The sequence below is a fragment of the Sphingomonas sp. 320_CC genome, assembly GCF_059691795.1.
Genome location: NZ_JCAWAE010000001.1, coordinates 971,414 through 1,027,863, shown reverse-complemented (window position 1 = coordinate 1,027,863; position 56,450 = coordinate 971,414). Strand labels below are relative to the sequence as shown.

The following is a 56,450-nucleotide window of genomic DNA, read 5'->3' as shown; positions in this document are numbered from 1 at the left end:
CAGTTCAAGGACAAGGCGGGCAAGAACCGCGAGGGCGCGAGCGTCGGGCTGTACGATTACCCGGTGCTGATGGCCGCCGACGTGCTGCTCTACAATGCGACGCACGTACCGGTCGGCGAGGACCAGAAGCAGCACCTCGAACTCGCGCGCGACATCGCCACCAAGTTCAACGGCGACTACGGTGTCGACCTGTTCACGCTCCCCGCGCCGCTGATCAGCAAGGCCGCGCCGCGGATCATGTCTCTGCGCGATGCTAGCGCGAAGATGTCGAAGTCGAACCCGTCCGAGCAGTCGGTGGTCAAGCTGATCGACAGCGACGACACAATCGCGGACAAGTTCCGTAAGGCGAAGACCGACCCGGACGTGTTGCCCGCGACGGTCGAGGAGCTCGGCGACCGGGCCGAAGCGCGCAACCTGCTGACGATCTACGCGGCGCTGGCGGATAGCGACGTGGCGACCGTGCTCGGCGAGTTCGGCGGCAAGGGCTTCGGCGCGTTCAAGCCTGCGCTTGCGGATCTGGCGGTGGCTAAGCTCGGGCCAATCCGCGACGAGATGGTGCGGTTGCTCGACGATCGCAGCGCGGTGACGGCGGTGTTGCAGGCGGGCGCGGAGAAGGCACGTGTGCTGGCGGCTCCGGTGTTGAAGGCGACTCAGGACGCGATGGGGTTGCAGGTTTAATCCCTATTCCGTCATCCTGACGAAAGTCAGGACCCAGAGTTACGGACGCCGCATTTTGTGGCTCTGGATCCTGACTATCGTCAGGATGACGGGGAAATCCGGGCATACGGCTACGTGTCGGAATACCGCATGCAGCTTGTTCCCTCGCGAAGGCGGGGGTCCAGACTGGTCTCCCGCCTTCGCGGGAGACCATGAAAGCGTAGGCTGGCTTAGCCTTCGAGCTCGCGCATAAGCACGCGCACCGCGGCGTCTATATCGCGATCCGAATCCCGCAGTTCCTCGATCTTCCGCACCGCATGGATCACCGTCGAGTGATCGCGTCCGCCGAACTTCCGCCCGATCTCCGGCAGCGACCGCGTCGTCAGCCGCTTCGCCAGGTACATCGCGATCTGCCGCGGCCGCGCCACCGCCCGCGCGCGCCGCGCCGAAATCAGGTCGAGCGGCTTCAGTTCGAAATGCGCCGACACGAGCTTCTGGATTTCATCGATCGTCACGCGCTTCTGCGCGCCGCGGAGAACCTCGCCGAGCGTCGCGACCGCAAAGTCGAGGTCGATCGTGTCGCCGGTCAGCTGCGCATACGCCACGACTCGGTTCAGCGCGCCTTCCAGCTCGCGGATGTTCGCATGAATGCGGGCCGCCAGCAGGTCGAGCACGTCGGTCGGCACGCGCATGTCGGGCAGGTCGACCAGCTTGCGGTCCAGGATCGTCCGGCGCAGCGTCAGGTCGGGCGCCTTGATGTCTGCGACGAGGCCGACCGACATGCGGCTGACGATCCGCGCCTCGACGCCTTCCAGCGCCTGCGGGCAGCGATCGGCGGAAATCACCAACCGCTTGCCCGCCGCCATGATCTCGTTGACCGTATGGAAGAATTCTTCCTGCGTCGCGTCCTTGCCGGCAATGAACTGGAGGTCGTCGATCAGCAGCAGGTCGGCACCGCGCAGCCGCTGCTTGAACGCATGCGTATCGCGCGCGCGCATCGACGCGACGAAGTCGTACATGAACCGCTCGGCGGACATGCACAGCACGATCGCGTGCGGATTATGCTCGAGGAACGCGTGACCGATCGCGTGCATGAGGTGGGTCTTGCCCTGCCCCGTACCGCTGTGGAGGAACAACGGGCTGAATCGAACCGGGCCAGGCTCGGCGAGCACCTTGGCCGCGTTGAACGCGACCTTGTTGGACGGATCGACGACGAATCGCGCGAAGGTGTAGCGCGGGTCGAGCGGCGGACGTTCAGCGGGCACGCCGACCGGGGCCAACGTCACGACGGGCGCCGGCGCCGGCTGCAGCGACGGATCGACGCCGAACTTCATCGTTGCCTGCACAGGGTCGGCGACCGGCTTGGGAGCCGGCTTGGCTTCGACCGGTAGCGGATCGGCAACGGGCTTCGCGGGAATGGCGTCAGCGACCGGTTCGATCGCCAGCACGACGGCTGCGCGACCCGGTGCCCGGGTCTCGATCTGGACGGTACGGATGTTGGGCAGGATCTGCTTGAATTCGAGCACCAGCCGGTCGGCATAGTGATTGCGGACCCAGTTGGTCATGAACGCAGACGGCAGCGCGAGCCGGATCGTGTCGCGATCCTCGCCGGGGATCAGCTCGATCGGCTTCAGCCACTGCTCGAACAGCCGCACGCCGGCCGACTCACGCAAGGACGTACGAACGCGGGCCCAGGCCTTTTCAGCCTCGCTCGCATGCGTCACAGATCCTTGCCACTTCGTCACGCGCGCACTTCTCCGACCCCGCGAGATTGCTCGCGCGGGTGATATAGTCCCGACAGAAAATGGTCCCCCTGACGACCCCAAGGGTCATCCGGCATCTTCGCCCTGTTTGTTGATGCAGCGGTGGAAACCACCGTCGCTGTGAGCCCCGTTATGAAGCGATCGACGATCCTAGCAAGGCCCCGACGCGTCACATTTTCGAAATAAAGCGGGTTGACTTGACCAAGCCGCGGAAATGCGTCGATATTTTTATAAGTCGCTGTCTTTACGCATTTTTTGCAATTTCCGCGATTGCGTGACGTGATTCTCGATCACACGAATCGTGGCGAATCCTAGGGTTATGCGGACTCCCCGCCGGTTCCCTTCGCAGACGCAAAAAACCCGCCGGGAAGGTCCCGACGGGTGATCAGCTTCGCCAATGATCTGGCAATGATCGGTCGCTCAGGCGAGCCCGGTCACGGCCTTGGTCAGACGCGCGAACTTGCGGCTCGCGGTGTTCTTGTGCAGCACGCCCTTGGCGACGCCACGCTGGAGCTCAGGCTGTGCGGCCGCGAGTGCGGTGGTCGCTGCGCCCTTGTCGCCCGATGCCAGTGCGGCCTCGACCTTCTTGATGAAGGTACGGATACGGCCAACGCGGTTGCCGTTCACTTCCGCGCGACGGTCGTTGCGACGGATACGCTTTTTCGCCTGCGGCGTGTTCGCCATGAAGCCCTCTAGATGTTCGAATGAATAAAAAGGGGCGCCGGATTGCTCCTACGCCCTCTCGAAGCCGCGGCCCTACCCACTTTGTTCTAGATCGTCAACCGCGTTGGCACTTCGGACACCAGAACGTCGAGCGCCCGCCTTCGGTGCGGCGCTTGACGGTAGCGCCGCATTCGCACGGCTCGCCCTCGCGCCCATAGACGCGCCATTGCTTGGAGAAATAGCCGAGTTCGCCGTCCGGCCGGACGTAATCACGCAGCGATGAGCCGCCCGCGAGGATCGCGGCCGTCAGCACCGTCCGAATCGCCTCGACGAGTCGCTCGAGTCGAAACAGTGAGATACGCCCCGCCGCGCGTGACGGCGCGATCTTCGCCATGTGCAGCGCCTCGCACACATAGATGTTGCCGAGACCCGCGACGATTCGCTGGTCGAGCAGCATCGCCTTGATCGACGCCCCCCGCCCTTCGAGCGCCTCCAGTAGGTAGGCCGCGGTCAGGTCGGGGCCGAGCGGCTCCGGCCCCATGCTGAGGAACGGCGGATAATTGGCGATGTCATCGGTGGCCCACAGATCGAGAAAGCCGAATCGCCGCGGATCGTTTAGCGCGACCGTCCGCCCCGCCTCGGTGCCGATCAGCAGGTGATCGTGCGCAAGCAGTTCGCTCGGATCAACTCGCCAGCGCCCCGACATGCCGAGATGGAAGACGAGTGTGTCGCCGCGATCGGTATCGATCAGCCCGTATTTGGCGCGGCGGCCCAAGTGCGTCACGGTCGCGCCCGTCATCCGCTGGCGCAGGTCGATCGGGATCGCTTTGCGCAGGTCGGCGCGGCGCGGCTCGACCGAGGTCAGGCGCTGGCCCTTCAGCACGGGCTCCAGCCCGCGCACGGTGGTTTCGACTTCTGGTAATTCTGGCACGGTTTGCAGCTAGGTTGCGTTTGCTCGCGCCACAAGGCGCGGCTAGAGCGCAGGATATGAACGACTTGATCGCGCCCGCGCCCGCACTCACGCCCGATACCGTCTCCTTCGGCTACGAAGACATCCCCGCCACCGAGAAGACCGCCCGCGTCGGCGGCGTCTTCTCGAACGTCGCAGGGAAATACGATTTGATGAACGATGCGATGTCGGGCGGCATGCACCGGCTGTGGAAAGACCGCTTCGTCCGCCGCGTTAAACCGCGCGAAGGCGAGCAGATCCTCGACATGGCCGGCGGCACGGGCGACATCGCGTTCCGCATGGAGCCGTCGGGCGCGTCGATCACGGTCGCCGACATCAACCCGCAGATGCTCGAAGTCGGCATGCAGCGCGCGCACAAGCGCGGCATCGACGGCCTCGTCTGGACCGAAGCCAACGCGGAGACGCTGACCTTCCCGGACAAGTTCTTTGACGCCTACACGATCGCGTTCGGCATCCGGAACGTGACCGACATCCCCAAGGCCCTGCGCGAAGCCCACCGCGTCCTGCGCCGTGGCGGACGCTTCTACTGCCTCGAATTCTCGACCACCGTGTGGCCCGGGTTCGCCGAGGTATATGACGCGTACTCGCACAAGATGGTCCCGAAGCTCGGCCAGCTTCTGGCGCAGGACGCCGACAGCTACCGCTACCTGATCGAATCGATCCGCCGCTTCCCGGACATGCCCAAGTTCAAGGGCATGATCGCGGATGCCGGCTTCGTGCAGACGAAGGTCGAGCCTCTTCTGGGTGGGCTCGTTGCGATCCACAGCGGCTGGAAGATTTGATCCAACTGTGACGGCTTCAACCACGCACGTCTGGCGCCTCCTGAAATGGGGTCGCATTCTCGCACGCCACGGCGCGCTGCGCGGGATCGAGCGCGACCCGAACACGCCCGCGCCTGTCCGCCGCCTCGCACGGATCGCGCGGTTCGGCGCGCGCGTCCCCGCCGTGCCGCGCTATGCGGATGCATTCCAGGCAATCGGGCCTGCGGCGATCAAGCTGGGGCAGACGCTCGCCACGCGGCCGGATCTCGTCGGCGAGGACGCCGCACATGACCTGCTCAGGCTCCAGGACCAGCTCTCCCCCGTCCCCTACGAGACGATCGAGGCGGCGATGCTGGCGAGCTTCGGCAAACCGCTGGAGACGCTGTTCTCGCGGATCGAGCCGATCCCGGTCGGCGCCGCTTCGATCGCCCAGGTCCACCGCGCGGTCACCACCGACGGCCGCCAGGTCGCGGTGAAAGTCCTCCGCCCCGGCGTCGAGGACGATTTCGCGCGTGCGATCGACACCTACAGCTGGGCCGCCGCACAACTCGAGGCGCTCAGCCCCGAGGCGATGCGCCTCCGCCCCCGCCTCACGATCGAGACGTTCAAGCGCTGGACGCTCAGGGAACTGAATTTCCGCCGCGAGGCAGCGTCGGCGTCGGAACTCGCGGAGGGCATGACCGCCGAGCCCGATTTCGTCATCCCCGCGATCGACTGGGCGCGCTCGACCGCGAAGGTCATGACGATCGAGTGGATCGACGGCATCAAGCTGTCGGACCGCCCCGCGCTGGTCGCCGCCGGCTACGACCTCCCCACGCTCGCCCAGACCCTAGTCCGCGCGTTTCTGCGCCAGGCGATCGCCGACGGGTTCTTTCACGCCGACATGCACCAGGGCAACCTGTTCGCGCTGCCCGGCAACCGCATCGCCGCGATCGACTTCGGCATCATGGGCCGGATAGACCGCCGCGCGCGCGTCTGGCTCGCCGAGATCCTCTACGGCCTGATCACCGGCAATTATAAGCGCGTCGCCGAGATCCACTTCGAGGCGGGCTACGTCCCCGCGCACCACGACGTCGCCGAGTTCGCTACCGCCTTGCGGGCGGTCGGCGAGCCGATGCGGGGGCTGCCGGTCAAGGACATGTCGATCGGCATGATGCTCGACAGCCTGTTCTCAATCACGCGCGATTTCGACATGGTGACGCAGCCTCATCTGCTGCTGCTCCAGAAGACGATGGTGATGGTCGAGGGCGTCGCGACCAGCCTCAACCCCGACATCAACTTGTGGGAAGCCGCCGAGCCGTTCGTCCGCGACTGGATCCGCGGCGAGCTAGGGCCCGAGGCGATGATCGCCGACCGCCTGATCGAGGATTTCCGCACCCTCACGCGACTCCCAGAACTGGTCCGCAGGATCGAGGCGCATTACCCCGCCCCCGGTGGGGCTCCGCCGACGATGCCGTTGCGCGAGATCGAAGTGATTCGGATCGGTGGGGGGTGGCGTTACGGCCTGGTCGCGGTGCTCGCGGCCGCCGCCGGGGTCGTGACGACGCTGCTGTTTGGTTGAGGGCATGAAAACGCGTCGCGGCGCTCCGTTATGGACGACCCGCGCGACCCGGTTCGCGGGCATGCCGTCGGCGCAGGCTCGGATCGGCCTCGTGCTGTTCCTGGTATTCCTGGCGGCCTGCCTCAGCGCGATCGTCTCGCCCGGCCCGCGACCGAGCGTCGACGCGGACGCCTCGGCCTCCATTGCATACGATGCCCCGCCACCCGGACGGACCGACCTGCTGCTCTACGATACGATCGTCGCCGGGGTGCGTGGCGGCTCGCCCTATTACGCCGTCGCCGCCGAAACGCAGCGCATGGGACATTATCCGCTGAAGCCGTTCTTCGCGGTTCGGCTGCCAACCTTGGCGGTCGTTCAAGCAGCGTTGCCCTCGATACTGGTGAACCTGTTGCTGTTGGCGTTGTGCGTCGGAACGATCCTCGCCTGGGTCGCGCGACTTCGTCCGGAAATGACTGGCCTAGTGCCGCTCGGTGTGGCTGGCTTGCTGGTCGTTGCCGGACTTTCGGTGAACCTCGATCCCAGCTTCGTGGTGTTCCACGAGGTTTGGGCGGGGCCGCTTATCGCGCTGTCGCTGGCGCTTCGCCGCCCCGGCCAGTGGCTGCCCGCAGTTGCGTTCGGGCTATCGGCGATGCTGATCCGCGAGACGGCATTGCTGTACGTCGCGATCATGGCGGTGTTCGCGTGGGTCGAGGGCGAGCGGCGCGAGACGCTGGGGTGGCTCGGGGCGATCGGGGTCTTCGCCGTGGTGCTTGCCGCCCATGCGCACGCGGTGTCGCTGGTCAGCAGTCCGCTCGACCGCGTGTCGCAGGGGTGGAGCGGGCTCGAGGGGTTCGGGTTCTACGTCAGGCTTGCGACGATCTCGTCGGGCCTCGACATCCTGCCGCAGTGGCTCGCCTCGCTCGTTCTTGGCACCGCGCTGTTCGGCTGGCTCGCGTGGCGCGATGCGGTCGCGACGCGCGCGCTGGTCGTGTTCGCCGCCTATGCCGCGCTGATCTCGCTGTTCGCACGGAGCGACAATTTCTACTGGGCGCTGATGACCACGCCGGTGCTGCTGGTCGGCCTGGTGTTCGCGGTCGACGGCCTGCGCGACATGATCGCTGCCGCCAGCGATACGCGGCGCATTACGGTTACGCGCGTTATCCGCTAGAGCTGCGAGCATGAAACGCATCCTCCTGATCGTCGGTGGCGGGATCGCCGCCTACAAGGCCGCCGAACTGATCCGCCTACTGAAGACGCGCGGGTACGCGGTGCGGTGCGTGATGACCGAGGCCGCGCATCATTTCGTGACGCCGATGACGCTCGCAGCGCTCAGCGAGGACAAGGTCTATACGACGCTCTGGGACCTCAAGGACGAGGCCGAGATGGGCCATATCCAGCTTAGTCGCGAAGCCGACCTGATCGTCGTCGCGCCCGCCACCGCGGACCTGATGGCGCGGATGACGGCAGGTCTCGCGAACGATCTCGCGACGACGCTGCTGCTGGCGACCGATAAGCCGGTCCTGGTAGCACCCGCGATGAACGTTCGCATGTGGGGCCATGCGGCAACCATCCGCAACGTCGCGCAGCTCCGTACCGATGGCGTGACGGTGATGACGCCGGACGAGGGGATCATGGCGTGCGGTGAATATGGTCCCGGCCGCCTGCCTGAACCGCCGGCGATCGTCGCCGCGATCGAAGCAATGCTCGTCCCTGCCCCGCCGAAGCGGCTGGCAGGACGTCACATCCTCGTCACCGCCGGCCCGACGCACGAGCCGATCGATCCGGTGCGTTACATCGCCAACCGCTCGTCGGGCAAACAGGGCTTCGCGATCGCCGCGGCACTGGCACGGCTCGGCGCGCGCGTGACGCTGGTCGCTGGCCCCGTGACGCTGCCGACCCCGCACGGCGTCGACCGGATCGACGTCGAGACGGCGCGGGAGATGGCCGACGCAGTCGACCGCGCGCTGCCGGCCGACGCCGCCGTCATGGTCGCCGCGGTGGCGGACTGGCACGTCGAGTCCGTCCCGCAAAAGATCAAGAAAGGCGATGCAACGCCGACGCTGACGCTAGCGGAGAACCCCGATATTCTGGCGACCCTGGCGCGCAGCCCGCACCGGCCTCACCTGCTGGTCGGCTTCGCGGCCGAGACCGAGCGGGTCATCGAGCATGCCACCGCCAAGCGTATTCGCAAGACCACGGACTGGATCGTCGCCAACGACGTCTCGGGCGACGTGATGGGCGGCGCGGACAACAGCGTCCACCTTGTCACCGAAGCCGGCGTCGAGCGCTGGGAGCGCCTGCCCAAGGACGCGGTCGCCGCACGACTGGCGGACCGCATCGCCGATGCGCTACAAGCCGTGTCATGATCCGTATCGAACTGAAGCGCCTGCCGCACGGCGAGGGCCTGCCGTTGCCTGCCTACGCGACCGAGGGTGCCGCCGGGATGGACGTCGTCTCCGCCGAAGCACTCACGCTCGCCCCCGGCGCGCGCGCCGCCGTCGCGACCGGCTTTGCGATCGCCATTCCCGCTGGCCATGAGGTCCAGGTCCGACCGCGCTCCGGCCTCGCGCTCAAGCACGGCGTCACCTGCCTCAACACGCCGGGCACGATCGACAGCGACTATCGCGGCGAAGTGAAGGTGATCCTCGCCAACCTCGGCCAGGAACCGTTCGCGATCGCGCGTGGCGACCGGATCGCGCAACTCGTCCCCGCAGTCGTGCTCCGCGCGACGCTCGACGAAGTCGCGACGCTCGACGACACCTCGCGCGGCGCAGGCGGCTTCGGATCGACCGGCCGATGATCGCCGCTCTTCTCCTCCTGCTCCAGACCGCTGCGCCGCCACCCCCGGTTCCCACCGCGCCGACGCCGCCGGTGGCCAGCACGCTGCCGCCACAGGACTGGAGCACGCTTCCGGTACTCCGCATCCGGGGGCAGGCTACCACGCTCGCCAACACCTCAGCCTATGTCCACGGCGAGGTCGTCGCCGGTCGCTGCGCCCACGTCGTACGCACAACGCAGGGTTGGGCGCTGACCGTCGATCTCGCCGTGCTGATCACCCCCGACGGTCGGGTCCGCCGGGTGACGCCCCGCGCGATCGACTGCCCGACGGTCGAGCAATACGCAGCCGGGGTAATTCTGGGCGCGCGCGATTCGATCGATGTCGCCGATGCGGACGCCGACACTTGGTACCGTACCAGCCTGACGTTCGCCTGGGGCGCATGATCCTCTCCGACGACGAACTCACCCGGTATGCGCGGCATATCGTCCTCAAGGAATTCGGCGGCACGGGACAGGCGCGGTTGAAGGCGGCTACCGTCGCGATCGTCGGCGCCGGTGGAATCGGCTCGCCCGCGATCCAGTATCTCGGTGCAGCCGGCGTCGGTCGGATGATCCTGATCGACGACGACAGCGTCGAACCGTCCAATCTTCAGCGCCAGACAATCTTCACGACCGCGGATACCGGTATCGCCAAGGTCGACGCAGCGGCAGCCGCCGTAAACCGGATCAATCCGCACGTTTTGGTCGATACGTACCGCCAACGCATCGATGCCGACAACGTCGCCGCGCTGCTAGCCGGAGCGGACGTGGTGCTCGATGGCTGCGACAATTTCACGACGCGCTTTCGGGTCGCGGATGCCGCGCATGCCATGAAAGTTCCGCTCGTGTCGGCTGCGGTCGGGCAGTTCGAGGGACAGCTCGCAACCTATCGCGGCTGGGAAGCGGACAAGCCGTGCTACCGCTGCTTCGTCGGCGAAGACCCCGAGCGCGCAGAGACCAGTTGCGCGGAGGACGGCGTCCTCGGCCCTGTCACCGGCGTGATCGGCAGCTTGGCTGCACTCGAGGTACTCCGGGCGATCGCGCCGTTCGGCGACGACCCTGCCGGCAAATTGCTGCTGATCGACCTGCTCGAGCTACGTTTTCGTACGATTCGCCTGCCCAAGGATCCGGGGTGTACGGCGTGCGGCAAAAGCGGGGCTTCGCGGTGAGTTAGTAGCAGTTCTGCTTTTCGACGCTGACCAAATTGGAAAAATAACAACTAAAGGTTTGTGCCCGGCGAACAGTAGTTCTTTTGCATTGCGGCATTTCGCGGTATCGCTTTGCGCAGGGGGGACTGCGCGTGCGTCCGACAAGTTCATGAATGTAGAGGGCGGCGTTCTGAGCCGTGCTGTGGCGCCGTCGCGCGGCAAGAAGCCTGCCCGGACTTGGCGCCCGAGCGCGTCCTCGCTACGCGTTCGCCTGATCCTCGGCATGCTGACGGTAGATACCGGCTGCATTATTGCGAGTTATCTGGCGGCGGCTGGTCTGCGCGGGGTATTCGCGAACGACACGGCCTGGATCGTAATCCTGGCGATGTTGATCCCGGTCTTCGTTATTACGACGCTAAATAACGACAGCTATGCAGCCGCAAATCTTCGCGACCCCTTCCGCTCGATAGCTCGAGGATTGCAGGCCTATGCGCTCGCGATCTCCGCAGTCATCTTCATCGCGTTCTGTCTGAAGGCCAGCGATACCTTCCCGCGTCTTGTCGTCGCGATGGGTTCGGCATTTGCCATTGTTTCCTTGGCATTAGGACGGTTCCTGTTCGTCCGGCACATGCCTGCGATCATCGGCGGGAATCCGTTCAGCATCGTCCTGCTGTACGATTCCGGTCAGCCGATTCCGCGCGGGGACTTCTCGGTCGTTATCGCCGCGGACTCCTATTTCGATCCCGATCATCATGATCCCGTGATGTATGACCGCCTCGCGCAATCGCTGTCGGGCGCCGACCGAGTGATCGTCGCGTGCAGCCCGGAGCGTCGGATCGCCTGGGCGCAGGCTTTGAAGGGCGCGAACATCCAGAGCGAGATCTTCATGCCGGAACTGAACGTGCTGGCGCCGCTCGGCATCAGCGCGCACGGCGACACGCCGACCGTAATCATCGCCAATGGTCCGTTAGTCCTGTTCGACCGCTTCGTAAAACGCAGCTTCGACGTGATACTCGCTAGCTGCGCGCTGGTGACGCTGATGCCGATCTGGATCCTGATCGCGCTGTCGGTGAAGGTCGATTCGCGCGGGCCGATCTTCTTCAGCCAGATCCGGATCGGTCGCAGCAACCAGATGTTCCGCCTGATGAAGTTCCGCAGCATGCGCGTCGACCACAGCGACGGCGCAGGTGCGCGCTCGACGTCGCGCGACGACGATCGGATCACGCGCGTCGGCAAGATCATCCGCAGTACCAGCATCGACGAACTACCGCAGTTGCTGAACGTCCTGAAGGGCGACATGAGCATCGTCGGCCCGCGCCCGCACGCACTCGGCTCGCGCGCGGCGGACAAATTATTCTGGGAAGTCGACCAGCGATACTGGCATCGCCATGCCGCCAAGCCCGGCCTGACCGGCCTTGCACAGGTTCGCGGCTATCGCGGTGCGACGTTGTACGAGGACGATCTGCGCAACCGGCTCCAGGCGGATCTCGAGTATCTCGAGCATTGGTCGATCTGGCGCGACATCAAGATCATCCTCCTGACCTTCCGCGTCCTGCTACACCGGAACGCCTTCTGACGTTCCGGTGAGCGGGCTGATCGTTCAGCCTGCCAGCAGACCCTTGGCGAACTCACGAACCACCGGTCCGATGTCGTCGCGGGCCAGTGCGATCGCCAGGTTGGCCTGGATGTAGCCAGCCTTGTCGCCGCAGTCATATCGCTGGCCATCGAAGGTGAAGCCGTGGAACGGCTGGTTTCCAATCAACTGCGCCATCGCGTCGGTCAGCTGGATCTCGTCGCCCGCGCCCTTTTCCTGCGTCTCCAGGATCCGCATCACCTCGGGCTGCAGGATGTAACGCCCCGGGATCATCAGGTTCGACGGTGCGGTGCCCCGCTTGGGTTTTTCGACGAGCGCGGTCACTTCGGTCAGCCGACCATCGATCGCCCCCGGCGAAATGATGCCGTATTTGTCGGTTTCCGAATCGGGCACTTCGAGCGCGCCGATCACATTGCCGCCGACCTGGTTATACGCCTCGACCATTTGTTTCATGAAGCCGGGCTTGCCGACCATCAACTCGTCGGGGAGCAGGACCGCGAACGGCTCGTCGCCGACGATCTCGCGCGCACACCAGACCGCATGGCCCAAGCCGAGCGGCTCCTGTTGGCGGACATAGACCGGCGAACCGGGCTTCATCCGGATATTGCTGATCGCGTCCAGCGACTTGCCGCGCGACCGCATCGTATCCTCGAGCTCGTACGAGATGTCGAAATGATCCTCGAGCGCGCCCTTGCCGCGCCCGGTCACGAAGATGATCTGCTCGATCCCGGCCTCGAGTGCTTCCTCGACCGCATATTGAATCAGCGGCTTGTCGACGACGGTGAGCATTTCCTTCGGCATGGCCTTGGTGGCCGGAAGGAAGCGCGTACCCAGTCCTGCGACCGGAAACACGGCCTTGCGCAGCGGCTTTATGGTCATTCGATGCTCCCTTTGATCTCGCGGGACCGTCTACCGATCGTTACGCCTGCGCGCAAATTGTCGCATTGAATTAGCGCGTCGTTAAAGACGTTGATCTAGGGACTGCATCATGCCCAAAGTTCTCGTCATCTTCGGCACGCGTCCCGAAGCGATCAAACTCTTCCCGGTGATCCGGGCGCTGGCTGCGATCCCCGGCCTGACCGTCCGCACCTGCGTCACCGCGCAGCACCGCGGACTGCTCGATCAGGTCCTCGCGATCGCCGATCTCGCGCCGGATATCGATCTCGACCTGATGGAGCCGGGGCAGACGCTCGATCGCCTCACCGCGCGGCTGCTGGTCGGGCTCGGCGACGTGATGGATGCGGAGCAGCCCGACCTCGTCATCGTGCAGGGCGATACCGCCACCGCGATGACGGGGGCGCTTGCCGCCTATTACCGCAAGGTCCCGGTCGCGCATGTCGAGGCGGGGCTGCGGTCGGGCGACATCTACCATCCTTGGCCCGAAGAGGTGAACCGCCGCATCGTCGCGCCGATCGCCATGCTGCATTTCGCGCCGACCGACACCGCCGCGGAGGCACTGCGGCGCGAGACGATCGCCGAGGACACGATCCACGTCACCGGCAACACCGTGATCGACGCTCTGCACTGGACCGCGGACCGCGTCGCGTCGGACCCGTCGCTGGCGGCCGGGCTCAACGCTATCGCCGCGCGCTTTGCCGGCAAGCGGATCATCCTCGTCACGACGCATCGGCGCGAGAATTTCGGCGACGGCATGACCGCGATCGCGCGGGCGATCGGCCGGATCGCGGAGCGCGACGACGTCGCGGTGCTGTTCCCGGTCCACCCCAACCCGAACGTCGTATCGGTGATGGACGACATCCTCGGTACCCGCGCCAACGTCGCGCGGATCGAGCCGCTCGATTACCCGCACTTCGTCCGCGCGCTCGGCATGGCGGACATCGTCCTGACCGACTCAGGCGGCGTGCAGGAGGAGGCACCCGCGCTCGGCAAGCCGGTCCTGGTGATGCGGGAGACCACCGAGCGTCCGGAAGGCGTCGCGGCCGGCACCGCCAAGCTGATCGGCACTGACGAGGACCGCATCGTTTCCGAAATCTTCACCCTGCTCGACGACACGTCGCGCTACTCCGCGATGGCCCGCGCCCATAACCCGTTCGGGGATGGCCATGCCGCCGCCAAAATCGCAAAGGTCGTTGCGCATGCTGTCGGACTCTAACCTCAATGTCGTCGTCCTCGGGCTCGGCTATATCGGCCTTCCCACCGCGGCGATCATCGCCCGGACGGGGGCGCAGGTGCTTGGCGTCGACGTGACCGAATCGGTCGTGGAGACGGTCAATTCTGGCCGCGTGCACATCGAGGAGGTCGATTTGGACGGCCTCGTCTCGGGAGTGGTCGCGCGCGGCACGTTGCGCGCCTCGACCGCGATCGAGCCCGCTGACGTTTTCGTGATCGCGGTACCAACCCCGTTCGACGCCGATCACGCACCCAATATCCGCTATGTCCTCGACGCCGCGACGACGATCGCGAGCGTGCTGAAGGCGGGCGATACGATCATCCTCGAATCGACCTCGCCGGTGGGCACCACCGAGAAGGTTCGCGACCTGCTGGCAAGCCTGCGCCCCGACCTGCGCGTACCGGGGAAGACCGGCGACCAGGCGGATATCGCGATCGCCTATTGCCCGGAGCGCGTGCTGCCGGGCCGCATCTTGGTCGAGTTGATCGACAACGACCGAGTCATTGGCGGGATCACGCCGCGGTGTGCGCGTAAGGCCCTCACTTTCTACCGTCGCTTCGTCCGCGGCGCCTGCGTGACCACGACCGCGCGCGCGGCGGAGATGACGAAGCTCACCGAGAACGCGTTTCGCGACGTGAACATCGCGTTCGCCAACGAACTGTCGCTGATCGCCGACACGATGGGCGTTGACGTATGGGAAGTGATCCGCCTCGCCAACCGTCACCCGCGCGTCAACATCCTGCAGCCCGGCCCCGGCGTCGGCGGGCATTGCATCGCGGTCGATCCGTGGTTCCTGGTCCACGCCGCCCCGGATCAGACTCCGCTGATCCGGACCGCGCGCGAGGTCAACGACGGCAAGACCGACCACGTCATCGCGCAGGTCGCCGCTCTCGTCGAGGCGTCACCCGACGCTACGGTCGCGTGCCTGGGTCTGGCGTTCAAGGCGAACATCGACGACTTCCGCGAGAGCCCTGCCCTCAAGGTCGCCGAAGCCGTGGCGCGCCAGTTCGGCGACCGGGTGCGGATCGTCGAGCCTTATGCGCAGACGCTGCCGGCCGTGCTGGCGGACACCGGCGCGACGCTGATCGACGTCGATACCGCGATCGAGACGTGTTCGATCATGATCGTGCTGGTCGACCACGACGTGTTCAAATCGATCCCGCTCGAGGAGCGCGCCGACAAAGCGGTGCTCGACACGCGCGGTATCTGGCCGGACCAGCCACGCGCGTCGCTGCCCGCGGTCAGCGCAACGGCACGTTTCGAGTCGCAACGACTGGCGGGATGATCGGTCGCGTCGAGGTCGCCGCGATGTCGCGCGCGGCGGCTTCCAGCGCTTCGGCGCGCGCCTTGGAAGAGGCGTGCGTGCGGCTGCGGAACAGCCCGCCGTCGATTGCGCCGCCCTTGCTTCGCCAGAATTTAGGGGCCGACATCGGATCGTAACCGGCGTTCGCGAGCAGATAAATGCCGAGCAGATCCGCCTGATCCTCGGTCTCGCGGATCAGGCGGCCGTTGCGACCGAGTTCCGCCAGCAGGCCGCGATTGATCTTCGCCGCATCGAGCCGCGCACGATGACGCAGGATGTTGTGCGAGAGCTCGTGCGCGACGACGACGGCGATCTCCTCGTCGGTATAGCCTTCGAAGAACCGCTCACCGAGTTGCACGATCGCCCCGTCCGCGCTGGCATCGAGGCCACTGCCCAGCAGGATCTCGAATCGCGACCGGCATCCGGTCACCGGCGTGATCGTGATCGGCACGCGCTTGCCGTCGCGCAGCACCGTCAGTCGCAACGGCTTTCCGACCGGCGCCTCGGTGATGACCGCTTCCGCAGCATCGCGCACTGCCGCGCTTTCCGGCGTATCGGCGGACGGCAGGCCGGGTTGCGGGCGATCGTCGATCGCGACGATCGAATCGTTGGGACGAACTCCCGCGCGGTCAGCTGGACCGCCAGCGACGACCGCCTCGACACCGATCGTTGATTCGAACCCGAAGGTGGCCGCTGCAGCCTTGCGCGCGCCGGGGCCATATTGCGTCAGCGCATGGATCGGCATGCCGATCTGCGGCTGGAGGCGGTCGCACAATGCGGCGTTCGCGGTGGTCAGCCGATACGCGATCGTCGCCAGCCGGAGATCGGCGGCGCGCAACGTGTCGAAGAACGCAGCCGTTGGTGCCGCATCCGCCACGGGCATCGGTGCGGCAGGCAAAGCCGTGGGCGTGGCGGCCGTGAGCATCAGGAACGGCGCGAGGCGGGAAATCATCGACATGGCGTTCCCATAGCCGTCGTGCGCCCCTGCGTCATGCTGCACGACCGCAAGCCCCGCGCGCCCTGTCGCCGCAATGCGTCACACCCCGTCGCGGCGATGCGTTGCGACGCCCGCCGGAACATCCTATGCGATCGCACGCGCCCGCGCGTTCGAGTGACGCGTTCGATCAGGTGCCGTACATCTTCCTCCCCACATCGATTGCAGCATGATTTCAAAGCTTTTCAAGTCCCGTAGCGTTGCCAAGCCGACTCAACCGCAGGTTCCTTCCGGTCGCCGCGTTTATGCCGTCGGCGACATTCACGGCCGCGCCGACCTGCTCGACGAACTGATCGGGTTGATCGAGGCGGATGAACGCGAACGCGGTGCAGCGGAAACGACCTTGATATTCCTCGGCGACATCGTCGACCGGGGCCCCGCCTCGGCGGCAGTGATCGATCGGTTGCGCGGGCTGGCCCATGCTCGCCCCGACCGCCCCGACGTCCGCTTCCTGCTCGGCAATCACGAGGAAATCTTCCTCGGTGCACTCGACGGCGAACCCAAGGCGCTCCGGTTGTTCTGCCGCATCGGCGGGCGCGAGACCGTGCTGAGCTACGGCATGGAGGCCGCGGAATATGAGCGGCTCGACTATGAAGAGCTGGTGCAACGCCTCGAAACGCTCGTTCCAGACGAACACCGCGAGTTCTTGCGCAAGTTCGAGGACATGATCGTGATCGGCGACTACGCGTTCGTCCATGCTGGCGTACGCCCTGACACGCCGCTCGATCTGCAGCGCACGTCGGACCTGCGGTGGATTCGCGATCCCTTCCTCGATCATCGCTCGACGTTGGAAAAGACGATCGTCCACGGCCACACCATGACCGACGAGATCGAACGACGCGGACACCGAATCGGCATCGACACCGGCGCCTATGCATCGGGCCGGCTGACCGCGCTGGGCATGGAAGGCGCGGAAACTTGGGCGCTCCAGACCGGCACCGCGATCGGACCGAAGACGAACTGACGCGTCTCACCGCGAATATCATGTGGTTTGCACGCGAACGCTTTCTTCGTGGCGCGCCTCCGCTATAGAGAAACAGCGGAAGTGTGTGTTGCACTGCCGCAACAGTGCGATCCTCTTCGCGTTGTTACAAAGGGCCTTAGTTGCGTTGGGTAAGGTTATATGCCATTGCCTGCCGCGACGAGCACAAAGGGAGTTCATCATGCGTCTTGGGAAGTATCTCCTGACCGCAGCAGCAGCCACGATGGCAGTTGCTCCGGCCATGGCAGCACCGGCAAATCTGTCGGTTGCACATTCGGTCCGTTCGGGTTCGGTTTCGGCTGACAAGAACGAGCTCGCTGGCGGCGGCATCATCGTTGCGGTTCTCGCAGCAGCTGCAGTTATCGCCGGTATCGTTATCGTTGCAGACAACGACGACGATTCGGACAGCAACTAAGTCTTACGACTTTAGTTCGAGAAATAGCGGTCTTCGGGCCGCTATTTTTTTGCCTGCCGTTCTGAGGACAGGCGGGCCAACGCGTGCCGAAGCACAATGCGTTGCCGTCTCATGCTTAGAACTCAGCCCCCGATCTGCTCCAGACCGTCGATGGCCAAAGGCGTGCGGTAGGCTCCAGCTACGCTATTCCGTGCAAGGCGGACTAGAACCGCACTTTCTCCGGGCGGCTGAGCATGAGGCCCTAGCGTCGGGCGCCTAAACAATACCTGCAATAGCGTATCGCCGCGCAAGTTATCCGAAGGACGGCTGAACTCACCGACCTTGTAACACGCGACTGCCGGGCTCATCAGCCCGAGGCCCTCTGCGCCCCCTCCCCTGCGGAAGCCTCGCACCCCTAGAGAAGCCGATCCTCTACGGAATCAGGCCAGCCATCTTGTCGGCAGACGGATTGTCCCGCTGGCCGACCGAGTAAGCTAACGCATAATCGGCGCGACGCATCGCCTCAACGCAAAACGCGCCCCACAATTAAGCGAGACGCGTTGCAAATCCGATATTCTATCGCGGTACGGGTTCGCCCATACCCCGCATCGCTTACTGAGACGGCGGCGTCTGCGCGCCACCGGGCATGCCGCCCGGCGCACCGCCTGGCATACCACCAGGAGCGCCGCGACCCATCTGCGCCTGCGCCTGCATCTGCTGGACCACGCTCTGTGGCAAAAAGTCGAGCAACTCGACGTCGAACACCAGCGTCGAATTCGCCGGGATCGGACCGTTCGCCTTGTCGCCATAGCCAAGCGCTGGCTTCATCCAGAAGCGGTACTTTGACCCCTTCGGCATCAGCTTCAGCGCCTCGGAGAAACCGGGGACCACGCCGGTGACGGGCATCGGCGTCGGCTGCTGCGACTTGTCGAAGGTGGTGCCGTTGAGCAGCTTACCCTCGTAATTCACCAGCGCGACGTCGGCGTCGGTAGGCTTGGCCGCACCGGGCTTGCCGGGGGCGACCACCTTGTATTGCAGGCCCGATGCGGTAACGACCACGCCCCGCGCGCGCGCATTGCGCGCCAGGGGATCATCACCCTGACGCGCCAGCGCGACTGCGGCGATCAGCGCGAGCGCGATACCGACCCATAGATAGACGAGGTAGCTGCGCTTGGTTGGCTGCAGCGGCACTGCGGTGACGGTCGACATCGGATCAGGCCCCGGTCATCTGGTCACGCCGGAGCGCCGCGCGTGCCGTTGGAAAGCAATTGGGGTGCCGATCACGACACCCCGAACTATCGACCCACCCGCTCGCCGGGTACGGCCGACAAAATCTTAGCGTGCGCCGTCGCGCTCTGCGCGCTTGCGGTCGAGCTTTCGCGAGCGACGGATCGCTGCTGCACGCTCACGTGCGCGCTTCTCGGACGGCTTTTCGTAATGCCGGCGCAGCTTCATCTCGCGATACACGCCCTCGCGCTGCAGCTTCTTCTTAAGCGCGCGAAGGGCCTGGTCGACGTTGTTGTCGCGTACGATGATCTGCATAAACCCGATAAGCTCCGGACGAATAGATTTTTGCCGTCGCGAACAGGTCCGCGCCGCATGAACTGGGCCCCCTATCAGCGGAGCGCCGTCGTTTCAAGCCAAACCACGTATTCCGGCGGGTCTGCCCGACATGTGAGCGCCTTTGCGGGAGGGCGCATGCAGCGCTAAGAGCAGGCCATGACCCGTATCCCCCTGACACTGTATAACAGCCTCTCGCGCCAGCTCGAGACGTTCCAGCCGATCGATCCGACCGATGTCGGGCTCTACACCTGCGGGCCGACCGTCTATAATTACCAGCATATCGGCAACATGCGCGCGTTCCTGTTCGCGGATACGCTGGGTCGCGTGCTCCGGTGGAAGGGGTGGCCGACGACCCACATCATCAACATCACCGATGTCGGCCACCTGACCTCCGACGCCGATGTCGGTGACGACAAGATGGAGAAGGCCGCCGCCGCGCAAGGGCGCTCGATCTGGGAGATCGCTGCCTATTACACCGACGTGTTCAAGCGCGACGTCGCGCGTCTCAACATCGCACCGCCGGCACGTTGGGCGGTTGCGACGGATCATATCGCCGAGATGATCGCGTTCGCCGAGCAGATCGCACCGAAGCATTGCTACACGCTCGACAGCGGGCTGTATTTCGACGTAGCGACGGTGCCGGACTATGGCCGCCTCGCGCGGGCCGGCAACGATGATATCGAGAGCCGGATCGAGCCGGTCGAGGGCAAGCGCAACCCGCAGGACTTCGCGATCTGGCGTACCTCCGCGCCCGGCGAGAACCGCCAGATGGAATGGGATTCGCCCTGGGGTCGCGGGGCGCCCGGCTGGCATCTCGAATGCTCGGTGATGAGCAAACATTACCTAGGCGCGCATTTCGACATCCACACCGGCGGGATCGACCACCGCGAGATCCACCACCCCAACGAGATCGCGCAGAACCAGGCGCATTGCGATTGCGCGGATACCGGCGCGAGCGTCTGGATGCACAACAACTTCCTGGTCGAGCGCGCGGGCAAGATGTCGAAGTCGACCGGCCAGTTCACGACGATGCAGACGATCGTCGACCGCGGCTTCCACCCCCTCGCCTACCGGCTGATGTGTCTCCAGGCGCATTATCGGAGCGAGCTGGAATTTTCGTGGGAGAACCTCGCCGCGGCGGCGATCCGCCTGAAGCGCATGGTGCAAGCGGTCGAGACGTTGCGCGCTCGCGAGCCCGGCGGCCCGTCGGGTAGCGCGCATGCCTATGCCGACCGACTGGAGGAGGCGGTCTCGGACGATCTCGCCACGCCGCGCGCGCTGCCGATTCTCGACGAACTGCTTGCGGACAAGCGGGTCGCGCCTGCGGACCGTGTCGCTGCGCTGGACGATTTCGACGCGGTACTGGGGCTGGACCTGGCGACGATCAGCCGCGAGGACCTGCGGATCCGGCCGATCACGGCGACGATCGACGAGGATGCGATCGCCGCACGGCTGGAGGATCGCCGCGATGCGCGCGCTGCGAAGGACTTCGGGCGATCGGATGCGATCCGCGACGAACTCGCCGCCGCAGGTGTCGAGGTGATGGATGGCGATTCGCTAGGTTGGGACTGGAAGATCGCGGTGGTGTGAACACTCCGTACAGGTCCAAGAACTAAGGCCGCAGGGAAAATCTGATCGTCATTCCCGCGGAGGCGGGAACCCATACTGGCAAGCCTCACGGTTAAGTCGCGAGCCTTTGAGCATATGGAACCCCGCCTGCGCGGGGATGACGAGACCATTGTGGCACCGTGTTACTGCAGGGAACGCGGAACCGATCCGTCGCTGACCCCGGCACAACTTGACATGCCTCGCGGTACGCCGATGTTCTCCGGATGAAAGCCGTTCTCCCAGCCGCCGCTCGCCCGATCCTCGAACCGCATTTGCCTGGGGACCTAGACGTCGCCTGGTTCGCCAAGCCGAACGAAGCCAACGCGATGATCGCAGACGCGGATATCGCCTGGGTAGACATGCAGCCGACCGAACTCGTCGCCGACGCGATCCGCCACGCCGGGCCGAACCTCAAATGGGTCTCGACGATCTATGCCGGGCTCGACGCGTTCCCGCTCGACACTCTGCGGGAGAACGCCGTTACTTTGACCAATGGTGCCGGCATCAACGCCGTTGCGGTCGCGGAATATGCGGTGATGGCGGTGCTCGTCGCCGCCAAGCGCTTCGATACCGTCGTCCGCGCGCAGGACCGTCATGAGTGGCTGAAGGACGCGCCCGGCAAGATCGAACTCGCCGGAACCAAGGCACTTGTCATTGGCTATGGCACGATCGGCAAGATGATCGGCGATCGCTTGACCGCGTTCGGGGTCGAGGTCACCGGCGTAACGCGCACCGGCCGCGATGGCACGGTCACGCCCGACGCTTGGCGGGATCGGCTCGACGCGTTCGACTGGGTAGTTCTCGCCGCGCCCTCGACCGACGCGACGCACGCGATGATCGGCCGCGAAGAGTTGCACCGGATGAAGCCGTCCGCCTGGCTGATCAACATCGCGCGCGGCGACATGATCGACGACGATGCGCTGATCGCGGCATTGACCGACGGGACGATTGCCGGCGCCGTACTCGATCCGACCAGCCCGGAGCCCCTGCCCGCGGATCATCCGCTTTGGTCGACGCCTAACGCGATCGTCACGATGCACCTGTCGGGCCGTAGCCAGACGACGATGTTCGCTCGCGGGGCGACGCTGTTCCTCGACAACCTCGCGGCATTCATCGCCGGTCGCCCGATGAAGAACGTTGCCGATCTCGACGTGGGTTACTGACCGGTCTGGGTCGTGGCCGGGCGGGGGCTGCGATTGTAGCTCTTGATTCCGCGGCGACGAAGTTTGTCGGCGCGACGACGACGCGAGTACATGATCAGGATCGGTACGCCGACCAAGATGCCCCCGCCGATAATCGAAAGTGCGATGATGATACGCATTGGCATGTCCATGTGGGGACCATGCCGATTGGACAGCGAAGACGCCATATATTTTTTAATCCAGGATGAATGGATTTAGCGCCCACATCCGGTTGAACTGGCCTGCGCAGCATTTCGCCGCTGCCGGCCAAGCTTTACTTCGTTGCGCAAAAAGGCGTTTTCGCGCATTGCCATCGTCACAATTCACCAATCGGACGACATGATATGGCCGCGAACTGGGCCCCCGACAGCTGGACGCGTCACGAGGCACGACAGCTCCCCACCTATCCCGACGCCGCAGCGCTGACCGCCGCGACCGATCAGCTGGCGACCTTCCCGCCGCTGGTCTTCGCCGGTGAAGCCCGCAACCTGACCGCGTCGCTCGCCGAAGTCGCGGCCGGCAGGGCGTTCCTGCTGCAGGGCGGCGACTGCGCCGAGTCCTTTGCCGAGCATAGCGCAAACAACATTCGCGACACCTTCCGCGTCATCCTGCAGATGGCGGTCGTCCTGACCTTCGCGTCGAAGCTCCCGGTCGTGAAGCTCGGTCGCATGGCGGGGCAGTTCGCTAAGCCGCGCTCGACCGATACCGAGACGATCGGCGGCGTAGAGCTGCCCTCGTACCGCGGCGACAACGTCAACGACATCGCCTTCACCGCGGAATCGCGCGCGCCCGATCCGCAGCGGATGATCCGCGCCTATTCGCAGTCGGCCGCCACGCTCAACCTGCTCCGTGCGTTCGCGCAAGGTGGCTATGCGAACCTGCACCAGGTCCATCGCTGGACGCACGACTTCATGGGCCGCAGCCCGTGGTCGAAGAAATACGCCGAGACGGCGGACCGGATCGGCGAGGCGCTCGAGTTCATGGCAGCCTGCGGGATCGACCCCGAGACCGTGCCGCAACTCGCGCAGACGCATTTCTACACCAGCCACGAGGCGCTGCTGCTTCAGTACGAGCAGGCACTGACGCGGCAGGATTCGCTGACCGGCGACTGGTACGACACCAGCGCGCATTTCCTGTGGATCGGCGATCGCACGCGCTTCGAGGGCTCCAGCCATGTCGAATACCTCCGCGGCATCGGTAACCCGATCGGCATCAAGTGCGGCCCGAGCCTCGAACCCGATGCGCTCTTGCGAATGCTGGATACGCTCAACCCCGGCCGTATCCCCGGCCGGATGACGCTGATCACGCGCTATGGCTATGACAAGATCGAGGCGAACCTGCCCCGCCTGGTCCGTGCCGTCACGCGCGAGGGCCACCCGGTGGTCTGGAGCTGCGACCCGATGCACGGCAACGTCGTCAAGGCCGCCAACGGCTACAAGACGCGGCCGTTCGATCGCATCCTCGCCGAAGTCCGCGGCTTCTTCGCGGTCCACCGCGCGGAAGGCACGCACGCCGGCGGTATCCACGCCGAGATGACCGGTCAGAACGTAACGGAGTGCACCGGCGGCGCGGTCGACGTGACCGAGCAATCGCTGGCGGATCGCTACCACACGCACTGCGATCCCCGCCTCAACGCCAGCCAGAGCCTGGAGCTCGCCTTTCTGCTGGCGGAGATGCTCAACGAGGAAATGGCCGAGCGCAAGAAGGTCGCCGCCTGATAAAATGCGTGGGCGTCGCAGGAAAAGTCGGCAGGTGTCTTGACGCCTGCCACCCCATTCCGTAGACGCCCGCTTCTGCTAACGGCCCCTTCGTCTAGCGGTTAGGACGACGCCCTCTCACGGCGTAAGCACGAGTTCGATTCTCGTAGGGGTCACCATTTCCGACTAAAGCTCGGAAATAGCCGGATTTACGTCATCTTTACCCGCCATGTGTACAGAACATGGGTACAGAACGACGTGAAAAAGAGCTCGATGGCATCCCCCTTCGCAGACCCCCGCACCGGCCAACTCTACTTTAGACGCGCGGTCCCCGAAGCGCTCCGCGCCGCCTTCGACGGCAAAGCCGTCGTCAAGGTGTCGCTGCGCACCAAGGATCCCGCGGCCGCCAAGATCGGCTTCGCCCGCGAGAACGCGGCCTTCGAGACCACGCTCGCCGACGCGCGCCGCCGGATGGCCGAGGGCACGCTCGTCCCCACCCCCGCGGCCCTCGTGCGCCGCTGGTGCGAGGCGCCTGCCGTTGGTGGTGGCCTGACCGGTCCGCAGCGACTCGCGATGACCTTCATGGAGCTCGACGCCGCCGCCGGGGCGCGACAGTCGAGCGACGTCGAGGACATCTATCCGCCCGCCATCATGGGCCCCGCCTCCAACACGGACTGGGACCTCGTGCTGGGCGACAGGACGAGGTTCGAGAGGATCGTCGCCGAGGCCTATGGCGGCGACGTCGAGCAGACGGGCACGAACTGGATCCGCCTGCGCTGGCACCACGCCGAACGCGTGTGGCGCCGCTGCCTCGACGGCCCGGTCGCCCGGCTGCGCGCGTTCGATCCGAGCGGAGAGCGCTTCTCGGACGACGAGATCGCCAAGGCGCTCCTCGACGTCGTCGACGAGCAGCGCAGCGGCGACGAGGAGGCCAACCGGGCGCGCCTCAGTCGTCACCGGCCCCGCGCGACGACTACGCGGCGACGTCCCAACCTCCGGCTCAAGGCACTCTACCACGAGTGGAAGGCGGGCAACGAGCCGCGCCCCCAGACGGCGGGCGAATACGAGGCGGCGGTCGACGACTTCATCGACTTCGCTGGAGACCCGACCATCTCGATGATCGACGCGGACATGCTCTACGACTACCGCGACGAGGCGGCCAAGCTCCCCGCCTCGATGCCCCGCGCGGACCGGAGCCTTCCATTCACGGCCCGCGTGGCCAAGCACGAGGGCGCGACCCCCAAGTGCTCCCCGCCCACGCTGAAGAAGCGCGTCGGCGCCCTCCAGGCGCTGCTCACCTACGCGTTCCAGCAGCGCTGGACCTCAACCAACACCGGCAGCGGCATCCGGATCGTCGGCTACACCAAGAAGCGACGCAACCGCCGCAGCTTTGAGGACCACGAACTCGCGACGCTGTGTGCATGCGCCCTATTCACCGATCCCGGCTCGTGGAACACCAAGTCCCGCATCAGCGATGTCACGGTGTTCTGGATCTTCCTGCTCTGCATTACGACGGGTGCTCGACTCGAGGAGGTCGGTCAGGTCGCGCTAGCCGACGTCCGCCGCGACGGTGACATCGTCTATCTCGACATCGACGAGTATTCCGAGGAGATCGACGCCGAGGACAAGAGCGTGAAGACCGAGGAATCGAAGCGCCTGTTGCCTGTTCACCAACGCCTGATCGAACTAGGTTTCCTCGAGTATCTTGGTGCCCTCGCCATGCTCGGGCACACGGAACTGTTTCCCGATCTCAAGGAGAATTCGGTCGGCAAGCGGACGAAGGAGGCCAGCCAGAAGCTGAACCGCATCATCGACCGTCAGGTATCCGCCGACCGACGCCTAGCGTTTCATTCACTGCGGCACGCCTTCAAGGCCAAGGGCAATGACGCGGGGCTCACCGACAAGACCCTGGACCAGATCTGCGGTCACGCACCCGTCAGTACGGGCAGCCGATACGGATCGGAGCCGAGGATCCGGACGATCCACCGGGAGCTTCACCAGATCGACTTCTCGTGCATCGACTGGGGCCGGATCGGTATCGGCGCCGCAAAGGTGAACTGGACGAAAGTTCTAGCGGCCTGACAGATACATGAAATCCGCGGGTGACTGGCCCCATTTGGTCTTGCCCGTTCGACAGAATTTCGTCGGTCGGGTGGGAGCAACGCCATCGACTGCAGCCCCCCGTGAATCGCGGCCGTCGCTGGTTCCCATCTTTGGTAAGGCTGAGGTCATGAGTTCAATCCTCACCGGCAGCACCAGTTTTCAATGACTCAGCGTTGGCGGGCCCCGTGCCCGCCAACTTTGGCAAGCGCCCGGCAAGCACCATACGTTGACTGCTCAATGCGGGCGCACGGAATCGAATGCGCCAGGACGCCTTCAGATCAAGTCCAATCAATGCGCCTTTAGCCGACGATGCCACTATCACGCAGCCCGGCGAGGTGACGGACGCGTCCTTTGGAGTTTTACGCCTCAGAAGATGGTAGGCGTGATGCCGCCGTCGACCCGCAACGCCGCGCCGTTCGTAGCCGACGATAGCGGACTCGCGACATAGGCCACCAGTGCCGCGATCTCCTGTGGTTCGATCATCCGCTGGATCAGCGACGTCGCACGGTCCTTGGCGAAGAAGGCACGCTCGATCTCTTCCGCCGGAGCATCCGGATCCTCGGCTACGCTCTTCAGGAAGTCGACGATACCTTCCGAACGCGTAGTACCAGGCATCACCGTGTTCACGGTCACTCGCGTACCCTTCGTCAGTCCGGCGAGCCCCCTCGATATCGAGAGCTGCGCTGTCTTCGTCATGCCGTAGTGGATCATGTCCGGCGGCACCATCACGCCGGACTCGCTCGCGATGAAGATCACGCGTCCCCAGTCGCGACGGATCATGCCGGGAAAGTAGGCTCGTGACAGCCGCGCGCCGGAGAGCACGTTGACTTCGAAGAACCGCCGCCAGTCGTCGTCGGTGATCTCACCGAACGGCTTTGCCTCGTAGATCCCGAGATTGTTCACGAGTATGTCGACTTCGGGAACCGCGGCGACCAGGCGCTCGGCGCCATCGGCCGTCGCCGGATCCGCCAGGACGCCTCTCGCACCGGTTTCCGCCATGGCGGCATCGAGCTTCGCCTGATTGCGACCGCAGATTATCACATCCGCACCTTCGTCCTTGAGGCGACGGGCGATTTCCAGGCCGATGCCCGCAGTTGATCCGGTAACCAGAGCGGTCTTGCCTTCGAGTTGCAGATCCATGTTCAATTCCTTTCAAGAGTTCCAGTCGGGTGCGAGGCCCTGAAGGCTGACGAGAGGACCGTCTGGGGGAGCAAGCGCTATGATCGTCCTCAGGTCGTCACCCGCCAGGACGAAGTCGAAGATCCGAACGCCGCTTGCATCGACCATCGGCATCATGCCCGCCCTTACAGGCGATATGACGGTTTAGCAGTTGGTTGATAACCAAGCTCCGTTCCACATGAGCTTGGAATCGACTTCACAGACGAGGACGATCCGGTCGGACTTCAGATCCTGGGGTGCGCCAAGGGATCCGACGCTTGATACTCCTGGAAAGGTCGGAGATCTCAAGCGCCCCGTCCGCCTCCATCACCGAGCCTGCTTCCTCAACTCGACTGGCAGTTGGTCGATCGGACAATACCGGTAGGTCGTCGCCTCGCGTCCTCGACCAGCCGAGAACGTAAGTGCGTCCTGGACGGATACGGTCTGCCGCTCGACAACTCTTGCCGCACGGCCCGCGCCCGCATCGATGCAGGACTGGCTGACGTCGAACGTGCTTCCCCTGCGCGACAGTATCCGAGCCACGCAGGACTTGGTGTGTGCGGTGCTGATCCCTCTACCGTCATACTGCCGGATCGCGGCGTTCGCCGGCTCACGGCAGGAGGAGCCCTTCGCTACGAAGATGCCCGGCTTCAGGAGATAGACGCCTCCCGGCTTTCGCGACGTATCCACGCTGGCCGTCGCGACGGCGGCGATCATGCAGGCGGAGGCGACGGCTCCCGCCGCGTGCAAGGTCGTTCTGATCTTCATGCGCTGTTCCTCGAGGTGGTCTTGGGCGTGGTTGGAGTCGAACGGGACTGACCGACGGCCTGCGTTCGGTCTTGGATCATACGAACACGAAAGGACCGGACGGCTGAACGGTCAAGACGGGTCGGATCGACGCCTGCTCGTCCGACTTGGATCGTAGCGGCGGGGCTGGCGTCATCGTCGCAGTGGTCGTCGGACGTCCATCGGTCTGGCGCAACCGTCAGGCTGCTCACCGCCGACCCCATGCTTTCGATCAGCTTGAACAGGCTGCCGCCGGATGACATCGATGCCGTTCGGCCGAGGCCGATCCGTCGATCGGTCTCCGATCCGCTGGTCGAGCGGTCCGGACAATGCGAGAAACGAACATGTATTCCTTCCTCCTCCCGATCGTTCTTCTCATCACGACTGCCGCGGGGGCCCTCGCCGTACGTTCGAGACCGCTAGGCGTGCGAGCGGGCTTCCTGGCCACGCTGGTGACGGTTCCGGCCTTTCTGCTGTACTGGTCCGGCACCTCGCCCCTTCTAACGGGTGATACGGTACCCATGGGACCGGAGGGGCACTGGCTGCGAGCCCTCGGGATCGTTTGGTGGTTCGCGGCGGCGCGGATGCTGGCCCTGATCGTCGATCGCATCCTCGGTCATGACGAGGCTTCGCGAGAGGCCCGCATCACTTCGGACTTGCTCTGCGCGGCGATCTACATCGCGGCCTTCCTCGTAGTACTGAACTTCGTCCTGCTCCTTCCGGTCAATGGTCTCGTCGCCACGTCGGGCATCATGGCGGTCGTCATCGGCCTGGCGTTGCAGAACACCTTGTCGGACGTCTTTTCGGGCGTCGCCGTCGGCATCGAGCATCCGTTCGCCGTCGGCCACCGGATCTCGCTCGGGGAAGGCGTGGAGGGCGTCGTCGTCCAGGTGAACTGGCGGTCGATCCGGATACTGACCGACGGCGAGGACGTCGCCACGATACCGAACAGCGTCGTGGCGAAGGCGCAGATCGTGAACCGGAGCTTCCCGACGGAGCGCCGTGCGACCAGACTGCAACTCGTCCGCCCTGCAGCGGAGTCCCCCGAGTGGATGATGCATGTTCTGCGGCAGGCCGTCCTCCTGTGTCCGGATGCGCTCGAAACGCCTGCCCCTTCGGTCACGATCTCCAGCCTCGGCATGCGCAGCACGACCTACGCCGTCGACTTCTTCGTCGCCGGGTCCTCGATGATCGGGCGCACGAAGAGCCTTCTGCTTCTGCATGTGCACAGGCAGTTGCGATACGCAGCGCTGCTAGCGGAGGACGAAGCGGGCGCTGGAGAGGAGGTGAAACCTCGGGCGGGAACAGCAGCGGCGCTGTTGAGCCAGATCACGCTATTCGATCCCCTCACCGAAGCGCAGCGCGGGGACGTCGCGAAGCAAATGACGAGATGTACGCTGGAGGAAGGTGACGAGCTGTTCCGAGAAGGCGCCGAAGACGATCGGTTGTACGTAGTGGCTTCCGGCGTGCTGGAGATAAAGCGCGCTACCGGCAACGGCGCGCGATTGCTGATCGGCCGAATAGGAGCAGCCGAATACATCGGCGAGATCAGCATGCTCACGGGTGCGCCTCACGCCGCCGACGCGGAAGCCTGCACCCGAACCGTCGTCTACGAGTTGTCGCGCGATGTCCTGTCGCCTCTGCTTCGGGACAATGCCGAACTGGCCAAAGCGTTCGAGAGGTCCGTCCGGCGCGGATTGTGCCTTGTGGAGCGAGCCGTCGCCACGCAGGCGGGGGCGCCGTTGCCCGGGCCAGGCGCCATACTCGCTGGCATCCGCCGTCTCTTCGGTCACGGTGCGACCGCTGCGGGGACGCTGCCCGAGTGAGAGCGTTGGCGACCGAAACCGGCTTCTGCATCCCCTGAACGTCCTCATCGGCGGTTGCATCAACTACTATTGCGACGGCTTCGTAATAAAAGCGCAAGATCGTTTGAGACGCGCTCGAGACGAAGGCCGATGGCCGGCGTACGCAACGGGCGAACCATCCGCTGCGGTGGAGCAGCGAGATGAAGATCGAGGACGACCATGCGGTCCGGGCGACGCGTGTCGCTGGCCGGGCGTGGATCGGTGCTGGGCTCGTGTCGCTGATCATCGCCCTCGCCATCTCGCTCTGGCCCCACAGCCTCTTCGGTTCTCTCCATGCAGTGGCTCTTGTGCCTCTCCTCGTACTTTCCACGGGTCTGATCGCGTTTGGCTATCGACGGATCTCCGCTGGCCCCGGTATCGGGCCCGCCGCCGCGCAAAGCGGCAACCGCTTCCACCTCAGCCGCATTCCCTTCTGGGAACAGGACTGGTCCCCGATCCAACGGCGCCTTGCCGGAATGTCGCCACGCAGCGACTTCGCCACGACCGACAACTCCGAAATAGGCGAGTTCGCATCGACGATCAGGACGATCGCAGTCAACAGCGCTGCCATCGCCTTCACCGAACATGTAACGCCGGACCAGGCTGCATCCCGGTACCTTCCTCCGTTCGACGATACCGTCGCCCTCGCGGCGGTTCGCGCCTATCTGCACGGGGAGGTCGGCTTCGAGACCGAGACAAAACTCGAGACGGCCGACGGCGAAGCGATCTGCGTGGTCGTCTCCTTCGACTTTCCGGACGATCCGACCGGAGACATCGGAGTATTGATGAGCGCGGTCGACATCTCGCCCTACAAGTTCTCGGTTCCCGACCGATCCGACGAAGGAGCGCTTGGAAGGACCGCGATCGACGCTGAAGCGATGGGCATACTCACGACGGCCATAGTCGACGAACTGTGCGAGCACCTGAGCACGGTCCAGATCAGCGCGGAGTCCACGGTGCGTTGGCTCGGACGAGCCGATCCTGATCTGATGGAAGTCCGCAAATCGATACGGAACGTCCTCCTCGCCAACGATCGGTCGGCGATCATCATTCGGTTGGCCAGGGACTTCCTCAGAAAGTCCGGAACGTCGCTCGAATCCATCTCGCTCGCCGCTCTTATCGACGAGACGGCGCTGCTCATGGCGAACGAACTGTCCGCGGCGGGGATAGACCACGAGTTGCTCATCGCGGACGACCTTCCCGAGATCACCGCGGACAGGGCGGCGATGCAGCAGCTCCTCATGCAGCTGCTGGCTGTCGCGATCGAGGCGCTAAAGGTCGAGGCGACGCTTGAGAGGCGGCTCACCATTCTGGCGAACCGCCATCACGACGACGAGGTTATCGTCGCGATCGAGGACAACGCAGGAAGCATCGGGCCTGAACGACTGGATCCTGCCGCAATCCCCTCGCCGGGCATCGTCTCCGTCGAAAGACGACGATTGGCAGCTTGCCGGGAAACAGTGGTCGCCCATGGAGGCCAGCTCCGGATCCTGAGAAAGCCCGGCCTAGGCTCCGTGATCTCCTTCACGTTTCCCGCAAACGGGATCGGCGTCGGTGAAGCCGATGGTGAGGTCCCTCCTAGCATCGAGGAATACGTCACTCTCCAGGAGGAACTGTCTCCGCTGCGCTCCGCACCCCATACCAAGAGATATTAGAAGCCGAGCTACGTCATGCCTATTCTACCACAACGAACACGGTGCGATGTCGCACCGATCTGCGGAACGGACGAGACGCAGCGGTTCGATGCCGTAGGATCCTGCTGATGCGACAGAACCCTGAAACGAACCGGGTCCACCTCTACGTCCCCGCGCCCCGCGTGCAGTCGATCAGTCTCAACAGTCCCGGCGAACACCCGATCACCGTGACGCGGCTGCGGTCCGATCTCGAGGATTCGGGGATGACGACCCCCCATCTGGTCGAGGACGCGTTCATGATCTCGATCCAGCTGCGCGATTATCGCGGCGATATCTTCCTGCGAGGGCGCAAGCTCGCGTTCAACCGCCAGGCCGCGGGCATGGTGCTGATGTACGACTACCAGCGGGAATGGAGCGCGCATCTTCGTTCGGCGTTCGATTGCGTCAACATTCATGTGCCGCGTTCGGCCCTCGACGCAGTGGTGAACGACCGGCATTCCGGCACGGTGGAGAGCCTGCGGTTCGAGCCGGGTGAACCCGAGCCGGACCAGACGATCCTGGGAGTCGTGCAAGCGCTGATCCCCGCGCTAGATGCACCGAACGAGCCCAATCAGCTGTTCCTCGATCACATGGGCTGGTCGCTGGGGGCTCACGTCGTCAAGTCGTACGCCGAAGTCGTCCACGTCAAACCGGCGGGTCGGGGCCATCTCGCGCGCTGGCAGGAGCGACGCGCCAAGGAACTGATCGACGCCAATCTGGCCAACGAGATATCGCTGGGGACGCTGGCGGCGGAGTGCGGGCTCTCGACCAGCCACTTCGCGCGCGCCTTTCGTCTGACGACCGGCGTCCCTCCGTATCAGTGGCTCCTGGGCCGTCGTCTTGAGCAGGCACAGACCTTCCTGCGCGACGAGGACCTGTCGATTGCACAGATCGCGGATCTCTGCGGCTTCTCCGATCAAAGCCACCTCACGCGCGTCTTCACGCGTGCCACAGGCGAGCCGCCGGCGGCCTGGAGGCGGCGGCAAGGCGCCTGAGCGGGGCTGGGCTCCGGAGATCATCGGTCCACCGGCTGACCTGTCCACTAAGGACGTGATTGCGTCGGATCGCAACGGAACTTACGCGGACGACGACTTGGACCGCGAAAGGCCCGACAGGAATTCGGCCGCCCGACCGCCGTGGGACGCGTGCGTCGTTCGGCTAAAGATCCGCCGGGACGGCCATCAGACGGCCGTTTCCAGGCACCCTGCCGATCTCGGCCTTCATGCGCAGCCCCGCGTTCGTGGCCCGTCATCGAGGTGCGCGCCCGGAGATCGCGCCGGTGCTGGCTAGTTCCTCGCAGAGCAGGTCGGGGGATGCTGCAACACCCAAGCAACGCCTTCACGTCGGGCTTCGGTCATCAAGGCACGGTGATCCGCGCGGCACCTGTCTCACTGCCATCGTTCATGCGCACCACGTCCAAGCCATGCCGTCTCTCGCCAAGCCCCAGGGATCGGCGGGACGTATCAGACGGGCAACGAACCGAGGTCCTGCGACGCTCGGTGGATGCCACCCGCCAAACCAACGCCGAGCCGTCGAGGTAACCCATGATTGCCCAAGCCAATCACACCGTCCAAGCGAACGGCATCCGCCAGAACTACATCGACGCCGGTGCCGGCGCTCCGGTCGTACTGCTTCACGGGTTCCCCGAGACGAACTTCGCGTGGCGACACCAGATACCGGTGCTCGGCGAACTGTACCGCATCATCGCACCCGATCTGCGCGGCTACGGCGAGACCGACAAACCCGCCAGCGGCTACGACAAGCGCACGATGGCCAATGATCTCGCAGCACTGCTCGACACCCTCGGGATCCAGAAGGTCGCCCTCGTCGGACACGACCGCGGTGCTCGCGTCGCGACTCGCTTCGCCAAGGATTTCCCGGACCGTGTCGAACGCCTGGTGGTGATGGACAACGTGCCCACCCGGGTCGTCGCACGTGAAATCAACGCGGAGATCGCCAAGGCGTACTGGTTCTTCCTCTTCCATCTCGTTCCCGACCTTCCCGAGACTCTGATCTCAGGCAAGGAGGAACCCTGGCTTCGTTGGTTCTTCTCCGATTGGGCCTACGATCCGGCAGCGATCTCCGGCGAGGCCTTCGACACCTACGTCCGCGCCTTCAGGGCACCCGGGGCCGTCCGCGGAGCGATGGCCGACTACCGGGCCAACGCCGAGGACGTCGCACAGGACCTCGTCGACGCCGACGTCAAGATCGCCTGCCCGACGCTCGCGCTCTGGGGCGCGGACTTCGGCGCGGTCGGCAAGATGTTCGACATGCCGAAGGTCTGGGGCGAGATGGCCGACGACCTGCGGGCGGTTCCCATCGAGCGTTGCGGCCATCTCCCCCACGAGGAGCGGCCGGAAGCCGTGAACGCCCTGCTTCTCGAATTCCTCGAGACGTGGAACGGCTGAGGCCGCGTCGAGTCCTGGGACACCGCGGCTCGTCCCGCAGCGGTGTCTTCTCGACCTGGGCCTCGGTCCGACAACAGCTCGCGGGCGCGAGCCTGCTCAGCCGTCACGCACGGCATCGGAGCATTCAGATGACGCCATCGTCCAATCCCACCGCCGCCGGCCTGCGTCTCGTACGGGACCTTCAGGAAATCCTCGGCGCAGGGAACGTCCTGACCGGGAGCCGGCAGACCAAGCGCTATCGTACCGGATTCCGCTTCGGGTCCGGTGAGGCGCTCGCGGTCGCCAAGCCCTCTTCCCTGCGCGAACTCTGGCACGTGGTAAACACCTGCGCACGCGCTAGGGCGATCGTCATCATGCAGGCCGCCAACACCGGTCTTACGGGCGGGTCGACGCCCGACGGCGACGACTACGACCGCGATGTCGTCATCGTCAGCACGGTCCGCATGGGAGGCATCCGTCCGATCCGGGACGGGCGTCAGGTGGTGTGTCTGCCGGGCTCCACGCTCTTCCAATTGGAGGACATGCTCGCGCCCATGGGCCGCGAGCCGCATTCGCGCATCGGCTCGTCCTGCATCGGGGCGTCCGTGCTGGGTGGCGTGTGCAACAACTCCGGCGGCGCGCTCATTCAGCGTGGTCCCGCCTTCACACAAATGACGCTGTTCGCCAGAATCGGCGACGACGGCGTCGTGGACCTGGTCAACCATCTCGGTATCGACCTCGGCGATGATCCCGAAACCATCCTGAAGACGATCGAAACCGGTGCGTACGACGAAGCCGACATCGTCGACGACGAGGAGCGGACCTGCTCCGACCATGACTACCAGAACCACGTCCGCGACGTCGACGCGGAGACGCCGGCCCGGTTCAACAACGATCCTCGCCGGCTGTTCGAGGCAGCGGGGTCGGGCGGACACGTCGTCGTCTTCGCGGTGCGTCTCGACACCTTCCCGCACGACGAAGAGATCGCGGAATTCTACTTGGGGACGAACGACCCGGCGGAGCTGTCAGCGTTCAGACGGCAGGTCCTGCAGCACTTCCGATCGCTGCCCGTCGAAGGGGAGTACATCCACAGTTCCGCGTTCGCGCTGACCGAAAGATACGGAAAGGACACCTTCCTCGCGATCCGGCATCTGGGCGCGAAGCGCCTCCCGGGCCTGTTCGCCCTGAAGGGCAGGTTCGACGCCCTCGTCGCACGCGTACCGTTCCTTCCGGACAATCTGTCCGACCGGATCATGCAGGGGGTCGCGGATCTCTTTCCCCCGCACCTTCCCCGCCGGCTCTACGAGTATCACGAACGGTTCGAGCACCATCTCATCCTTCGGATGTCGGGCGAAGGCATCGCCGAAGCGCGGGAGCTCCTCGGCCGGTCGTTCCCGACGTCGAACGGCGACTACTTCGAATGCACCCCGGACGAGGGGGCGAAGGCGTTCCTGCACCGGTTCGCCGTCGCCGGCGCCTCAATCCGGTTCCGCGCGCTTCACCGCGACCAGATCTCCGACATCGTGGCCCTGGACGTGGCGCTGCGCAGGAACGACGAGGACTGGGCCGAGAAGCTGCCGCCGGAACTGGCGACGAAGGTCGTCGGGGTCAGCTACTGCGCCCACTTCTTCTGCCACGTGTTCCACCGGGACTATCTGCTGAAGCCGGGGTGCGACCCCGTCGCCTTCGAGAACGCGATGTGGGAGCTCCTGGACGAGCGTCGAGCCGAGTACCCGGCCGAACACAACGTCGGCCACCTCTACCAGGCGAAGCCCGCGCTCGTGCGTCACTACCGGGAACTCGATCCGACCAACAGCCTGAACCCGGGCATCGGGCGGACTTCGAAGAACGCCGACTGGAACTGAACGTCCGGATCCGGACCGAAACATCATGGAGAATGCTATGTCGAAGCTCGCTCGCTTCCGGAATGAGGACGGTCTCGGCCTCGCGGCGGACGCCGGAGACGGCTTCCGGGCCGTCTGGTGGAACGACGCCGCCTATCCGGGCGATCTGCCGGAACTGATCGCCGCAGGCATCGACCTGATGGACGTGATCCAGCAGTTCCGCTCTGCGCGGCCCATCGATCTGGACCTCGTCGAACGGCTTCCGCCGCTGCCCCATCCCGCCAAGATCATCTGCGTAGGTCTGAACTATCTAGACCATGCCGCAGAAGGGCACTTCGAGGTTCCGAGCTATCCGACGATCTTCGGGCGGTTCGCCTCGAGCCTGATCGGTGACGGAGCGCCCATCATCCGACCGGACGTTTCCGATCATCTCGACTTCGAAGGTGAACTGGTAGCGGTCATCGGCCTCGGCGGTCGTCACATCCCGGAGGAGGAGGCTCTGCTTCACGTCGCGGGATATTCGATCTTCAACGACGCCTCGGTCCGCGACTATCAGTTCCGCACGCCGCAGTGGACGGTCGGCAAGAACTTCGACGGCACCGGTGCCTTCGGTCCCTGGTTCGTGCCTGCCGCGGCCCTTCCCCCCGGCGCGAAGGGGCTGCGTCTCCAGACGCGTCTCAACGGCGCGGTGGTGCAGGACATCTCGACCGACGACATGATCTTCGACGTCGCCCGTCAGATCTCGCTGCTCAGCGAAGCCATGATGCTCGCGCCTGGGGACGTCATTGTGACCGGAACGCCCGCCGGGGTCGGGTTCGCACGCACACCACCGCTCTGGATGAAGCCCGGCGACGTCTGCGAAGTCGAAATCGAAGGGATCGGCATCCTCTCGAATCCGGTGCAGCAGGAAGTTGCGAGAACCGCGAGATGACGCCCCTACCGAACATCGAACCGCACGGTCAGAGACCTTTGCCGTCGACGGGGGCGACGCGGGCGATTGACGCCGCGCCGGCCTCTCGCGCGTCGTTCCCGGCTAGCGTGATCACACGCGGTTCCATCGCCGTCGGAACGGTGGCGGCGGTGGCGGGGATCGGCGTCGGGGCATGGGAAGAGATCCAGCTTCTTCTGGGCGATCCCATCGTCGCGCTGATGCTCGTGCTCCTCGTGACCGTGCTGATCATGCCCCTGGTCTTCAAGCGGGACGTCTGATCGGGACCGGCGCCGAATCGCCCACACTCTGGCAGCGGTGATCGCATCGCCTCACGGTCTTCCGGTGGTCGTCTAAGGACGACTACCCAGACCCTCGTATAGTTACGCCGCGATGCGAATTGCCCGACAACGGCGCCAGTGGGCGGATCCGCCCCCGAGAATTGGAATGGAAGCCGAACCGCCGTGCCGATCGGACTGACACATTGGTCATGAGACAGGCCTTCAGACTTTCCGGGAAGGGGTGGGCCGGTCTGCCCGCGCTGCTGAGCGCTGAAGTCGCGGACGCGCGATCCGTCACGGTCATCGCCGCTCTGGCCGGCGACTTGGCGATCGCCGTCCTCAAATTCTACGCGGCAGCCTCCACCGGCAGTTCCGCCATGTACGCCGAAGGGATCCACTCCCTGATAGACGCCGGCACCGAAGTCATCCTCCTCTACAGCGTCTTCGCGGCGCGACGTCCGTCTAATGCGCTTCATCAGCTTGGTTACGGACGCGAAGCCTTCTTCTGGAGCTTCGTCGCGGCGCTGCTCATTCTGGCTGCGGGCGCGGGAACGACCATCCACGATGGACTGCTGCAGATCGCGGCCCCCTCGCCGCTCAAGGACGTGCGGCTCAACTACGCCATTCTCCTCGCCTCGCTCTGCGTGGAGATCGTCTCTTCGGCGTTCACCCTCCGCAAGATCAGCGACAGCAAGGGCTGGCGCGGCCTGATCGCCTTCGCCCGTACGTCGCGCGACACAGCCTCGTTGACGGTTCTGTTCGGGAGCCTAACCGGCGTTCTCGGCCTGCTTCTAGCCGCTGCGGGGATCGCCTCCGGCGAGATCCTCGACCGACCATGGCTTGATGGCCTGGCGTCCATCGGCATCGGTGCGATCCTCGCCGTATCGGCGCTGGTGCTGGCCGGTCAGGCCAAGGCGCTGCTCATCGGCCTGTCTGCCTCCCCGGCGAAGGTCAGGACGATCCTGGCCACGGCTCGCGAGGAGCCGGGCATCGAGGCCGTCAATGGCGCGATCACCGTCCACATTGGCGTGGATCAACTGATCCTGGCGCTCAGCGTTGAATTCGCTCCGGGTCTCAAGGCCGTCGAGATCGAGGACGTGGCGAACGGCATGGAGCAGCGGTTGAAGACCGCTCATCCGGAGGTCATCACGGTGTTCATGAAGCCGCAGAGTCCGGAGCGGTTTGCGAAGATCCAGGCGGCGCGAGGTTGGTGAAGGCCTCAGATCGATCACGGGGTGTGGTCCGGGACGGCCGATCGCATGATCGCGGCTCGCATCGCAGCAAAGCTGTTCCAGTACTTCGCCGGCCCGTCTCAAATCGTCCGGAACGGACAAGCCGCGTGAATTTGCGCCAAGCCAACCAGGCTGCGCCGGTTAGCAACGGCGGGACGAGCAAGATCGCCGTGACCACGTGAGGCGCACGACATGACATCGGTTTCAGCGAACGCCGGCGACCACGCCGTGACCAAGGCCATGATACCAACGCCGGCCAGCCACCCTCGAGCTACGCTGGTCGTGACGGTGCTGGCTTCGACCTTGGGCTTCATCGACGCGTCCGCCTTGAACGTGGCCCTGCCCGCGATCGGCCGCGACCTTCATGCCGATCCTGCCGGCCTGCAGTGGACGATCAACGCCTACTGGCTTCCGCTTTCCGCCCTGCTGCTGTTCGGAGGTGCCGCCGGCGATCACTTCGGACGTCGACGGATACTGATAGCGGGCATGCTTCTGTTCTTGATCGCCTCCGTCGGGTGCGCCTTCGCGCAGGATCTGCCCGCACTGCTGATCGCGCGAGCCATCCAGGGCGTCGGCGCGGCGATGCTCATACCCAACAGCCTCGCGATACTCGGCTCGGCTTTCACGGGAAAGGCGCGGGGGAAGGCGATCGGCCTATGGGCCGCAGCCGGATCGATCGGCACCACGCTCGGCCCCCTGCTGGCAGGCGCTCTGATCGAGAACGTCGGCTGGCGGACGATCTTCCTCATCAACATTCCCGTTGCGGCGGGCGCCATCGTCGGCGCTCTCCACTACGTCGGCGAAAGCCGGACCGGCGGTCGGGTCCTGGACTGGCTGGGCGCGGTCGTCGTCACTTTCGCGCTCGGGCTCGTCGCTTGGGCTCTGACCGACTGGACCGGGGGGCATGGCGGGATCGTCCCAGCGGCCGCGATGGCTGCAGGTCTCCTTGCGTTCGTCGTCTTCGTTCTCGTCGAGGATCGGCAGGGTCCGGATGCCATGATCCCGCTCAGCATGTTCGCGTCGAAGCCGCTGGTCGGCATCACGCTGCTGACGTTCTTGGTCTACGGTTCGCTTTCCGGGTTCCTCGTTCTTCTGCCCTACGTCCTCATCACGACCGCCGGCTACACCGCGCTGCAGATGGGTCTCGCTCTCGTACCCTTCCCCCTGATCATCGGGTTGGGATCGCCCTTCGCCGGCCGAGCGGCCGTGGCGGTCGGGTCTCGTCTCCCTTTGTCGATATCGCCGCTGATCGTCGGAGCCGGCATGCTTCTTCTGCTGCGGGTCGATGCGGACGCCACGTACCTGTTCGACGTTCTCCCTGCGATCGCGGTGATCGCCATCGGCATGGCGGGTACGGCGGCACCGCTTACGACGGCCATCCTCGGCGCGGTGGACGCCGCTCGCACGGGAACGGCATCCGGCCTCAACAGCGCCACGACCCGCACCGGCGGTCTGATCGTGACCGCGCTGACGGGCACCGTGATCGCGCGTCATGGTCCTGCGATGATCGACGCGTTCCACGTCGCGGCCGTCATAGGCGCCGTCATGGCAGGAAGCGCCGCACTGATCGCCTACCTCTTCCTTTCACCTTTCCAGCCAGAGAATTGAGCAAGCCATGCCCGAACACAGAATCGTAGGAACGTACCGCGGCGTGGTGATCGACGTCGCGGCCTGGGACGCGGTCGGCGCGATGGTCGAACTGTCCTGCGCCGGCATGTTCACGCACGAAGTGGGCGACGCCCCCCTCGTCGGAGGTCTTCTGGATCTCGATACGGCATTGGACGGACGTCTGCGGACCCTGCGCGCGGAGCGGTCCTTCCGCGCCGAACGGATGGAGACGGTGATGCTCCGTACGCTGCCAACGGTGATCAGGGCGGAGGCAGTCCTGATGATCGGACTCGGGTCGCCCGACGACTGGACCGCGGACGTCATGGAACAGGCGACGAGGGTGGCCGTGCGTGAAGCCAACCGCGTGGGCGCCGAGAGCGCAGGCATCGCGCCCGGCATGCTGGACTCGGGGCTGACACCCGACCGGACGGGTTCGGCGGGCTCGGCAATGCTGCGCGGCGTGGTAGGTGCCATCGATGCCGAGATGCGTCTCGCGGAACTGGGCTTGGCGCTGCAGCCGTCGATGAAGTCCTGGACCTTCGGAACCGGTGCCGCTCACCTCGACGATGCCACGTCCCGGTTCCGCGCAGCGTTGCAGTCGATCGAACTACCCACCTCCTGAGCCTCCGGGCGTCGGACGCTGAACCTCGCGCCCGACGCTCCTCGGCGTTTCATGCCTTGGGTTCGGGGTCCGCGAGATCGACGGCCGGGATGGTCGCGGCCAGAAGCGTCGCCGCTGCGGTCATCGCCGCCAGGGACGCGAACACCAGGCGGAATGCCGAGGTGATGGCTTCGTGGGGAAGGCCCGCCCTTTCGGCGCCTTCGCCTCCGAGCAGCGCTTGCACCTTTCCGGCCGATCCCGGGGCGTAGTGTTCGATCGCGGCCAGGAGTATCGCGGCGGTGACCGCCGTTCCCGATACGCCGCCTACGGACCGGGAGAAGGACAGGGTCGCCGTCGACGCGCCCAATCTCGCCTTTCCTCCAGCCCACTGCGCCATGGTCTGCGCGGCGGGCATGGTCGTTCCGAGTCCCAGTCCGAACAGCACGGAGGATGCAGCGACGGCGATCGGGCCTAGGGTCAACGTGGCAGCCAGCGCCACGAAGCCGAGCGTCGCCATTCCCAGGCCCCAGACCAGCGGCCCCCGGGGCAGCCCCGTGGTGGACATCCGCATGCCGGCCCATGTCGATACGCATACCTGGGCGAGCGTCAGCGGAATGAGCAGGAGTCCCGCAAATGTCGGGCTCACATCGAAGACCAACTCGAGCATCAACGGCAGCTGGACCAACGCCCCGAAGAGCGCTGCGGCGAAGAGGAGTACGCAGAGCGCGGACTTCCACACCACGGGCTGCGTGAGCAGTCCCGGTGAGAGCAGCGGAGCCGTCACCCGCCTTTCCACGGGCAGAAGCAGAGCCAGACCGAGCAGACCGATGCCGAGCAGGATGAGGACCGGCGCCGATGTCCATCCGAGCGAGGAGCCCAGACTGAGGGCGACCAGAAGGGCGAGGGTCGCGGCGACGAACATCGCGGTGCCTTGAACGTCGAGCGAGAAGCCGCCCTGTCCCTCTTCGGCTTCGACCCTCATCGCCGCGACGGCCGCCGCCAATCCGAGCGGTACGTTTACCCAGAAGATCCAGCGCCAGCCGACGTGCTCGGAGAGGAGGCCGCCGAGGACGGGACCGAGCGTGCTGGCGGTCGCGAAGACGGCTCCGAACCAACCCTGGAAACGTCCTCGTTCCTTGGGGCTGACGGCTTCGCCGATCAGCGCCTGGGACAGCGTCATCAGCCCCCCGCCGCCGAGCCCCTGAAGAGCCCGTCCGATGACCAGGACCGTCAGGTTGGGGGACAGCGCGCAGGCCACCGACCCGGCGATGAACAACGCCAGCGCACCGAGAAGCACCGTCTTGCGTCCGACGGCATCGCCCAGTCGGCCGTAGATCGGCGCTGCCACGGTCGCAGCCAGCAGATACGCGGTGACGATCCAGGTTATGTCGGCGAGACTGCCGAGCTGAGCGGCGATCACCGGGAGCGCCGTCGCGACGATCGTCTGATCCAGGGATCCGATGAACATCGCCGGAGCGACGGCCAGGAATATGCCCATGAACCGCAGCGTCTCGGAGGACGGTGCGGCCTGCTCCTCGGTTGCAGCGACCGGCGACGCCTCGACAGGCTTGGTTCCGGTCACTTCGCCGTGCCCGGACAGGAACGTGCTCGCTTCAGAGGGCCCCGACGGCCGACTTGATCGGGAACTGGGTTCCTTCGGACTCTGGTCGCGTAAATGGCGGGGTTCGTTGGGTCGGAGGTCATTCAACGGCTACTCGCGACAAAACTTGGTGCAGCGAAAGCTATGCGGCGAAGTGACCGCGCTCTTGTCGAAAAACGGCGCGTTACGGACCGATCCGCTCCTGATCGACCTTCCCGGGCGGCGGGACGAGCCTCGACGACACGCCGAAGAGGATGAGCAGCGCGGTTTTGATCGGTTCGACCAAGCCATGACGGATTTCTGCAATGCTCGATGCCTCGACGCGCGCAATCCGAGGCGATCTCCGCTCAGCAATCGCCATTAAGGATCCATTCGATGACCGGCTGCACCCATCTCGATACCATCAAAGACGTCACCCCCAGCGCCGCCGGATGCCAGGAGTGCCTCGAGACCGGGTCCTGGTGGGTGCATCTCCGCCTCTGTCGCGAATGCGGCCATGTCGGCTGCTGCGACGAGTCGCCGAACCGGCACGCCACGAAGCATTTCCACGCCACTGGCCATCCCATCATCGAAGGATACGACCCGCCCGAGGGCTGGGGCTGGTGCTACGTCGACGGAATCGAGGTGCCGCTGCCGGATCAGACCGCCCAACCCGGCCCCATCCCCCGTTTCGTATAGCGGGATGCAATCGCCTCTCCGAAGGAAGTGGCTAACGGGTCAGGCATTCCGGTCAAGGTATCGATGCACCGCCTGGATGACGATCGACCCTTCCCCCACGCCTGCCGCGACTCGTTTGACGGATCCCGCACGCACGTCTCCGACGGCGTAGATCCCGTCCCGGCTGGTCGCGTAAGGGGATTCCAAGGCCTTGCCTTCGGCGTCACGGCCGGTGAGTACGAAGCCCTTCTCGTCCAGCGGAAGACACGTCCTGAGCCAGTCGGTGTTCGGCTCGGCGCCGATCATGACGAAAAGGCTTCCGCACGCGATCCTCGTGGTCTCCCTGGTGCGGTCGTCGATCCACTCCACCTCCTGCAGGTTCGTTTCGCCGAATACGCCCGTGACCTCGCTGAAGGGGTGCAGCGTGATACGCGGCGACATCGCGATGCGCTCGACCAGATAGTCGGACATCGTCTCCGCCAGGCCCGACTTCCGGACCAGGATGTGGACGTGGCCGGCGTGTCGTGAGAGGAAGACCGCGGCCTGCCCGGCCGAGTTGCCCCCGCCGACGACCACGACGTTCTGGTTCTTGCACAGGCTGGCCTCCATCGCCGTCGCCGCATACTGGATGCCGGCTCCCTCGTACCGTTCGTACTGGGGGACGGACAACCGTCGGTACCGCGCGCCCGACGCCACGACGACGGCCGATGCCAGTACGACCTGGCCGTCTTCGAGTTCGATGCGGAAGGGGCTCGTCGAGCAGTCCAGTCGGGTCGCCATCCGGGAGACGGCGATCCGTGCGCCGAACTTCTGCGCCTGGACCTGGGCGCGCCCGGCCAGGGCCTGTCCCGAAATGCCGGTCGGAAAGCCCAGATAGTTCTCGATTCTCGAACTGGTACCTGCCTGTCCGCCCGGGGCGAGGCCTTCGATCACCACGGTCTTCAGGCCTTCGGAGGCGCCGTAGGTAGCCGACGCCAGCCCCGCAGGTCCGGCTCCGATCACCGCGACGTCCCAGATCTCGTCGACGGCGAACCTTTCGGTCAGTCCCAGCTTGTCCGCGAACTCCGGCGTCGGCGGGTTCCGCATCACGGTCCGGTCAGGCGTTACGACGGCGGGCAAGTCGCCCGGCTCCAGGCCCAGTTCCACCATGAGGTCGACGCCTCGAGGGTCGCTCGCCGTATCCACCAGCCGGATCGGGTAGCCGTTCCTGATGGCGAAGCGCTCCAGGCGGAGGGTGTCGTAGGATGATGCGGGTCCCAGCAGCGTGATGCCAGCTTCCCCGTGATGGACGAAGCCCATCCGCCGCAGGATGAACGCACGCATCACCGTCTCGGCGATGTCGGACTCGGCCGTCATCAGCCGCTTGAACCCGGACTCGGCGATGCGCAACACGCGTACCGCGGTTATCGCGCGCGCGCTGACCAGCAGAGCGCGAGCGCTGAAGTGATCGAGTTCGCCGGTGAACTGGCCGCGGCGGTGGACCGTCAGGAGCCGCTCCGACCCCTCGCCGTCCTGATCCGCGGCGAAGATACCGATCTCGCCGCCGAGCACGACGAAGAAATCGGCGTGCCGGTCGCCGCGAGCGAAGAGCGGGGCGCCAGGGGGTAGCGCCTCCTCGACGCCGTAAGGGCGGATCCTGTCCGTCATCTCGTCGGACAAGACCGGGTACACTTGGCCGGTTCGCGCATAGGGATCATCGAGATCGACGGGAAGCTGCTGCACGGGCTGTTCCTCGGTCGCGCCGGAATGGCGCGAGCATCTCGAGCGGATATGCTAGAAAGCCGGCGATCCGGCTTGGTCGTGCATGACCCTAGTTGGACGGCTCTGCGTGATCGATGATCGATACTGCCGGAACGCCGCCCGCGCCCCGAGCCCGCCTTTTCAGTTTCATCGAATGTTCTGACGTACTTTATCTGACTGATCGATCATGTCAGCACCGCCTATCTCCATGGCAACGGAACGACGGAGGACGAAATGGGCAACGAGGCAACGACAGAACCGACCCTCAGCTCGCTGGAATGGCAAGCGGTGTCGGTAGCCCTGAGCGACGCTTCCATGTGTGGATGCGGTGCCACGGGGAAAGCTGGCGTGGCAGGTCGCCTCTTTCGCGCTCTGACCGGCAACAAGGGGCCCAGGCCGCTCGCGGACCCCAAGCTCGAGGCCGTTCGCGACTTCGTCTGCGAGACTAATCGCCATCGGCGGATAGCCAGCGACTACGTCCCGGCTCTCCGTGCTTTCGGCTTCAACGATCGTCAGGTCGACGCGCTCGCGCTTCTGTCCGCCTGACCATCCTACCCCAAAGGAGATACGACATGATCGAACTTCGTCCCTTCGCTTCGCTCGGCGGCGCCAATCACGGCTGGCTCGACGCCAAACACCATTTCTCATTCGCGAACTACTACGATCCCAAGCGCGAGAGTTGGGGGAATCTCCGGGTTTGGAACGACGACACCATCGCACCACAGTCCGGATTTCCGCCGCATCCCCACCGCGACATGGAGATCATCACCTACGTCCGCGAGGGAGCGATCACGCATCAGGACAACCTCGGCAATGTCGGTCGCACCGAGGCCGGCGACGTGCAGGTGATGTCGGCTGGTACGGGCATCGCCCATGCGGAGTATAACAAGGAGGACGTCACGACGAAGATCTTCCAGATCTGGATCCAGCCGACCCGCTCGGGCGAGAAGCCGAGCTGGGGTGCACGTCCCTTCCCCAAGGGCGAGCGTTCGGGACGCTTCGTGACTCTGGCGTCGGGGTTCGCCAACGACGACGACGCTTTGCCGATACGCACCGACGCACGCATCGTCGCTGCGACGCTGAAGGCGGGCGAGACCGCGTCCTACCCGCTCGGGAAGGACCGACGCGCCTACCTCGTGCCTGCGACCGGCGCGATCGAGATCGACGGCACTCGCGCCAACGCGCGCGACGGCGTTGCGATCAGCGATGTCGAGACGCTTACGATCACGGCCGTCGAGGACAGTGAGATCATCCTGGTCGACGCCGCCTGACCTAATCAACGCCGGGCTTCGGCCCGGCGACCTCGTTACGGAGCTAGCCCATGTCCATCCGTTCCAGCGACATCGAAGGCGTCGAGCAGGTCATCCTGCCACCCGTCCGCGACCTTGGCGACGGCTTCACCGTCCGCCGCGCGCTGCCCTCCGCTCACAGACGGATGGTCGGTCCCTTCATCTTCTTCGATCAGATGGGTCCTGCCGCGTTCCGTGGGGGCGAAGGTCTCGACGTGCGCCCCCATCCTCACATCGGTCTGGCGACGGTCACCTACCTGCTGGAGGGGGAAATCCTCCATCGCGACAGCGTCGGTTCAGTGCAGGCCATCCGTCCGGGCGAGGTCAACTGGATGACGGCGGGCTCGGGCATCGTGCACTCCGAGCGTACCGGTCCTGAGAACAGGGTCAGTGGTGCATCCCTGTTCGGGCTGCAGACCTGGCTGGCGCTGCCTGCGGGGCTGGAGGAGATCGCTCCTGACTTCGCGCACTACAAGGCAAGCGAAATCCCGGTCGTGGAAGCCGACGGTACGCGGCTGACGCTCGTCGCCGGCCAGTCTGACGGGCTGGTGTCACCGGTGAAGACGTTCTCCGATCTCGTCTATGCAGACATCCATCTCCAGCCGGGCGCTCGGTACCAGTTGAAGGCCGAGCACGTCGAACGGGCGATCTACGTTGTTGGGGGAGCGATCGAAGTCGTCGGACAGACCGGTGGCTTTGCCACGGGCGAACTCGTCGTGTTCAAGCCCGGTGCGGAAATCCTCGTCCGGGCGCAACATGGAGCACGGCTGATGCTGATCGGCGGCGAGCCGTTTCCCGAACGACGGCATATCTTCTGGAACTTCGTGTCCTCGCGCGAGGAGAGGATCGAACAGGCGAAGTCCGATTGGAAGGCCGGTCGTTTCGCGCATGTCCCGGAAGAGCACGAATTCATCCCTCTTCCGGCCGAGCCCGAGCCGGTACGATATCCCTGACGTTCGACGCCGAGCGGCTTCGCGATCGCCCGGGATCTGCGGAGTGCGATCGGCAGCCAAGGAGGGCTACGCCGCGATGCCGAGGCAGTTATGCGGTCTGACGGCGTGGGCTCTCGATGGCGTCACCGTAAGACAGGGCGCTTCACCACTCTGTTTCTCACTCCAGCCGGCTTAAGGTGATCGAAGGCGCTGGCCACTACCGCGGACGATCTGACGGGGGCGCTGCAACCCCGTCAGATCACCGGACCGGGCCCTAACCGATTCTCACTTCAGCCGGGCTGCCGTTTCGGCAATCCGCCGCCCCTGGTAGCGCGCGCCGTCGAGTTCGTCGGCTGCGGGCTGCCGGCTTCCATCACCGTCCGCGATCGTGGTCGCTCCGTAAGGCGAACCGCCCCGCACCTTGTCGACGCCGACCTGAGCCTGGAACCCGTAATCCAGGCCGACGATCGTCATGCCGTGGTGCATCAGGTTAGTGATGATGGAGAACAGCGTTGTCTCCTGCCCGCCGTGCTGGCTCGCGGTCGACGTGAACGCGCCGCCCACCTTGCCTATGAGCTTGCCCGTGAACCACAGGCCGCCCGTGGCGTCCCAGAAGCTGGCCATCTGACTCGGCATGCGTCCAAAGCGCGTCGGGGAGCCGACGATGATGGCATCGTAGTCGGCGAGAGCATCGGGGCCTTCGATCAGGGCGTGCGCGCTCTCGGTCTTGAAGTGCGCCGCTTCGACGACCGCCTGCGGAACGGTCTCGGCCACCCGCCGCACATCCACGTTGGCGCCGGCGGATCGCGCGCCCTCTGCGACAGCGTCCGCCATCTGCTCGATATGGCCGTAGGATGAGTAGTAGAGCACCAGAACCTTGGTCATCGGAATATCCTTCTTTTCCGTTCGTCTGGATCGCGACCCGAACCCACGGAGGGAGGGAGGCTCGGGCCGCGAACCGTGAAACTTTTATCTCGTAGTCAGACGTTCTCGATCCTCAGGACCGGCGCCGTAGCCGCGCGCGTGGCGCGGCAGGCGTCTGCGTCCTGCGTCAGATCGACGCCGTAGGTCGGGATGATCCTCTTCAAGCCGGGCAACCACGCGTCGTCGGCGAGCTTGTCCGGGAAGCACCTCTCCAGGACCTCCATCGCGATGTAGGCCGCCGTCGAGGCGCCCGGGGAAGCGCCGAGCAGCGCCACGATCGACTTGTCGGCGGCGGAGATCAGTTCGGTCCCGAACTCCAAACTGCCGCCCCGGTCGGTCTTGTCCGGCTTGATGACCTGGACGCGCTGGCCCGCGACCGCCTCCTTCCACTCGACGCGCTTGGCGTTCGGGAAGAACTGCTTGAGCGTCTCGAACTGATGCGCCCCCGTCTGCATCACCTGGCCGACGAGGTACTCGGTGAGCTTCACGTTGTCCTTCGCGACGTTGAGGAGCGGGATCACGTTGTCGGGCGTGATCGAGTGGAAAAGGTCGGTCAGGGAACCGTGCTTGAGGAACTTGCTCGAGAAGCCGGCATACGGACCGAAGAGCAGCGAGGTCTTTCCAGCGACCACGCGCGTATCGAGGTGCGGGACCGACATGGGAGGCGAACCGCTCGCCGCCTTGCCGTAGACCTTGGCGTGATGGCGCGAGGTCACCGCGTCGATCTCGCAGCGCAGCCAGATGCCGCTGACCGGAAACCCGCCATAGCCGTCCCCTTCGGGTATGCCGGACTTCTGGAGGAGTTCGATCGAGGCGCCTCCGGCTCCGATGAACACGAAGCCCGCCGATACGGTCTGCCGCGTTTCGTCGTAGACGTCCTCGATCTCGACGTTCCACCGTCCGTCGTCCGTCCGCGTCAGATCGACGACCTTGCGGTTGTAGCGCAAATCGAAGTCGGATTGGGCCGACAGATGCTTGACGAGCAGATGGGTGAGCGATCCGTAGTCCACGTCGGACCCGGTGATCATCCGTGTCGCCGCGATTGGCTGGTCCTCGGCCCGGCCCTCGATGATCAGCGGCGCCCATCCGGCGATCGTCGTCCGGTCCTCGCTGTACTCCATGCCTTGGTAGCAGTGATGCGCCGACATCGCCTCGTACCGGGCCTTCAGGAACGCGACGTTCTCCGTACCCCAGACGAAGCTCATGTGCGGGCACGGGTGTATGAAGGCGCGAGGATCCGGGATCGCTCCCTTGGTGATGAGGAAGGACCATAGCTGACGCGATATGTCGAACTCGGTGTTGACCTTGAGCGCCTCGGAGATGTCGATGCTGCCGTCGGCACGCTGAGGCGTGTAGTTGAGTTCGCAGTTTGCCGCGTGTCCGGTCCCGGCGTTGTTCCACGCCTCCGAACTCTCCTGCCCGCAGTCGTCGAGCGTCTCGAACATGGCGATCCGCAGCGACGGATCGAGTTCCTTGAGCACGGTGCCGAGAGTCGCGCTCATGATGCCGGCGCCGATCAGGACGACGTCGGGCTTCGAGGATGTCGGAGTGATCATGCCGCGTCTCCCTTCGGCTTGAAGTTCAGTTCGGCGCCCTCGCGATAGACGACGTAGGCCCTGCGCCACGGCTCTTCGCCGATCAGCCGCCACTTGTGACCACTTCCGCTGTCGTCCTGCGCCAGAAGGACGTCACCCGGGCGGATGGTGAACGTCGCTCCGGACTTCGTTTCGAATTCGAGCGTACCGGAAAGCGTGATGACGAACCGCGGGACCGGGTCCTGATGCCATTCGAACGATCCTCCGGACCGCGTCTCCTGGAACGAGACCGCGACGGCTTCGACCGGCGAGCCGACGAAGTCGCCACGGGCGCCTTCGGTCATCTGGATGCTTCCCTCTTCGAAGAGGGAGTCACCATCGGAACCGGTCCACATGCGGACGCATCGGATCATCGAATATCTCCAGGCAGGCTGCGGCGAAATCTGGGTGAGTGCGCTCGGCGCTTCATGGGATGCTTCTGCGCGACCGTGGGCCCTGCGCGATTGTCGAATTCGAACGCGATTCGGCGCGTTCGGACATAGGCGACGTTTCAACGGGCCGATCGGCGCTTCTATCGGGTGGTCGATTTCTGACGGGCTGATGCACCGATCCGGCCCGGACTCGACTACATCGTTTTTTGATCGTTCGGCGGAGGATGCGACAAGGTTTCCGGCCGCCGTTGTCCTAGGGCAGGTCAACCGATGCTGTGCGTCCGTGGCCTCGTCGAGGAGCGGCATGGCGGCAAAGCAGTTTTATTCCGGAGTTTGTGATGACGACCGAAGCGCAGATGACATCCGGAGCCGCCGGGACCGGAAGGTCCCTTTCGACGAGCATGACGTTCGCGATGGCGATTGCCGCCGGCGTCGCCGTCGCGAACATCTACTACAATCAGCCGATGCTCGGGGTCATGGAGAGGGAACTGCCCGGCCGAATGACGGGGTTCGTGCCGACAGCGACGCAACTCGGGTACGCTGCCGGACTCTTCCTGCTCGTGCCGCTCGGCGACCTGGTCGAACGCAAGCGTCTGATCGTCATCCAGTTCGGGGTGCTGGCTGCCGCCCTGGTCGCTGCGGCGCTTGCTCCCACCGCGGAGCTGGTGATCCTCGCGTCGCTTCTGCTGGGCGTCGCCTCGACGGTCGCACAGCAGATCGTACCGCTGGCCGCTCACCTCTCCGCACCCGATCGTCGCGGGGCGACCGTCGGGACCGTGATGTCGGGAGTTCTCTGCGGCATTCTGCTGAGCCGGACGCTTGCCGGGTTCGTCGCGACGCATGCCGGCTGGCGGGAGATGTTCTGGCTCGGCGTACCCATGGCTCTGGCGGCTGGCGCCTGGATGGCTTGGACGCTGCCCCGCAGTCGACCGACGACGGATCTCTCCTACGGCCAACTGCTGCGATCCCTGGTCGGGCTGTGGCGCGAGTTCGGTGAACTGCGTCTGGCGGCCGTCACGCAGTCGCTCGTCTTCGCGGCCTTCACGGCGTTCTGGACGATACTGGCGTTCCGCCTTCAGGAACCGCGCTTCGGTCTAGGCGCGGACGTGGCGGGGCTCTTCGGCATCGTGGGTGCGGTGGGCATTCTCGCGGCTCCCCTCGCCGGACGCTATGCGGACAGGAAGGGACCTCGTCCGGTCATCGCGCTCGGGGCCGCCCTCACCCTCGTCTCCTGGATACTATTCAGTCTATGGACGTCGATCGCCGGGATGATCGTCGGCGTGATCGTACTCGACTTCGCGGTGCAGAGCGCACTCGTTTCCAACCAACACGTCGTCTACGCGCTGAGACCCGAAGCACGTGCACGACTGAACACGATCTTCATGGGCGGGATGTTCCTCGGGGGGGCAGCCGGATCCGCTGCCGCCACCCAGGCCTGGACCGCGGCCGGTTGGTTCGGGGTCTCCGTTCTCGGGGCCTTACTGGCGCTCTGCGCCACCGTGATCCAGTGCGTGAGCCTGATCCGCAGACGCTGAGGGGTACGGCGACGAAGTCGGCCGTACCCGAGAACACGACCGCTGCCTCGTGAAGGTCGTCGAGCGTCTGGCCAGCGCCTGAGGCCGGCGAAGCGTGTCGAAAGGCGCGATGACCCGCGTGCCCGGCGCTTCCATGTTGAGGGACACGTCGAAACCTATACCATCGTATAGTCGCGCTGGTTGCGCACAAGGCTCTAGTCACGACGGACCGGAAGACGGCGGGCAACCGGGCCCGGACGCATCCCGTGTGGTGCCCAGGCATCTGGCGGCAGTGGAGATCGGCACGTGAACGAGAGTGCGGTCCATTACCGCTTCGGACGTTTTCAGTTCATCCTTCCGCAGTTGACGCTCACCCGCGACGGCGAGCCGGTGAAGCTCGGGGGGCGCGCCCTCAACCTGCTCGCCGTGCTGGCCGAGGCGAATGGTTCGCTGGTGACGCGATCCTCGCTGCTCGAGAGCGTCTGGCCTGGTCAGGCGATCGACGAAAGCGCGATTCGGGTCCACCTGTCCGCGGTCCGCAAGGCGCTCGCCGAGGGCGGCGCCGGCGAAAGCGCGATCGTGAACGAAGCGGGACGCGGCTACCGACTGGCGCTTCCGGTGGTTAGAGAGGCGCACGGTCGCGTTGACGAAGAGCCGATCGCGTCTACAGGCGCAGCCGTCGCAACGCCGCTGCCTGTCCGCCTCGGATCGGTCTGGGGTCGCGACGCGATCGTTGCGGCGCTGGCGGAGGAACTCGGCCGGCGGAGGTTCATCACGATCGCCGGCCCGGGCGGGATCGGCAAGACGACTGCCGCCCTGCAGATCGCAGCACTGGTCAGCCGGGATGCCGGATCGACGGCTTGCTTCGTGGACCTGGCGCCCGTTGACGATTCCGCGAACGTGGAGGCGGTCGTAGCTTCGGCGCTGGGCCTGCCGCCCTCCGGCGGGGATCTTCTGGATCGCATCTCGGCCTCGGGTTCGGCGATGCCGACGCTCCTTCTCTTCGACAACTGCGAACAGGTCGTCGACGCGGCGGCTGGCGTCGTCGAGGACCTTCTTCGCACCATTCCGTCGCTGTCCGTGCTTGCGACGAGCCGGGAACCGCTGCGCGCCGAAGGTGAATGGGTGCACCGTCTGGCGGCCCTGGATTTTCCAGCGGTGGAGGACGAACTCGATCTGGACGCGGAGCGGACCTATCCTGCGGTCGCCCTGTTCGGCGAGCGGGCGCGCGCGGTCAACGGCGCCTTCCGGTTGGGGCCCGATACCATGCCGGCCGTGATCGAGATCTGCCGGAAGCTCGACGGCATGCCTCTTGCGATCGAATTCGCCGCAGCACGCTGCGATCTCATGGATCCCAGGCTGATAGCGGCCGGTCTGGACGACCGGTTCGGGCTTCTGACCCGTGGTCGGCGGACCGCCCTCCCCCGCCACAAGACGCTGCGGGCGGTCCTGGACTGGAGCTACATGCTCCTTGAACCGACCGCGCAGCGACTGCTCGATCGGCTTTCTCTGTTCCGGTCGGGCTTCGACGCGGACGCTGCGATGGCGACGGCGGTCGGCGCCGGCCTGTCACCGTCGGCCGCCCGCGACGCGCTTGCGGATCTCGTGGCCAAGTCGCTCGTCGGAGGCGTGACGAGTTCACGAAGCGTGCGGTTCCGACTGCTGGACACCACACGTCACTACGGACTGGAGCGGCTGGATGAACGCGGAGAGGGCGCAGAAGCCAGACGCGTGCACGCAGACCATCTGCTAAGTGTCTTCGAGAACAGCGCAGCCGCCTGGGAGGGCAAGGCCCCGAGGGAGTGGCTGACGGCCTACATCGGGCATATCGAAGACGTCCGTGGCTCGCTGCTCTGGGCGAACGGCGAAGGGAGCGCGCCTGCGCTGGCCGTCGAACTCCTGATCGCGAGTGCCGCCCTATGGTTCCACCTCTCGCTGCCCCGTGAGTTCCTGGTGCATGCGGAGACCGCCATCGCCGCGATGGACGGCGGCGCCGTGAATGGCGGACTGCAGATCGAACTGCTTTCCGCCTACGGCCATGCCTTGTGGCATACGCGAGGCCCCGTTCCCGAGATGCGGGACGCCTTCGTCCGCGCGATGGCCCTGGCGGAAGCGAATGGATCGGATGCATTGGCGTTGCGTGCGCTGTGGGGCGTCTGGGCTTACCACATACTCGCCGGCGAATATCCTGACAGCCTGACGCTCGCCCGGCGCTTCGCCGATGCCGTCGGTCCCGAAGGTGATCTCGCGGGCCGTCAGACGGGCGCCCACATGCTCGCCCTGTCGTACCATTTCGCTGGCGACCACGACGCGGCGGCCTCTTACCTCGACGACGTATTGGCCGGCGACGACGTTCCCGAACGGGCCAATCACGCGAACCATGCTCAGGTAGACGGCAAGATCGCGGCGATGAGCCTCATGATGCGCCTGCGTTGGCTGCACGAAGGCGATATCGCCGGAGCGTTGGAACTGGCCTGCGCCTGCGCGGACGATGCGGTGCAGATCGATCATGCCCTGTCGTCCTGCTACGGCCTGGCCATCGGGTGCATTCCCGTAGCGATCGTCGCGGGGAAGACGGCACTCGCGCGCGAATGGATCGCGGTCTTGGCGGACCATACCGGGCGACATGGGCTCGATCACTGGGCGACGTTCGTCGCCGGTTATCGACACGCGTTGGATGATCACGAAGTCCTAGCCGAAGGTACCAGGATGCAGCGGGAGATGTTCGAAGTCGCTGCCGACGGATTCGCGGAAGTCGCCTGGAACCTCGCCGTGAAGGCGTCGGCTTAACACCTCTTCCCAACGCTTAACTCACGCCCCCGTCCGGGGCGCGGCATCATGCCTTCATCAAGCCGGTCCGACGGATCGGCGCTTGGAGGACAGAGATCATGACCGCACACGCCATCCAGGAAGCCGACAGCACGCCGTTCGCCATCCTCGCCGCTATGCTGGAGGACGCAGCCAATTCGATCGACCGCGACATCGGTTTCGCGCTCGATCGCATCGTGGCCGTCCGCGACATGCTGCTCGGCCGTCAGTCGAAGGCGGTGCCTCAGCCGGAATCGGGCGGCCTCGCGCCCTGGCAGGCGCGTCAGGTCGCCGCCTACGTCGACGCCCATCTGGACGCAACGATCTCCAATGACGACCTGGCCGCCGTCGCACGTCTGAGCACCGGCCATTTCTGCCGCGCGTTCCGCCAGACCTTTGGTACGACCCCACACGCCTTCGTCATGCAGCGGCGGGTGGACAACGCGTCGACGATGATGATGCGCAGCAGCGAGCCGCTGGCCATCATCGCGGCGGCCTGCGGCTTCACCGACCAGGCGCATCTCAGCCGCCTCTTCCGCCGCCTAAAGGGCGACTCGCCTGCTACGTGGCGTCGTCAGTATGCGGCCCGCCCGCTTGCCCTTGCCGCCTGATCCCGGAGAGCAGAGCGGTCATGACTTCGAACCACGCGCGGATCGATCGAAACGTGCTGGTAGCGGCATCGCATCATCACCCGGCTCTCGATCCGGTCGTTCAGACCTTTCTCGATCGCTGCGGCGAAGGCCAAGCCGTCGACGGTCTTCTACATGATGATCGCCACACCGACTGCGACGTGTTTCGACCCCGGGGCGACGGAGCACGAACCGTTCCAATCATCGTCTACGTCCACGCGGGATCGTCGGAAGATCGGGCCGAGGCGCTTCAGAGTATCGCCGATCGCTCCGGCGCCGCAGTGCTACCGGTCGCGATCGAACCGGATGCAGGTCCCGCCGCCTCCGAACGGCGGGTGAACGAACGGTTGGCGTCGCTCGCCTCTGCGACTCCATGCCTGATTGACCCGTCCCGGTTAACCTTCGCGGGCGATGGTCTCGGCGCGCTGTCGGCGCTCGCGTGCGCGGGCGGCCCGCCCGGTGCAGGCAGTCGGGCATCGCTGCTCGTGCTCATTACCCCGGTGTTCGGACCTCCCGCGGGCGGCTTCGGCACGCACCGGATGAATGAAACGGCGGCCGATGCGTGCGCACGGAGCGGGCTCACCCTGACTGGTCCTGTCGGTTGGCCAGCCGACCGGTCCCGCGACTGGCTTAGGCGACTGCCTCCGATCCTGCTGCTTACGGCGGAGATCGACCCGTTCCGCGACGGAGCGGAGCACTTCGCACGCAGGATGATGGCGACGGAGCACGAGATCTCCGCGCACCGGAGCCTAGGCATGATTCACGACTTCTCGTGGCTTCCGCCGCTCGTGCACGCCCGCGGCGCCCTCGACGCGCAGCGCCTCGTGGCCAGCGCGGTCCGCGAGGCATTCTACTTCGCGACCAACCCGGACGCCCGCACGTGCTGAGGCCTTCCGATCGTGTCGTCGCACTGCTGCTACCTGTTGCGACACGTATCGAGTGTTCGAATGCCGCTGGCCCCGTTCGAGGCATCGCATCAGCCTGTACGGCAGCAGTTCGAAATGTTGGACTGACGCCGCTCCGATCGAGGTGCATGGTCGGATCAAGACGACGTAGTGCGATAGGACGGGCAAAGATGGACAACAGAATCGGCGAGCTTCAGGTCTTCCTTCGGGTAGTCGAGACCGGGAGCTTCTCCGAGGCGGGCCGGGTGCTGCTGACGACCCCCTCCACCGTGAGCAAGCTCATCGCTCGCATGGAGGCGAGGCTCGGTGTTCGGCTGATGGAGCGTTCGACGCGAGCGCTTTCCCTGACCGACGAAGGCAAGCTCGTCTACGAGCGCGGCAAAGCCCTCGTCGCGAACTTCGAGGAACTCGAACTCGACATCGCCAAGGGCGCCAGTCAGGCGCGCGGGACCGTCAGGGTGAACGCGTCTATCGGTTTCGGCACGATGGGACTGGTGCCGCTGCTTTCGGAGTTCTGGGATGCCCATCCCAACATCGTCGTCGATCTTTCCGTATCCGACGAACTGGTCGACCTGTATCTCGACAGGACGGACATCGCGTTCCGGATCGGCACTCTCGTCGACTCGAACTTGATCTCGCGTCGGATCGGTGCGGCGCAGAGGAAGATCGTGGCCTCTCCTGCCTACCTTGAGCGGCACGGTACGCCAACTGCGGTCGAGGATCTCGACCGGCACAACTGCCTGGGATTCAACTTCCGCCGCGCGGCGCCCGTCTGGCCGCTGAGGGAAGCGGGCGCCGTCGTGAACCGCACGGTGCGCGGAAACTTCCTGACCAACAACGGCGGCACGGTGCGGCATCTCGCGATCGCCGGCGCCGGCTTGGCACGCCTGGGCGAGTATCACGTCCGTGACGACATTGCGGACGGCCGTCTGGTAGAGGTCCTTTCGGAAGCCGGATGTGGCGACGAGGAGGATGTCCATGCGCTCTACATCGGTGGCCCGCTGATGCCTCAACGTGTCCGTCTGTTCCTCGACTTCTTCGTGCCCCGGCTGCAGCAGTTCATCGCCAATGATCTCGCCGCGGGTCCCGGCGCGTCCGGACGGCACATGCCGACGTCGAGGCCGTCGACGATCTAACCAGGCCTCCGCAAGAGGAATGCGGCCTGACGGGCGCCGGTCATCCGGCGCCCACGTACCTTCGATACCGAGCGAAAGCCGGAGCCGGCTCTGACGAACCGAAGGCGGCCCGGCTGTTGTCCCCATCAGGGCGGCAATG

The 56,450-nt window shown here is 65.3% G+C and carries 53 protein-coding genes and 1 tRNA gene (1 of these 54 cut by a window edge); 37 read left to right on the top strand and 17 right to left on the bottom strand.

The features are described 5' to 3' along the window. Window positions 1–678, top strand: partial view of a tryptophan--tRNA ligase gene (trpS, locus tag AC59GX_RS04720; protein WP_426280904.1) — the 3' portion only. 330 nt of this gene lie to the left of the window's left edge; only the last 678 of its 1,008 coding nucleotides appear in the window; its start codon lies off the left edge, out of view; the stop codon is at window positions 676–678. Between the two features lie 209 nt (window positions 679–887). Here the strand turns inward: trpS and dnaA are convergent, their stop codons facing one another. From dnaA to mutM, 3 genes are all read right to left on the bottom strand, one after another. Further along, the gene (gene dnaA, locus AC59GX_RS04715) at window positions 888–2,402 is read right to left on the bottom strand and encodes a chromosomal replication initiator protein DnaA (protein ID WP_426280905.1); all 1,515 of its coding nucleotides are present in this window, start codon (window positions 2,400–2,402) and stop codon (window positions 888–890) included. Window positions 2,403–2,840: 438 nt separating this feature from the next. Beyond that, entirely contained in the window at window positions 2,841–3,104 is a 264-nt protein-coding gene (gene rpsT / locus AC59GX_RS04710) for a 30S ribosomal protein S20 (protein WP_031394736.1), read from the bottom strand. A 94-nt stretch (window positions 3,105–3,198) separates the two neighbouring features. Further along, a complete protein-coding gene (mutM, locus tag AC59GX_RS04705; RefSeq protein ID WP_426280906.1) occupies window positions 3,199–4,014 on the bottom strand; it encodes a bifunctional DNA-formamidopyrimidine glycosylase/DNA-(apurinic or apyrimidinic site) lyase in 816 nt (271 codons plus the stop codon). A gap of 56 nt (window positions 4,015–4,070) precedes the next feature. Here mutM and AC59GX_RS04700 point away from each other — a divergent pair, with 56 nt between their 5' ends. The 8 genes from AC59GX_RS04700 to AC59GX_RS04665 all read left to right on the top strand — a co-directional run bounded on the left by AC59GX_RS04700 (window position 4,071) and on the right by AC59GX_RS04665 (window position 11,895). Then, window positions 4,071–4,835, top strand: a complete 765-nt coding sequence (locus AC59GX_RS04700) for a class I SAM-dependent methyltransferase (protein ID WP_426280908.1) — start codon at window positions 4,071–4,073, stop codon at window positions 4,833–4,835. A 7-nt stretch (window positions 4,836–4,842) separates the two neighbouring features. Further along, window positions 4,843–6,375 (top strand): 2-polyprenylphenol 6-hydroxylase, encoded by a 1,533-nt coding sequence (gene ubiB, locus AC59GX_RS04695; RefSeq protein ID WP_497301110.1) that lies wholly within the window; start codon window positions 4,843–4,845, stop codon window positions 6,373–6,375. 4 nt (window positions 6,376–6,379) lie between these two features. Then, the gene (locus tag AC59GX_RS04690; RefSeq protein ID WP_426280911.1) at window positions 6,380–7,522 is read left to right on the top strand and encodes a glycosyltransferase family protein; all 1,143 of its coding nucleotides are present in this window, start codon (window positions 6,380–6,382) and stop codon (window positions 7,520–7,522) included. A gap of 10 nt (window positions 7,523–7,532) precedes the next feature. Then, window positions 7,533–8,720 carry a bifunctional phosphopantothenoylcysteine decarboxylase/phosphopantothenate--cysteine ligase CoaBC gene (gene coaBC, locus AC59GX_RS04685; RefSeq protein ID WP_426280912.1) on the top strand — a complete coding sequence of 396 codons (1,188 nt, stop codon included), beginning with the start codon at window positions 7,533–7,535 and terminating at the stop codon, window positions 8,718–8,720. Continuing rightward, window positions 8,717–9,154, top strand: a complete 438-nt coding sequence (gene dut, locus AC59GX_RS04680) for a dUTP diphosphatase (protein ID WP_426280914.1) — start codon at window positions 8,717–8,719, stop codon at window positions 9,152–9,154. Before coaBC ends, dut begins: the two co-directional genes overlap by 4 nt. Further along, the gene (locus tag AC59GX_RS04675; protein ID WP_426280915.1) at window positions 9,151–9,576 is read left to right on the top strand and encodes a hypothetical protein; all 426 of its coding nucleotides are present in this window, start codon (window positions 9,151–9,153) and stop codon (window positions 9,574–9,576) included. The genes dut and AC59GX_RS04675 overlap by 4 nt, the downstream gene beginning before the upstream one ends. Beyond that, a complete protein-coding gene (locus AC59GX_RS04670; protein ID WP_426280916.1) occupies window positions 9,573–10,340 on the top strand; it encodes a HesA/MoeB/ThiF family protein in 768 nt (255 codons plus the stop codon). The genes AC59GX_RS04675 and AC59GX_RS04670 overlap by 4 nt, the downstream gene beginning before the upstream one ends. Window positions 10,341–10,488: 148 nt before the next feature. Then, complete coding sequence (locus AC59GX_RS04665) at window positions 10,489–11,895, top strand: exopolysaccharide biosynthesis polyprenyl glycosylphosphotransferase (protein ID WP_426280917.1); 1,407 nt, start codon at window positions 10,489–10,491, stop codon at window positions 11,893–11,895. A 24-nt stretch (window positions 11,896–11,919) separates the two neighbouring features. Here the strand turns inward: AC59GX_RS04665 and galU are convergent, their stop codons facing one another. Beyond that, a complete protein-coding gene (gene galU, locus AC59GX_RS04660) occupies window positions 11,920–12,792 on the bottom strand; it encodes a UTP--glucose-1-phosphate uridylyltransferase GalU (protein WP_426280919.1) in 873 nt (290 codons plus the stop codon). A 109-nt stretch (window positions 12,793–12,901) separates the two neighbouring features. Between galU and wecB the strand changes: the two genes are divergently transcribed. Together wecB and wecC are read left to right on the top strand one after the other, a co-directional pair. After that, window positions 12,902–14,026 (top strand): non-hydrolyzing UDP-N-acetylglucosamine 2-epimerase, encoded by a 1,125-nt coding sequence (gene wecB, locus AC59GX_RS04655; protein ID WP_426280920.1) that lies wholly within the window; start codon window positions 12,902–12,904, stop codon window positions 14,024–14,026. Beyond that, complete coding sequence (wecC, locus tag AC59GX_RS04650) at window positions 14,010–15,329, top strand: UDP-N-acetyl-D-mannosamine dehydrogenase (protein WP_426280921.1); 1,320 nt, start codon at window positions 14,010–14,012, stop codon at window positions 15,327–15,329. Before wecB ends, wecC begins: the two co-directional genes overlap by 17 nt. Here wecC and AC59GX_RS04645 read toward each other — a convergent pair. Continuing rightward, window positions 15,286–16,305, bottom strand: a complete 1,020-nt coding sequence (locus AC59GX_RS04645; protein ID WP_426280922.1) for a M48 family metallopeptidase — start codon at window positions 16,303–16,305, stop codon at window positions 15,286–15,288. The genes wecC and AC59GX_RS04645 overlap by 44 nt on opposite strands. 205 nt (window positions 16,306–16,510) lie before the next feature. On the opposite strand from AC59GX_RS04645, the gene AC59GX_RS04640 reads away from it, so the two are divergent. Both AC59GX_RS04640 and AC59GX_RS04635 read left to right on the top strand, forming a co-directional pair. Then, the gene (locus AC59GX_RS04640) at window positions 16,511–17,305 is read left to right on the top strand and encodes a metallophosphoesterase family protein (RefSeq protein WP_426280924.1); all 795 of its coding nucleotides are present in this window, start codon (window positions 16,511–16,513) and stop codon (window positions 17,303–17,305) included. Window positions 17,306–17,504: 199 nt separating this feature from the next. Further along, window positions 17,505–17,738 carry a hypothetical protein gene (locus AC59GX_RS04635; protein ID WP_176501462.1) on the top strand — a complete coding sequence of 78 codons (234 nt, stop codon included), beginning with the start codon at window positions 17,505–17,507 and terminating at the stop codon, window positions 17,736–17,738. A 591-nt stretch (window positions 17,739–18,329) separates the two neighbouring features. Here AC59GX_RS04635 and AC59GX_RS04630 read toward each other — a convergent pair. Together AC59GX_RS04630 and rpsU are read right to left on the bottom strand one after the other, a co-directional pair. Then, a complete protein-coding gene (locus AC59GX_RS04630) occupies window positions 18,330–18,926 on the bottom strand; it encodes an FKBP-type peptidyl-prolyl cis-trans isomerase (protein ID WP_426280925.1) in 597 nt (198 codons plus the stop codon). 126 nt (window positions 18,927–19,052) lie between these two features. Further along, window positions 19,053–19,259, bottom strand: coding sequence for a 30S ribosomal protein S21 (rpsU, locus tag AC59GX_RS04625; RefSeq protein WP_055878578.1), 207 nt, complete (start codon window positions 19,257–19,259; stop codon window positions 19,053–19,055). Window positions 19,260–19,436: 177 nt separating this feature from the next. Here rpsU and cysS point away from each other — a divergent pair, with 177 nt between their 5' ends. Then, on the top strand, window positions 19,437–20,870 hold the full coding sequence (gene cysS, locus AC59GX_RS04620; protein ID WP_426280926.1) for a cysteine--tRNA ligase: 1,434 nt from the start codon (window positions 19,437–19,439) through the stop codon (window positions 20,868–20,870). 242 nt (window positions 20,871–21,112) lie between these two features. Beyond that, complete coding sequence (locus AC59GX_RS04615; protein WP_426280927.1) at window positions 21,113–22,051, top strand: D-2-hydroxyacid dehydrogenase; 939 nt, start codon at window positions 21,113–21,115, stop codon at window positions 22,049–22,051. Here the strand turns inward: AC59GX_RS04615 and AC59GX_RS04610 are convergent. After that, window positions 22,045–22,209 (bottom strand): hypothetical protein, encoded by a 165-nt coding sequence (locus AC59GX_RS04610; RefSeq protein ID WP_162236723.1) that lies wholly within the window; start codon window positions 22,207–22,209, stop codon window positions 22,045–22,047. The genes AC59GX_RS04615 and AC59GX_RS04610 overlap by 7 nt on opposite strands. A gap of 204 nt (window positions 22,210–22,413) precedes the next feature. On the opposite strand from AC59GX_RS04610, the gene AC59GX_RS04605 reads away from it, so the two are divergent. From AC59GX_RS04605 to AC59GX_RS04595, 3 genes are all read left to right on the top strand, one after another. Continuing rightward, window positions 22,414–23,787, top strand: a complete 1,374-nt coding sequence (locus AC59GX_RS04605) for a class II 3-deoxy-7-phosphoheptulonate synthase (protein ID WP_426280929.1) — start codon at window positions 22,414–22,416, stop codon at window positions 23,785–23,787. 83 nt (window positions 23,788–23,870) lie between these two features. Further along, window positions 23,871–23,945 (top strand) — tRNA-Glu (locus AC59GX_RS04600). A gap of 94 nt (window positions 23,946–24,039) precedes the next feature. Beyond that, window positions 24,040–25,848, top strand: coding sequence for a DUF6538 domain-containing protein (locus AC59GX_RS04595; protein WP_497301105.1), 1,809 nt, complete (start codon window positions 24,040–24,042; stop codon window positions 25,846–25,848). 387 nt (window positions 25,849–26,235) lie between these two features. Here the strand turns inward: AC59GX_RS04595 and AC59GX_RS04590 are convergent, their stop codons facing one another. The 3 genes from AC59GX_RS04590 to AC59GX_RS04580 all read right to left on the bottom strand — a co-directional run bounded on the left by AC59GX_RS04590 (window position 26,236) and on the right by AC59GX_RS04580 (window position 27,795). Continuing rightward, window positions 26,236–27,009, bottom strand: a complete 774-nt coding sequence (locus tag AC59GX_RS04590) for an SDR family NAD(P)-dependent oxidoreductase (protein ID WP_497301103.1) — start codon at window positions 27,007–27,009, stop codon at window positions 26,236–26,238. A gap of 12 nt (window positions 27,010–27,021) precedes the next feature. Next, entirely contained in the window at window positions 27,022–27,162 is a 141-nt protein-coding gene (locus AC59GX_RS04585) for a hypothetical protein (RefSeq protein ID WP_497301101.1), read from the bottom strand. Window positions 27,163–27,354: 192 nt separating this feature from the next. Then, window positions 27,355–27,795, bottom strand: coding sequence for a hypothetical protein (locus AC59GX_RS04580; protein WP_497301100.1), 441 nt, complete (start codon window positions 27,793–27,795; stop codon window positions 27,355–27,357). Between the two features lie 443 nt (window positions 27,796–28,238). On the opposite strand from AC59GX_RS04580, the gene AC59GX_RS04575 reads away from it, so the two are divergent. The 10 genes from AC59GX_RS04575 (at window position 28,239) to AC59GX_RS04530 (ending at window position 40,232) form a co-directional block, all read left to right on the top strand. Beyond that, window positions 28,239–29,639 (top strand): cyclic nucleotide-binding domain-containing protein, encoded by a 1,401-nt coding sequence (locus AC59GX_RS04575; RefSeq protein ID WP_497301098.1) that lies wholly within the window; start codon window positions 28,239–28,241, stop codon window positions 29,637–29,639. A 179-nt stretch (window positions 29,640–29,818) separates the two neighbouring features. After that, the gene (locus tag AC59GX_RS04570) at window positions 29,819–31,312 is read left to right on the top strand and encodes an ATP-binding protein (RefSeq protein ID WP_497301096.1); all 1,494 of its coding nucleotides are present in this window, start codon (window positions 29,819–29,821) and stop codon (window positions 31,310–31,312) included. 107 nt (window positions 31,313–31,419) lie between these two features. Then, entirely contained in the window at window positions 31,420–32,325 is a 906-nt protein-coding gene (locus tag AC59GX_RS04565) for a helix-turn-helix domain-containing protein (protein ID WP_497301094.1), read from the top strand. Window positions 32,326–32,874: 549 nt separating this feature from the next. After that, a complete protein-coding gene (locus tag AC59GX_RS04560) occupies window positions 32,875–33,738 on the top strand; it encodes an alpha/beta fold hydrolase (RefSeq protein WP_187503595.1) in 864 nt (287 codons plus the stop codon). A 128-nt stretch (window positions 33,739–33,866) separates the two neighbouring features. After that, the gene (dld, locus tag AC59GX_RS04555) at window positions 33,867–35,582 is read left to right on the top strand and encodes a D-lactate dehydrogenase (protein WP_497301092.1); all 1,716 of its coding nucleotides are present in this window, start codon (window positions 33,867–33,869) and stop codon (window positions 35,580–35,582) included. Window positions 35,583–35,619: 37 nt separating this feature from the next. After that, complete coding sequence (locus AC59GX_RS04550; protein WP_497301091.1) at window positions 35,620–36,492, top strand: fumarylacetoacetate hydrolase family protein; 873 nt, start codon at window positions 35,620–35,622, stop codon at window positions 36,490–36,492. A gap of 107 nt (window positions 36,493–36,599) precedes the next feature. Continuing rightward, complete coding sequence (locus tag AC59GX_RS04545) at window positions 36,600–36,770, top strand: hypothetical protein (protein WP_497301089.1); 171 nt, start codon at window positions 36,600–36,602, stop codon at window positions 36,768–36,770. A gap of 209 nt (window positions 36,771–36,979) precedes the next feature. Continuing rightward, window positions 36,980–37,984, top strand: coding sequence for a cation diffusion facilitator family transporter (locus AC59GX_RS04540; protein WP_497301088.1), 1,005 nt, complete (start codon window positions 36,980–36,982; stop codon window positions 37,982–37,984). Between the two features lie 210 nt (window positions 37,985–38,194). Beyond that, on the top strand, window positions 38,195–39,610 hold the full coding sequence (locus AC59GX_RS04535) for an MFS transporter (RefSeq protein ID WP_497301087.1): 1,416 nt from the start codon (window positions 38,195–38,197) through the stop codon (window positions 39,608–39,610). A gap of 7 nt (window positions 39,611–39,617) precedes the next feature. Beyond that, window positions 39,618–40,232 carry a M17 family peptidase N-terminal domain-containing protein gene (locus AC59GX_RS04530; RefSeq protein ID WP_497301085.1) on the top strand — a complete coding sequence of 205 codons (615 nt, stop codon included), beginning with the start codon at window positions 39,618–39,620 and terminating at the stop codon, window positions 40,230–40,232. Between the two features lie 49 nt (window positions 40,233–40,281). On the opposite strand, the gene AC59GX_RS04525 is transcribed toward AC59GX_RS04530, so the two are convergent. Both AC59GX_RS04525 and AC59GX_RS04520 read right to left on the bottom strand, forming a co-directional pair. Then, window positions 40,282–41,793, bottom strand: a complete 1,512-nt coding sequence (locus tag AC59GX_RS04525; RefSeq protein WP_497301083.1) for an MDR family MFS transporter — start codon at window positions 41,791–41,793, stop codon at window positions 40,282–40,284. Window positions 41,794–41,995: 202 nt separating this feature from the next. Beyond that, window positions 41,996–42,172 (bottom strand): hypothetical protein, encoded by a 177-nt coding sequence (locus AC59GX_RS04520; RefSeq protein WP_497301081.1) that lies wholly within the window; start codon window positions 42,170–42,172, stop codon window positions 41,996–41,998. A 14-nt stretch (window positions 42,173–42,186) separates the two neighbouring features. On the opposite strand from AC59GX_RS04520, the gene AC59GX_RS04515 reads away from it, so the two are divergent. After that, on the top strand, window positions 42,187–42,489 hold the full coding sequence (locus tag AC59GX_RS04515; RefSeq protein WP_497301079.1) for a UBP-type zinc finger domain-containing protein: 303 nt from the start codon (window positions 42,187–42,189) through the stop codon (window positions 42,487–42,489). Between the two features lie 39 nt (window positions 42,490–42,528). On the opposite strand, the gene AC59GX_RS04510 is transcribed toward AC59GX_RS04515, so the two are convergent. Beyond that, entirely contained in the window at window positions 42,529–44,127 is a 1,599-nt protein-coding gene (locus tag AC59GX_RS04510) for an FAD-dependent oxidoreductase (RefSeq protein ID WP_497301077.1), read from the bottom strand. Between the two features lie 429 nt (window positions 44,128–44,556). Between AC59GX_RS04510 and AC59GX_RS04505 the strand changes: the two genes are divergently transcribed. From AC59GX_RS04505 to AC59GX_RS04495, 3 genes are read left to right on the top strand one after another with little or no spacing between them, the layout of a single operon-like run. Further along, window positions 44,557–44,754: a hypothetical protein gene (locus tag AC59GX_RS04505; protein ID WP_497301076.1), complete on the top strand. Its 198-nt coding sequence runs from the start codon at window positions 44,557–44,559 to the stop codon at window positions 44,752–44,754. A gap of 26 nt (window positions 44,755–44,780) precedes the next feature. After that, window positions 44,781–45,479 (top strand): pirin family protein, encoded by a 699-nt coding sequence (locus AC59GX_RS04500; RefSeq protein ID WP_497301074.1) that lies wholly within the window; start codon window positions 44,781–44,783, stop codon window positions 45,477–45,479. 50 nt (window positions 45,480–45,529) lie between these two features. After that, on the top strand, window positions 45,530–46,450 hold the full coding sequence (locus AC59GX_RS04495) for a pirin family protein (protein WP_497301073.1): 921 nt from the start codon (window positions 45,530–45,532) through the stop codon (window positions 46,448–46,450). Between the two features lie 264 nt (window positions 46,451–46,714). Here the strand turns inward: AC59GX_RS04495 and wrbA are convergent, their stop codons facing one another. The 3 genes from wrbA to AC59GX_RS04480 all read right to left on the bottom strand — a co-directional run bounded on the left by wrbA (window position 46,715) and on the right by AC59GX_RS04480 (window position 49,232). Beyond that, complete coding sequence (wrbA, locus tag AC59GX_RS04490) at window positions 46,715–47,314, bottom strand: NAD(P)H:quinone oxidoreductase (protein ID WP_497301071.1); 600 nt, start codon at window positions 47,312–47,314, stop codon at window positions 46,715–46,717. A gap of 95 nt (window positions 47,315–47,409) precedes the next feature. After that, the gene (mqo, locus tag AC59GX_RS04485) at window positions 47,410–48,909 is read right to left on the bottom strand and encodes a malate dehydrogenase (quinone) (RefSeq protein WP_497301070.1); all 1,500 of its coding nucleotides are present in this window, start codon (window positions 48,907–48,909) and stop codon (window positions 47,410–47,412) included. Further along, complete coding sequence (locus AC59GX_RS04480) at window positions 48,906–49,232, bottom strand: cupin domain-containing protein (protein ID WP_497301068.1); 327 nt, start codon at window positions 49,230–49,232, stop codon at window positions 48,906–48,908. The genes mqo and AC59GX_RS04480 overlap by 4 nt, the downstream gene beginning before the upstream one ends. 425 nt (window positions 49,233–49,657) lie before the next feature. Between AC59GX_RS04480 and AC59GX_RS04475 the strand changes: the two genes are divergently transcribed. The 5 genes from AC59GX_RS04475 to AC59GX_RS04455 all read left to right on the top strand — a co-directional run bounded on the left by AC59GX_RS04475 (window position 49,658) and on the right by AC59GX_RS04455 (window position 56,311). After that, entirely contained in the window at window positions 49,658–50,854 is a 1,197-nt protein-coding gene (locus AC59GX_RS04475; protein ID WP_497301066.1) for an MFS transporter, read from the top strand. Between the two features lie 285 nt (window positions 50,855–51,139). Beyond that, a complete protein-coding gene (locus tag AC59GX_RS04470; RefSeq protein WP_497301064.1) occupies window positions 51,140–53,623 on the top strand; it encodes an ATP-binding protein in 2,484 nt (827 codons plus the stop codon). 98 nt (window positions 53,624–53,721) lie between these two features. Beyond that, window positions 53,722–54,252: a helix-turn-helix domain-containing protein gene (locus AC59GX_RS04465; protein ID WP_497301063.1), complete on the top strand. Its 531-nt coding sequence runs from the start codon at window positions 53,722–53,724 to the stop codon at window positions 54,250–54,252. A gap of 20 nt (window positions 54,253–54,272) precedes the next feature. Next, window positions 54,273–55,157 (top strand): alpha/beta hydrolase, encoded by an 885-nt coding sequence (locus AC59GX_RS04460; protein WP_497301061.1) that lies wholly within the window; start codon window positions 54,273–54,275, stop codon window positions 55,155–55,157. A gap of 188 nt (window positions 55,158–55,345) precedes the next feature. Further along, window positions 55,346–56,311, top strand: a complete 966-nt coding sequence (locus tag AC59GX_RS04455) for a LysR family transcriptional regulator (RefSeq protein WP_497301060.1) — start codon at window positions 55,346–55,348, stop codon at window positions 56,309–56,311. Window positions 56,312–56,450 lie beyond the last annotated feature (139 nt).

What these genes read in the sequence shown, in the direction of transcription:
- AC59GX_RS04565 (WP_497301094.1), top strand. Translation starts at nt 31,420, where the DNA reads ATGCGACAGAACCCTGAAACGAACCGGGTCCACCTCTACGTCCCCGCG.
- AC59GX_RS04560 (WP_187503595.1), top strand. Translation starts at nt 32,875, where the DNA reads ATGATTGCCCAAGCCAATCACACCGTCCAAGCGAACGGCATCCGCCAG.
- AC59GX_RS04595 (WP_497301105.1), top strand. Translation starts at nt 24,040, where the DNA reads ATGGCATCCCCCTTCGCAGACCCCCGCACCGGCCAACTCTACTTTAGA.
- wrbA (WP_497301071.1), bottom strand. Translation starts at nt 47,314, where the DNA reads ATGACCAAGGTTCTGGTGCTCTACTACTCATCCTACGGCCATATCGAG.
- AC59GX_RS04530 (WP_497301085.1), top strand. Translation starts at nt 39,618, where the DNA reads ATGCCCGAACACAGAATCGTAGGAACGTACCGCGGCGTGGTGATCGAC.
- AC59GX_RS04570 (WP_497301096.1), top strand. Translation starts at nt 29,819, where the DNA reads ATGAAGATCGAGGACGACCATGCGGTCCGGGCGACGCGTGTCGCTGGC.
- AC59GX_RS04500 (WP_497301074.1), top strand. Translation starts at nt 44,781, where the DNA reads ATGATCGAACTTCGTCCCTTCGCTTCGCTCGGCGGCGCCAATCACGGC.
- AC59GX_RS04590 (WP_497301103.1), bottom strand. Translation starts at nt 27,009, where the DNA reads ATGGATCTGCAACTCGAAGGCAAGACCGCTCTGGTTACCGGATCAACT.
- AC59GX_RS04675 (WP_426280915.1), top strand. Translation starts at nt 9,151, where the DNA reads ATGATCGCCGCTCTTCTCCTCCTGCTCCAGACCGCTGCGCCGCCACCC.
- AC59GX_RS04700 (WP_426280908.1), top strand. Translation starts at nt 4,071, where the DNA reads ATGAACGACTTGATCGCGCCCGCGCCCGCACTCACGCCCGATACCGTC.
- AC59GX_RS04630 (WP_426280925.1), bottom strand. Translation starts at nt 18,926, where the DNA reads ATGTCGACCGTCACCGCAGTGCCGCTGCAGCCAACCAAGCGCAGCTAC.
- galU (WP_426280919.1), bottom strand. Translation starts at nt 12,792, where the DNA reads ATGACCATAAAGCCGCTGCGCAAGGCCGTGTTTCCGGTCGCAGGACTG.
- AC59GX_RS04520 (WP_497301081.1), bottom strand. Translation starts at nt 42,172, where the DNA reads ATGGCGATTGCTGAGCGGAGATCGCCTCGGATTGCGCGCGTCGAGGCA.
- AC59GX_RS04615 (WP_426280927.1), top strand. Translation starts at nt 21,113, where the DNA reads ATGAAAGCCGTTCTCCCAGCCGCCGCTCGCCCGATCCTCGAACCGCAT.
- wecC (WP_426280921.1), top strand. Translation starts at nt 14,010, where the DNA reads ATGCTGTCGGACTCTAACCTCAATGTCGTCGTCCTCGGGCTCGGCTAT.
- AC59GX_RS04480 (WP_497301068.1), bottom strand. Translation starts at nt 49,232, where the DNA reads ATGACCGAAGGCGCCCGTGGCGACTTCGTCGGCTCGCCGGTCGAAGCC.
- AC59GX_RS04635 (WP_176501462.1), top strand. Translation starts at nt 17,505, where the DNA reads ATGCGTCTTGGGAAGTATCTCCTGACCGCAGCAGCAGCCACGATGGCA.
- cysS (WP_426280926.1), top strand. Translation starts at nt 19,437, where the DNA reads ATGACCCGTATCCCCCTGACACTGTATAACAGCCTCTCGCGCCAGCTC.
- AC59GX_RS04460 (WP_497301061.1), top strand. Translation starts at nt 54,273, where the DNA reads ATGACTTCGAACCACGCGCGGATCGATCGAAACGTGCTGGTAGCGGCA.
- rpsU (WP_055878578.1), bottom strand. Translation starts at nt 19,259, where the DNA reads ATGCAGATCATCGTACGCGACAACAACGTCGACCAGGCCCTTCGCGCG.
- AC59GX_RS04465 (WP_497301063.1), top strand. Translation starts at nt 53,722, where the DNA reads ATGACCGCACACGCCATCCAGGAAGCCGACAGCACGCCGTTCGCCATC.
- AC59GX_RS04550 (WP_497301091.1), top strand. Translation starts at nt 35,620, where the DNA reads ATGTCGAAGCTCGCTCGCTTCCGGAATGAGGACGGTCTCGGCCTCGCG.
- AC59GX_RS04585 (WP_497301101.1), bottom strand. Translation starts at nt 27,162, where the DNA reads ATGCCGATGGTCGATGCAAGCGGCGTTCGGATCTTCGACTTCGTCCTG.
- AC59GX_RS04495 (WP_497301073.1), top strand. Translation starts at nt 45,530, where the DNA reads ATGTCCATCCGTTCCAGCGACATCGAAGGCGTCGAGCAGGTCATCCTG.
- wecB (WP_426280920.1), top strand. Translation starts at nt 12,902, where the DNA reads ATGCCCAAAGTTCTCGTCATCTTCGGCACGCGTCCCGAAGCGATCAAA.
- coaBC (WP_426280912.1), top strand. Translation starts at nt 7,533, where the DNA reads ATGAAACGCATCCTCCTGATCGTCGGTGGCGGGATCGCCGCCTACAAG.
- AC59GX_RS04535 (WP_497301087.1), top strand. Translation starts at nt 38,195, where the DNA reads ATGACATCGGTTTCAGCGAACGCCGGCGACCACGCCGTGACCAAGGCC.
- dld (WP_497301092.1), top strand. Translation starts at nt 33,867, where the DNA reads ATGACGCCATCGTCCAATCCCACCGCCGCCGGCCTGCGTCTCGTACGG.
- AC59GX_RS04515 (WP_497301079.1), top strand. Translation starts at nt 42,187, where the DNA reads ATGACCGGCTGCACCCATCTCGATACCATCAAAGACGTCACCCCCAGC.
- AC59GX_RS04540 (WP_497301088.1), top strand. Translation starts at nt 36,980, where the DNA reads ATGAGACAGGCCTTCAGACTTTCCGGGAAGGGGTGGGCCGGTCTGCCC.
- AC59GX_RS04690 (WP_426280911.1), top strand. Translation starts at nt 6,380, where the DNA reads ATGAAAACGCGTCGCGGCGCTCCGTTATGGACGACCCGCGCGACCCGG.
- AC59GX_RS04605 (WP_426280929.1), top strand. Translation starts at nt 22,414, where the DNA reads ATGGCCGCGAACTGGGCCCCCGACAGCTGGACGCGTCACGAGGCACGA.
- AC59GX_RS04640 (WP_426280924.1), top strand. Translation starts at nt 16,511, where the DNA reads ATGATTTCAAAGCTTTTCAAGTCCCGTAGCGTTGCCAAGCCGACTCAA.
- AC59GX_RS04665 (WP_426280917.1), top strand. Translation starts at nt 10,489, where the DNA reads ATGAATGTAGAGGGCGGCGTTCTGAGCCGTGCTGTGGCGCCGTCGCGC.
- AC59GX_RS04610 (WP_162236723.1), bottom strand. Translation starts at nt 22,209, where the DNA reads ATGCGTATCATCATCGCACTTTCGATTATCGGCGGGGGCATCTTGGTC.
- mqo (WP_497301070.1), bottom strand. Translation starts at nt 48,909, where the DNA reads ATGATCACTCCGACATCCTCGAAGCCCGACGTCGTCCTGATCGGCGCC.
- AC59GX_RS04455 (WP_497301060.1), top strand. Translation starts at nt 55,346, where the DNA reads ATGGACAACAGAATCGGCGAGCTTCAGGTCTTCCTTCGGGTAGTCGAG.
- AC59GX_RS04475 (WP_497301066.1), top strand. Translation starts at nt 49,658, where the DNA reads ATGACGACCGAAGCGCAGATGACATCCGGAGCCGCCGGGACCGGAAGG.
- AC59GX_RS04645 (WP_426280922.1), bottom strand. Translation starts at nt 16,305, where the DNA reads ATGTCGATGATTTCCCGCCTCGCGCCGTTCCTGATGCTCACGGCCGCC.
- AC59GX_RS04670 (WP_426280916.1), top strand. Translation starts at nt 9,573, where the DNA reads ATGATCCTCTCCGACGACGAACTCACCCGGTATGCGCGGCATATCGTC.
- dut (WP_426280914.1), top strand. Translation starts at nt 8,717, where the DNA reads ATGATCCGTATCGAACTGAAGCGCCTGCCGCACGGCGAGGGCCTGCCG.
- rpsT (WP_031394736.1), bottom strand. Translation starts at nt 3,104, where the DNA reads ATGGCGAACACGCCGCAGGCGAAAAAGCGTATCCGTCGCAACGACCGT.
- AC59GX_RS04580 (WP_497301100.1), bottom strand. Translation starts at nt 27,795, where the DNA reads ATGAAGATCAGAACGACCTTGCACGCGGCGGGAGCCGTCGCCTCCGCC.